This window comes from Rathayibacter sp. AY1H2, assembly GCF_002931985.1.
Lineage (GTDB): Bacteria > Actinomycetota > Actinomycetes > Actinomycetales > Microbacteriaceae > Rathayibacter.
On sequence record NZ_PSUV01000016.1, the window covers coordinates 1 to 43,415 of the forward strand.

Consider the following 43,415-nt stretch of genomic DNA (forward strand, 5'->3'; position numbering starts at 1 on the left):
CGCCCCCGCCGACGTCCTGATCCTCGGCGCCTCCTTCGCCGGCCTCGCCGCCGCCACCGCCCTCGGCCGCAGTCTCCGCGACGTCCTCGTCGTCGACGGCGGACCTCCGCGCAACGCACCCTCGCCCGGTGCCCACAACGTGCTGACCCGCGACGGCGTCCCGCCCACGGAGCTGGTGCGTCTGGCGCGCGCCGAGGCCGAGGGCTACGGAGCCCGGGTGGTCGAGGGCGAGGCGGTCCGCGCCTCCGCGGGTGCCGAGGGCGTGACCGCGACCCTCGCCGACGGCACGGTCCTCCGCGCGCGCCGCCTCCTGCTCGCGACCGGCGTCCGCGACCTGCTGCCGGAGATCCCCGGGCTCGGCGCCCGCTGGGGACGGGACGTCCTGCACTGCCCCTACTGCCACGGCTTCGAGGTGCGCGGCCGGCGGATCGGCGTGCTCGGCAGCTCGTTCGCCGGGCACCAGGCGCAGATGTTCCGACAGCTCAGCGACCGGACGTCGATCCTGCTCCACGGCGCACCCGCGCCCGTCGGCGACGAGGCGGCGGGGCTGGCCGCCCGCGGGATCGCTCTCGTGCCGGGTCGCGTCGAGAAGGTCCTCGTCGAGGACGACCGCCTGGTCGGCGTGGTGATCGACGGTCGGCGGCACGAGCTCGACGCGCTCGTCGTCGGCCCGCGGGTCGAGGGGCGGCTCCCCGAGGGGCTCGGCCTCGAGCTCGCCGACCATCCGTCGGGAGTCGCGCGGCACCTCGCCGTCGACCCGATGGGCCGGACCGGCGTCGCCGGGGTCTTCGCCGCGGGCTCGCTGGTCGAGCCGATGGCGCAGGTCGTCGCCTCGTCCGCCGACGGGCTGCGCGTGGGCGCGGCGATCAACCACGACCTGATCGAGGAGGAGATCGCCGCCGCGCTGCGGGCCGCCTGACGTGCGCTCAGCGGCGGCGGTACTCCAGCTCCGGGCGGCCGGGGGAGCCGTAGCGGGGCGCGCGGTCCGCGACTCCGGAGTCGGCGAGGTGCTCGAGGTAGCGGCGGGCCGTCACCCGCGAGATGTCGAGGCGGGTGGCGAGCTCGGCCGCCGAGAGGCCGACGGGACCCAGCAGCGCGGTGACGGCCTCGAGGGTCTGCGCTGAGAGCCCCTTGGCCAGACCCGGGGCGTTGGAGGTGCGGAGCGCCGCGAAGGCCCCGTCCACCTCGTGCTGGCTGGCGACGTCGGCGCCGTGCATCCGCTCGCGGTACGACCGGTAGCTGGCGAGCTTGGCGGCGAACGCGCTGAAGACGAACGGCTTGATCAGGTACTGCACGATGCCGGCGGCGACGGAGGCGCGCACGTTCGCGGCGTCGCGGACGGCGGTGATCGCGATGACGTCGACGTCCAGGCCCGCCGCCCGGACGGCCCGGCAGAGGTCGAGGCCGCCCATGTCCGGCAGGTTCATGTCGAGCAGGATCAGCGCGATGCCCGGGTCCGCGCGCAGGGCCCGGATCGCCTCCGCCCCGCTGCCGGCGACCGCGGCCACCTCGAAGCCGTCGACCCGCCGGACGTAGTCGGCGTGGGCGCTCGCGGTCAGCGGCTCGTCCTCGACGACGAGCACCCGGATCACGACGCCACCCGCGCGGGCAGCGGCAGCTGCACCGTGAACACCGCGCCGATGTGGCGCGAGACCTCGATCGAGCCGCCGAGCCGCTCCACCACCTGCTGCACCAGCGCCAGGCCGATGCCGCGGCCGAAGCCGTCCGACTCCTTCGTCGAGTAGCCGCGCGCGAAGACGTCGGCGGTGCCGGCGACTCCGGGGCCGCTGTCCGACACCTGCACCACCAGCTCGCCCTCGGCGAGGCCGAGGTAGACCTCCACCCACGGCTCGCGGTCCGGAGCGGAGGAGGCGGCCGCGTCGAGGGCGTTGTCGATCAGATTGCCCAGCACCGTCACGAGGTCCCCGGGCTCCAGCCCCTGCGTGCCGGGCTCGAGGTGCGTCTCGAAGTGCAGCTCGACGCCGCGCTCGCGGGCCTGCGCGGCCTTGCCCAGCAGCAGGGCGGCGATCACCGGCTCCTGCACGGAGCCGAGGACCCGGTCGGCCAGGCGCTGGCTGAGGTTCAGCTCGCCGGCGGCGAACGCGAGCGCCTCGTCGGGCCGGCCGAGCTCGATCAGCGACGCGATGGTGTGCAGGCGGTTCGAGAACTCGTGGGTCTGCGAGCGCAGCGCGTCCGAGAGGGTGCGCAGCGACTCCAGCTCGCCGCTCACCCGCTGCAGCTCGGTGCGGTCCCGGAGCGTGACGACCGTGCCCAGGGGGCGGGCGCCGGGGGAGGCGGCGGGCCGCTCGTTCACCACGAGGATCCGCTCGCGGGCCACGACCAGGCGGTCCGAGACGGGCTCGTCGTCCTGCAGCAGCTCGCGCAGGGCGACGGGGAGGTCGAGCTCGGCGACCGGCACCGGCGTCCGCACGCCCTCGAGCCCGAGCAGCTCCAGCGCGTGGTCGTTGGCGAGCACCAGTCGGCCGCGATCGTCGACCAGCAGTAACCCCTCCCGCACCGAGTGCAGGACGGACTCGTAGTAGGCGAAGACCTGGCTCATCTGCTCCGGGCCCCGCCCGCCCGTGACCCGCCGCAGGTAGCGGGCGAGGAGCCACGAGCCGAGCGCGCCGAGCGCGACCGCACCGAGCGCGCCCCACGCGACGACCTGCACGCGGGCGGCGAAGGAGGCGTCCACGGCCGAGAGCGTGACGCCCGCCGACACGAGCGCGACGACCGCGCCGTCGGCGTCCTCGATCGGCGCGACGGCGCGGACGGAGGGCCCGAGCGTGCCGGTGTACGTCTCGGTGAAGGTCCGCCCCTCCAGCGCGGGCTCGATCGTGCCCTGGAACGGCAGGCCGATCCGGTCGCGGCCGCGGTGGGTGTACCGGGTGCGGTCGGGGGCCATGATCGTGAGGAAGTCGACGCCGGTGTCCCGCATGACCTCCTCGGCGTACGGCTGCAGGCTCGCGGAGGGATCCGCGCCGGCCGTCGACTCGAGGACGAACGGATTGTCGGCCACCGTCCGCGCCACGACGAGGCTCCGCTGGGCGGCCTCGTCGCCGGCTCGGCTCCGCGCGTCGAGGGCCAGCACCGCGACGGCCGCCGCGGCGATCAGCAGGATGCTCAGCAGCTGCACGGCGAACAGGCGCGCGGCGATGCTGCCGCGCGGTCCGCGTGCGCTCGGCGTCCTGACCATGCCACTCCCTCGTGAGCGAGCGCTCGGGGCGCCCCGCCGTGAACAGTATGAACGCAACCGTGCCGGGCTCCGGAGGCGGGGCCACCATCGTCCTACCCCCTCACCTCGACGAAGAGAAGGACACCCCCATGGCGAAGACGCCTCAGACGCCGTCCGACCGGCTGATCCCCGCGGTCACCCCTCCGAAGACCCGGCGGCGCATCGACCGGAACCACTGGCTCTACATCGCCGTCATCATCGCCGTGGTCGCCGGCGTCGTGGTCGGACTCGTCGCTCCCGCCTTCGCGGCGACGCTCGAGCCCGTCGGCAAGGCCTTCGTCGGACTGATCAAGATGATGATCGCGCCGATCATCTTCTGCACCATCGTCATCGGCATCGGCTCCATCGCGAAGGCCGCCACGGTCGGCAAGGTCGGCGGACTCGCGCTGGGCTACTTCATCGTGATGTCGACCTTCGCCCTGGCGATCGGCCTCGTCGTCGGCAACATCCTGCACCCGGGCGAGGGCCTCGACATCTCGAGCGCCACCTACGACACCAGCGACCTCAAGGCCGAGAGCACCAGCGACTTCGTCCTCGGGATCATCCCCGTCTCGCTGTTCTCCTCGCTCGTGGACGGCAGCATCCTGCAGACCCTCTTCGTCGCGCTGCTCGTCGGCTTCGCGCTGCAGAAGATGGGCGCCAAGGGCCAGCCGATCCTCGGAGCGATCAAGCAGCTCCAGGTCCTGGTCTTCCGCATCCTCTCGATGGTGCTCTGGGTCGCCCCGATCGGCGCGTTCGGCGCCATCGCCGCGGTCGTCGGCAAGACCGGCTGGGGAGCGGTCGTCGCTCTCGCCACCCTGATGATCGGCTTCTACATCACCTGCGCGATCTTCGTGGTCGTCGTCCTCGGCCTGCTGCTGCGCCTGGTGACCGGCGTCAGCATCTTCTCGCTGATGAAGTACCTGGCCCGCGAGTACCTGCTGATCGTCGGCACCTCCTCCTCGGAGGCGGCGCTGCCCCGCCTGATCGCGAAGATGGAGCACCTCGGCGTCTCCAAGCCCGTCGTCGGCATCACCGTGCCCACCGGCTACTCCTTCAACCTCGACGGCACGGCGATCTACCTCACGATGGCGTCGCTGTTCATCGCCTCGGCCACCGGAGCGCCGATGTCGATCCCGGAGCAGATCGGCCTCCTCCTCTTCATGATGATCGCCTCGAAGGGCGCCGCGGGCGTCACCGGAGCGGGCCTGGCCACGCTGGCCGGCGGCCTCCAGTCCTTCCGTCCCGACCTGGTCAACGGCGTCGGTGTGATCGTCGGCATCGACCGCTTCATGTCCGAGGCCCGCGCGGTCACCAACTTCACCGGCAACGCGGTCGCCACCCTTCTCGTGGGCACCTGGACCAAGCAGATCGACATGGTGCAGGTCCGCGAGGTCCTCGGCGGGCGCTCGCCCTTCGACGAGACCACGCTCGGAGCGGACGAGCACGAGGCCCCCGCGTCGGGCACCTCGATCACCGAGGGGATCGCCTCGATCCAGGACTCCGACGAGGCGTCGCGGATGCGCGCGGAGATCGCGGCCAAGCGCTAGCCGATCCGATCGCGAAGGCCCCGCCTCCCGGAACCGGTCCGGGAGGCGGGGCGTCCGTCGTGCGCGGGTCCGTGCCTCCGCACCCCGAGCAGAGGCAGGGTCACCGAGCAGAGCGGCCCGATCAGCACCGCGAAGAGGAGGGTGCCGAGGCCGGCGTCGCCGCCGAGGGCCCAGCCGATGAGCAGCACCGTGAGCTCGACGCCCGAGCGCGCCCTCCAGATCGGCAGGCCCGTGCGGGTGTGCAGGCCCAGCATCAGTCCGTCGCGGGGCCCCGGACCGAGGTGGGCGCCGATGTAGATCCCGCTCGCGACCGCCAGAAGCACGAGGCCTCCGGCGAAGAGCAGGCCGCGGGCCCACCACTCGTCCGGCGTCGCCAGCACGCGCAGCCCGACATCGATCATCGTGCCGACCACGAGCACGTTCAGCACGGTGCCGAGACCGGGCCGCTGTCGGAGGGGGATCCACAGCAGCAGGACGAGCAGGCCGATCACGTTCGTGAGCAGTCCGATCCCGAGCCCGGTCTGGTGCGCGACGCCCTGGGCGAAGACGGTCCACGGGTCCACGCCGATCGCCGCGCGGATCATCATCGCGTCGGCGAATCCGTAGAGGATCAGGCCCACCAGCAGGCGCGGCACGGGTCGGAGGCGCCACTGGCCAGCCGGGGGAGCGGCGGCGGCGACGGGAGCGGTGAGCGTCATGGACTCATCACAGCGCGACATTGGCCTTCTTCGCGCGGTCCAATCCGGCTACCTTGGACGCATGGCTGATGTCCACTTCGGCGCGCGCGCCCTGCAGACCCTCCTCGGCGACTGGCGCGAGCAGCGCGGCACCCGGCCCGCCTACCTCGCGCTGGCCGATAGGATCCGCCTCCTCGGGATCGACGGCCGCATCCCCGCGGGCAGCCGCCTGCCCGCCGAGCGCGAGCTCTCGGCCCGCCTCGGCGTCAGCCGCACGACCGTGGCCGCCGCGTACCGCGAGCTGCGCGACAGCGGCTACCTCGTCAGCGTGCGCGGCTCCGGCAGCGTCACCCGCCTGCCGGGAGCGGCCGTGCACGCGGTGCCCTCGCTCGCGCCGGACTTCCTCGACTTCACGAAGGCGGCCCTGCCCGCCGTTCCCGAGCTGGCCGAGGCGTACACCCGCGCGGCGCAGGCGGCCCCCGAGCACTTCGACTCCGGCTCCTACGACACCGTCGGCCTGCCGGTGCTGCGCCGCGCGATCGCCGAGCGCTACACCGCGCGGGGTCTGCGCACCGAGCCCGGCCAGATCATGGTGACCATCGGCGCGCAGCACGCGATCGCGCTCGTCGCCCGCACCCTGCTCGCGCGGGGCGACCGGGCGCTGATCGAGGCCCCGACCTACCCGCACGCCTACGAGGCCCTCCGGCTGGCCGGCGCGCGGCTCGTGCCGGTGAACGTCGACGGGGCGGACGGCTGGGACGGAGAGGGCCTGATCGCCGCGCTGCGCGGCACGAGCCCGAGCCTGGCCTACCTGATGCCCGACTTCCACAACCCGACCGGCCGCTCCATGGCCCCCGAGCTGCGGGAGCGGGCGATCGCCGCCGCGGCCCGGCAGGGCACGCTGATCATCGCCGACGAGACGACGGCCGAGCTCGACATCGACCGGCGGATGACGCCGCTGCCGTTCGCCGCCTACGGGCCCGAGGGGACGGTGCTCTCGATCGGCTCCGTCGGCAAGACGCTGTGGGGCGGCATCCGGATCGGCTGGATCCGCGCCGAGCGGGCGGTGATCCGCAAGCTGGCGCTGGCGCGCTCGGCGAGCGACCTCGGCACGCCGATCCTGGAGCAGCTCCTGGTCGCGGACATGCTCGGCCGGATGGACGGCGTGCTGGAGCTGCGGCGCTCGCAGCTGCGCGCGGGCCGCGACCACCTCGAGGCGGCCCTGGCGCGCGCGATCCCGGAGTGGAGCGTGCCGCGGGTCTCGGGCGGCCTCTCCACCTGGGTGGGCCTGGGCCGGCCGGCGAGCTCGCAGCTGGCGCTCGCCGCTCGGACGGCGGGCCTGCTGATCACCGCGGGCCCGCGCTTCGGGATCGACGGCGCCTTCGAGCGGTTCCTCCGCATCCCGATCGGCTACTCGCCCGAGGCGACCGACCGGGCCGTGGAGGCGCTCGCGACGGCGTGGGCGCAGGTCGCGCGGCACCCGGCAGCCGACCCGGGGTACCTCGCCGACGTGGTCTGAGGTGGAGTGCCCGCCGGGCGTGTGAGATCGTTCTCTCATGAGCGACGGGTACGGCTACCTGCTGGTCCACTTCGTGGAGGACCGGACCGGCCACAGCGAGAAGATCTTCCTCTCGCTCAGCCGGGGCGACGATCCGCTGCGCTGGCGCGCGCTCGGGCCGGTGCTGGAGTGGACCGGCGGCACGGGCGGCGTCCGCGACCGCCACATCTTCCGCGGGCCGCGGGGCTTCCACCTCGTCGCCACCGACCTCCGCGTCTGGCGGCCCGAGGGCCCGGACTGGGACCTCTACCGGCACCGGGGGAGCCGCGACCTCGTGGTCTGGGACTCCACGGACCTCCTCGAGTGGTCCGAGCCGCGCGCGGTCGCCGTCGCTCCCGAGGGCGCGGGCATGGCCTGGGCGCCGGAGTCGGTCTACGACCCGGTCTCGGGCGACTTCCTCGTGCACTGGTCCTCCGGCCTGGCCGAGGACGGCGACCCCGCCACCGGCGAGACGGGCGACAGCCGCATCCTGATGTCCCGCACGCGCGACTTCCTCACGTTCACCGAGCCCGAGACCTACCTGCGGCTGCCCGGCGGAGTGATCGACATGACGCTGCTGATCGAGGGCACGGCCGTCCACCGCTTCGCCAAGCAGCACGACGAGGCCCCCGACACGATGCAGGTGTTCCAGCAGGTCGGCTCCTCCCTCTTCGCGGACGACTTCGCCACCGTCGCGCGGGGGATCGGGCAGGAGCTCGGCCCGAGCATCGAGGGGCCGCTGGTCTTCCGGCACCACCGCGAGGAGCGCTGGTCGCTCTGGGTCGACCAGTACGCCCTCCGCCCCTACGGCTACCGCGCCTACACGAGCACCGACCCGGCCTCGGGCCGCTGGGAGCTCGCGGAGGAGTTCGACCTGCCCGAGGACACCAAGCACGGAGCGGTCCTCCCGCTCACCCGATCCGAGTACACGGCGCTCGACGAGCGCCACCCCGCCTGAGAGGCCCCGCATGACCGACTTCAGCCCCCGTCTCGCCGACGCCCTCGTCACCGTCCTCGGTGCCGACGGCGCTCCGCTCGCCCACGCCGACGTGACGGTCGAGCAGCGCCGCCACGCCTTCGCCTTCGGCTGCACCCCTCCGAGCACCGACCCCGCGCGCGCCGAGGAGCGCCGGCTCTGGCTCGACCTGTTCGACACGGCGACGCTCCCCGTCTACTGGGGCCGCTTCGAGCCGGAGCGCGGCCGCACCGCGACGGAGGAGGTGCTCGCCGAGGCGCGCGCGCTCGCCGCGGACGGCGTCCGGCTGAAGGGGCACCCGCTGGTCTGGCACTACGTGAAGCCGGAGTGGCTCGACGCGCTGCCGCTGGACGAGGCCGAGCAGCTCCTCCGCGCGCGCATCCGCCGGGAGGTGGGCGCCTTCGCCGGGCTGATCGACACCTGGGACGCGATCAACGAGGTCGTCATCATGCCGCGCTTCGCGAACGAGCCGGACGGCGTGACGAACGCCGTCACCCGCCTCGCCCGCGAGAAGGGACGCGTCGGCATGGTCGAGCTGGCCTTCTCGGAGGCGCGCAGCCTCGGCACCGGACCGGTGCTCGTGCTGAACGACTTCGACCTCGGGCCCGAGTACGAGCGGCTGATCGAGGACGTGCTCGAGGCCGGGATCCGGCCCGATGCGATCGGCCTGCAGTCGCACATGCACCAGGGGTTCCGCGGGGAGGAGCAGATCGCGGCGATCTGCGACAGGTTCGCGCGCTTCGGTGTGCCGCTGCACTGGACCGAGACCACCCTCGTCTCGGGCGAGCTGATGCCCGCCGAGATCGAGGACCTCAACGACCACGTGGTCGAGGACTGGCCGACCACTCCGGAGGGGGAGGCGCGGCAGGCGGACGAGATGGTGCGGCACTACGAGACGCTGGTCGCGCATCCGGCGGTCGAGGCGATCACCTACTGGGGCTTCGACGACGCCGGAGCCTGGCTCGGAGCGCCGGGCGGGTTCCTCCGCCGCGACGGGAGCCCGAAGCCGGCCTTTGAGGCGCTGCGCTCGCGGATCCGCGGGGACTGGTGGCTCGAGCCGACGGTGCTCCGGACGGACGCCGAGGGGCGCGTCGGAGTCCGGGCCTTCGCCGGGGACTTCGCGCTCTCGAGCGCGGGGGCGGGCGCTGCAGTGAGCCTCACTGTCGGGTCGTCGACGGCGGAGGTCCGCCTGGGCTGAGGGCGTCCGGGCCGGCCGGTGGCGCGGGTCGCCCCGTCGCGCGCCCCGGAACGCCGCGTCCCTCCCAACACTCAGTCGGCTGATGGAAGACTCGGAGGGTGCATCTCCTCGCGGTCCTCAGCATGAAGAACCGGGCGCTCATCGCGCTCGTCACCGTCGTCATCGCCGTCTTCGGCGGAGTCGCCCTGACCGGGCTCAAGCAGGAGCTCGCGCCGTCGATCTCCTTCCCGCAGCTCGCCGTCGTCACGTCCTACCCGGGCGCCGCTCCGGAGGTGGTCAACGACGACGTCTCGACGCCGATCGAGACCGCCATCCAGGGGGTGCCGGGGCTCGAGACGACCAGCGCGACGTCCTCCACGGACTCCTCCCTCATCTCGGCGTCCTTCACCTACGGCACCGATCTCGCCACCGCTGAGCAGAAGATCCTGCAGGCGATCAACCGGATCAAGAGCACGCTCCCGGACGGCGTCGACCCGCAGGTGGTCACCGGCTCCCTCGACGACCTGCCGGTGCTGCAGCTCGCCGTGTCGAGCGACGGCGACGCGGACGCGCTGGCCGAGCGCCTGCGCACCACGGTCATCCCGGACCTGGAGAAGGTCGAGGGCGTGCGCGAGGCGGCGCTCGTCGGCGAGACCGCCCAGCGCGTCACGATCACCCCGGACGACGCGGCGCTCGCCGCGGCCGGCCTCTCGACCGGCGACATCCGCTCGGCCCTGCAGCAGAACGGCGTGCTCGTCGCGGGCGGACAGATCACCCAGGACGGGTCGACCTTCTCGGTGCAGTCGGGCGTCAAGCTCGACTCGACCGACGCGATCGCGGCGCTGCCGCTGCTGCCGTCCGCAGGTGCCTCCGCGGGTGCGGGCGGCGCCGGTGCGTCAGCGGGCGCGGGTGCCTCCGCGGGCTCCGGCGCTTCGGCGGGCGGCTCCGACGCCGGAGCGGCGGCGGGAGGCGCGGCCGTGACCGCAGAGCCGACCGTCACCACCCTCGGCTCCGTCGCGACGGTCGCCGTCACCGACGCCCCCGTCACCTCGATCTCGCGCGTCAACGGCCAGCCCGCCCTGACCCTCTCGATCACCAAGCTCCCGGCCGCGAACACCGTCGACGTGTCGACCGGCGTGGCCGCGCTGCTCCCGGACCTCGAGGAGTCGATCGGCGACAACGCAGCCTTCACCCCGGTCTTCGACCAGGCGCCCTACATCCAGGAGTCGATCGCGTCGCTCGCGCAGGAGGGGGCGCTCGGCCTCGTCTTCGCCGTGCTGGTGATCCTGCTGTTCCTGCTGTCGGTGCGCTCGACCCTGGTCACGGCCATCTCGATCCCGACCTCGGTGCTGATCACCTTCATCGGCCTGCAGACGGCCGGCTACACCCTCAACATCCTGACCCTCGGCGCGCTCACCATCGCGATCGGCCGTGTGGTCGACGACTCCATCGTCGTGATCGAGAACATCAAGCGGCACCTCGACGCGGGTGAGGACCGGGCCCGGACCATCGCGGTCGCCGTCCGCGAGGTCGCCGGCGCGATCACCGCCTCCACGATCACCACGGTCGCGGTGTTCCTGCCGATCTCGTTCGTCGGCGGCACCACGGGCGAGCTGTTCCGGCCCTTCGCGCTGACCGTGTCGATCGCCCTGCTCGCCTCCCTCGTGGTGGCGCTGACGATCGTGCCGGTGCTCGCCTACTGGTTCCTCCGCCCCTCGAAGCGGCCGGCGGTGCGCCAGGCCGCGCAGGCGGCGCTCGCGGAGGAGCGCGCGGCGGCCGGAGGGGCACCCGCCTCGGGGGTCCCGGCCGACACCGCCGCGCCGGTCGAGGAGGCCCCGCACCACGGCGCCCACGCCGCTCCCCGGCGGGCGCGCGGGCTGCAGTCGGTGTACGGCCCGATCATCCACTGGACGCTGAAGCACTCGGTCGTCACCGTCCTCCTCGCGCTGCTCGTGCTCGTCGGGACCGGTGCGCTGTACCCGCTGATGAAGACGAACTTCCTCGGCTCCAGCGGGCAGGACACCTTCACCGTCACACAGACGGTCCCCGTCGGCCAGAGCCTCGACGCGCAGGACGCGACGGCGCAGCAGGCGAGCACGGCGATCCTCGGCGTCGACGGCGTCGAGACCGTCCAGCTCACCGTCGGCTCCTCCGGCGGTCTGCAGAGCGCGTTCGGCGGGGGAGGAGGCGGCGGCACCTCGATCCGCTACTCCGTCACCACCGATGAGTCGGCCGACCAGGAGGCCGTGCAGGCGGACGTCCGCGACGCGCTGTCGGGCGTCGCCTCGGCCGAGGACATCAGCGTCGCCGCCTCCTCCGGCTTCGGCGCCTCCTCGGACATCGAGGTCGACCTCTCGACCGCCTCGCAGAGCGACCTCCAGAGCGCGAGCGACCAGCTCCTCGAGGCCCTGCGCGGGACCGACGGGATCAGCCAGGCCGAGAGCAACCTCTCCTCCTCGCTGCCCTACATCGCGGTGCGGGTCGACCGCGACGCCGCGGCCCGGGCGGGTCTCAGCGAGGTCGCCGTGGGCACGATCGTCAGCCAGGCGCTCCAGCCCAGCCAGGTCGGCAGCGTCGTGATCGACGACCGCACCCTCTCGATCTACCTGGCCGACGGGCAGCCGCCGGCCACCGTGGACGAGCTGCGGAACCTCGAGGTGCCGACCCTCACCGGCACCGTCGCGCTCTCCACCCTCGCGGCGGTCGAGCAGACGGACGGTCCGGCGAGCATCACCACCGAGCGCGGGCAGCGCACCGCGACCATCACCGTCACCCCGGAGGGCGACGACCTCGCCTCGGCCAACGTCGCCGTGCAGAACGCGATCGACGCGACGGCGCTTCCGGTCGGTGTCGACGCCTCCCTCGGCGGAGTGACCGCCGACCAGGCCGACGCGTTCTCGCAGCTGGGCATCGCGCTGCTGGTCGCGATCCTGATCGTCTACGTCGTGATGGTGGCGACGTTCCGCTCGCTCCTGCAGCCGCTGCTCCTGCTCGTGTCGGTGCCGTTCGCGGCGACCGGCGCGATCCTCCTGCAGGTGATCACCGGCGTGCCGCTGGGCGTGCCGTCCCTGATCGGCGTGCTGATGCTGATCGGCATCGTCGTCACGAACGCGATCGTGCTCGTGGACCTGGTGAACCAGTACCGCGACCGCGGGATGCCGGTGCGGGAGGCGCTGCTGCACGGCACCGAGCGGCGGCTCCGGCCCATCCTGATGACCGCCCTCGCGACGATCTTCGCGCTGCTGCCGATGGCGCTGGGGATCACGGGCCACGGCGGCTTCATCTCGCAGCCGCTGGCGATCGTCGTGATCGGCGGCCTGGTGTCCTCGACGGTGCTGACCCTCGTGGTCCTGCCCGTCGTCTACAACCTGGTCGAGGGGTATCGTGAGCGGCGGCGTGCCGCCCGCGCCGGGAAGGCGTCGGCATGACGGACATCAGGGATGCGGCCGAGACGGTCGGCTCGCGCTGGCGCAGCGGCCCGGAGCGCGCCACCGCGGTCCTCGACGAGATCGGTCCGGAGCGCTTCGTCGCCCGCGACTTCCGCCCGGGCACGATCCGGCACCTCGTCCTGATCCGCTTCCGCCCGACGGCGCTGGTCGCCGAGGCGGACGAGGTCACCCGCCGCTTCCTCGCCCTCGCCGACGAGTGCGTCCGCGACGGACGGCCCTACATCGAGTCGATCGAGACCGGGCCGCAGCTGAGCATCGAGGGCGCGGGCGAGGGCTTCGACCGCGCGTTCCTGCTGACCTTCTCCTCCGAGGGCGACCTGCACTACTACCTGGGCCGGCCGGCCGTCGAGGACCCCGCGCACTGGGATCCGGCGCACGACGCGTTCAAGGAGTTCGTCGGGCCGTTCGTCGACACGGCCGGCATCGTCGCGTTCGACTTCCGACCCGAAGAGCACTGATGGCGACTCCCGACTTCGTGCTGCGACTGCGCGAGCGGATCGGGACCGAGCTGCTCTGGCTCACCGGCGTGACCGCGGTGATCCTCCGCGAGGAGCCGGCGCTCGAGGTCCTGCTCGTCCGGCGCGCCGACACCGGAGCCTGGACGGCCGTCACCGGGATCATCGACCCGGGCGAGACCGTCGCCGGGACCGCCCGCCGCGAGGCGCAGGAGGAGGCGGGTGTCGAGATCGAGGTCGAGCGCCTCGTGCAGGTGCACACCCTCCCGCCGATGCAGTACCCCAACGGGGACCGCTCGCAGTACCTCGACCACGTGGTGCGCTGCCGCTGGATCTCGGGGGAGGCCCACGTCGCGGACGACGAGTCGACCGAGGTCGGCTGGTTCGCGCCCGACGCGCTGCCGCCGATGTCGGACGAGCACCGCGCGCGGATCGAGCGTGCGCTGTCGGACGAGCCGGGCTGCTCGATCGACTGACGGCGGGGGTGCGCGCCGGACGAGGCGGGGCCGCCTCTCGGGAGCGGCACAGGGATGGCGCCGGGCGTCCTGCCGTGTCGGCCTCCGACCGGGCGGGCCCTCGGGCCGGGCTCCTCGGACCCGGTTCGCCTCGGATCGGGCGCTGCTCAGACCGGACGCGCGAAGCAGAGCACCGCGTCGTCGCCGACGTGGGCTCCGAAGCCGTCGATCGCCGTGAAGCCGAGCGCCCCGGCCGCTGGGGCGAGCTCCGGAGCGGCGGCCAGGCGCAGCGTGCGGATCCGCTGCACCCGCGCCCACGACTCCGCCGCCGCGACGAGCCGTCGGGCGACTCCCGTGCGCCGGTGGACAGAGTCGACCACGAGCTCCAGCACCTCGGCGAAGTCGTCCGGGCCGGGAGCGAGCACCAGCACGCCGGCCGCCGCCCCGTCGATCCGGGCGATCAGGACGCGGGCGTGCGGGGGTGGGACCGCGGCGAGGAGGCCCTCCGCTGCGGCTGCGTCCTCGAGGCGGACGACGACTCCGCTCACGAGCCCAGGTGGGCGCGGAGGAACTCGACGACCCGAGCACGCAGAGCGTCGTCGAGGAGCGCGATCGAGTGCAGCGAGCCGGGGAGGACGAGGAGGTCGACGCTCGAGCCCGCTCCGCGCAGCGCCTCCGCGAAGCGGGTCGACTGGCTGAGCGCGACCCGCTCGTGCGCCGCGTGCGCGATGAGGAACGGCGGCTCGGAGCCGTCCACCTGCGCGAGGGGCGAGGCGGCGGTCGCAGCGGGGCAGGAGGCGAGGTCCGCGCAGTCGAGGTAGCTGCGCACGGCGGCCGCGACTCCGACAACCGGGTCGTCGTCGGCGAGGCCGGCGGCGCTGAGATCGGAGGGACCGCTCAGCTCGACCACGGCGGCCAGGCGCGACGAGGTCGACGGCAGCGTGCCGAGCAGAGAGACGAGGTTGCCGCCGGCCGAGCCGCCGAAGGCCGCCACCCGCTCCGGATCGATGCCGAAGCGCGCGGTCTGCTCCGGCTCGAGCAGCCAGTCGAGGGCGGCCGTCACATCGTCGAGCTGCGCGGGGAACACGGCGGCGGGCGCGAGGCGGTAGTCGACCGAGACGGCGACGAACCCCTCCGATCCGAGCCACTGGCAGATCGGGCGCCAGTTCGCGTCGGCCTTGCCTCCACGGGCCCAGCTGCCGCCGTGCACGACGAGGACGGCGGGCCGCGGCTCCGCCGACGGGGCAGGGGAGGAGCAGACGTCGACGCTCTGCCCGGTGCTCGCGTCGTAGACGACGTCGGCCGTCACGCTCACGCCGGACCAGTCGGGTGCGGGTGCCGCTCCGAGCGCCTGCGCCACCGGCTCCGAGACGGGAGTGGTGCTCGCGCAGCCCGAGAGGAGGAGTGCGAGGGCGGCCAGGACCGCGGCGACGCGTCGAGGGGATCGGGTGGGCTCGCGCATGAGTGCGATCAGCGTACGGGGTGCCCGGCGCCCCGGATGCGGCACCCCCGCGATCAGGGGGTGCCGGGCTCGCGCTGCAGCCGGACCAGGACGACCCCCGCGAGGATCAGCGCGCCGCCGACGAACTGGATCGGCGCGGGCAGCTCGCCGAGGATCAGCCACGCGGCCGCGATCGAGAACAGCACCTCCGTCAGCCCGACGAAGGAGGCGATCCGCGTGCCGAGACGGCGTCCGCCCTCGATCCCGAGCAGATACGCCAGCACCGTCGACATGCCGAGGATCACGCCCGCGGGGAGGAGCCAGCTGACCTCCGCTCCGACGAACACCACCTCTCCGAAGGTCGCGTGCAGCGGTGTGACGCCGAGCGCCCCGAGTGCCAGCAGGATCGCGGCGCCGACCGTCATCGCCCCCGCCGTGAGCGCGATCGGCGGCAGCTCCGGATCCACCCGACCGGCGATGACGTAGTAGACGCACAGGCCGAGCGAGGCGGTCAGCGCCCAGGCGATGCCGACCAGCTCGGGGGTCGACTCGCCGGACAGGTCGAGCACGAGCACCAGGCCGCCGAGCGCGAGCGCGGAGCCGGCGAGGGTGAAGCGGCCGGGGTGCCGGCGCGTGCGCGCCCAGGCGAAGAGGACGAGGAACACCGGCGCGAGGTACTCGATCAGCAGGGCGACGCCGACCGACATGTGCTCGATCGCGCTGTAGAAGCAGAGCTGCGCGGCGATCACGGCGAAGACTCCGTAGAGGGCGATCGTGCCGAGGTTGCGGCGGAGCACGGGCCAGCGGCCGCGGAGGGACAGGATCGCCGGGATCGCGAGGATCAGGGCCGCGCCGCCCGCCCGCCAGAGGACCGCGGACGCCGGCGTCCAGCCCGCCTCGAGGAGCGGCTTCACGAACGGCCCGCCCAGACCGAACGCCGCCGACGCGGCCAGCGCCGCGGCGAGGCCGGAGCCGAGGCGCCGTGCAGGCGCGGGCGCGCTCGCGGCGGGGAGGGTGACGGCGGCGGTGCTCTCGGCGGTCATGGCCGGCTCCTTCAGGAGTCAAAAGGATTACACTCGTGACAGCGAGCTGATCGCACACTACTGAGCCGCACTGTCAGGAGTCAACATGGTGTTCGCCTATGACGTCGAGGCGTCGCTGACCTCCACCGCCACCCTCGTCAACACGCTCCCCGAGCTGTCGCCGTCCGGCGAGGACGAGATGGCGACGATCGAGCAGCTGGACGACTTCCTCCTCGAGAACCGGTACACGGGCAGCCGCGACGGATCGGCCGAGGAGCTGGAGGCCGTGCGGGCGATTCGCTCCTCCCTCCGCACACTCTGGCTCACGCGGGCCGAGGAGGACCTCGTCCCCGTCGTCAACGGAATGCTCGACTCCGGCCGCGCGCTCCCGCAGCTGGTCCGGCACGGACCCTACGGCTGGCACCTCCACGCGACGCGCGACGAGAGCCCGCTCGCCACCCGCATCCTGGTCGAGGCCGCCATGGCGTTCGTCGACGTGATCCGCGGCGACGAGCGCGAGCGGATCCGCGTCTGCGCGGCGGAGGACTGCGAGGCGGTGCTCGTGGACTTCTCCCGCAACCGCTCGAAGCGCTACTGCGACACGGGCAACTGCGGTAATCGCGCGAACGTGGCCGCGTACCGGGCCCGGCGGGCGTCGCAGTAGCGGACGGGCGGTCGTTGCGCGCGGGCGCGCGTCGATCGTGCTGCGGCTCGGGGCCGGGGGGCTGTATGCGGGGCGACTCCGCGGGGGACCGGTTGCGGAGGTGCACGACTCCCGGGCTTCGCGGCTCCCGACCTGAGCGGCTCCTGGCCGCACGTCTCCCCGCCCTAGCCAGGCTCCGGGGCCGCGTGTAGACTCGTTCGGTCGGCTCTTGACACCGTGCGTTCTCGTGCGGATGGGTTTGTTAGTCAAGTGGGCCGAGTCTCCGACAGTCGTCGTGAGACGAATCACATGTGTGAATCGGCCCCGGTCAATGACTCGCCCGGGTTCTCCCCCTGCTGCCCCGCAGCAGTCCAGCGCACGGACGCCCCTCACGACGGGGCTCCTCCGGCGTCGCCTCCTCGCGCACGACCTGAACCCAGGAAGAACTGCCATGCCCAAGAACAAGAAGCCCGCCGGCGGACGTCCGGCCAAGAACTTCGAGCCCAACCGCTTCGGCGCCTCGAGCGGCAAGTCCCAACTCGGCGGCCGCTCGCGCTTCCCCGGCGCCAAGCCGGGCTCGCGCAGCGAGGGCCACCGCGGATTCCGCGCCGTCGACGAGAACGCCCCCAAGAAGGCGCGCTGGAACGCCGACGAGCGCGCCGAGCGGGCCACCGAGCGCGCCGATCGGCCCGCCCGCGGGAACGACCGCGACGAGCGGCCCTCGCGCGGCTACGACCGCGACGCACGCCCGGCCCGCTCGAACGACCGTGACGAGCGTCCGGCCCGCGGGTACGACCGCGATGCACGCCCGGCCCGCTCGAACGATCGCGATGAGCGTCCTGCGCGTTCCTTCGATCGCAGTGACCGTCCGGCCCGTTCCTTCGACCGCGATGCGCGTCCGGCGCGCTCGAACGATCGCGACGAGCGTCCGGCGCGTTCCTACGGGCGCGATGAGCGTCCGGCGCGTTCCTTCGACCGGAGCGACCGCCCGGCCCGTTCCTTCGACCGCGATGCGCGTCCGGCCCGCTCGAACGACCGCGACGAGCGTCCGGCCCGTTCCTACGGGCGCGATGACCGTCCGGCCCGCACCGGCGACCGCGACGAGCGCCCCTCGCGCGGCTACGACCGCACCGAGCGTCCCGCCCGCTCGTTCGACCGCAGCGACCGCCCGGCCCGCTCCTTCGACCGGGACGCGCGTCCCTCGCGCGGCCACGACCGCGGCGACCGCCCGACCCGCTCGTTCGACCGCGACTCCCGGCCCTCGCGCCGCGACTCCGGCTCGGACTTCTACCCCAGCCGCGACGCCCGTGCGCCGCACCAGGCCGACGACGTCGTGCTCGAGCGCCTCGAGGCGACGGCCACGCTCGCCGTCGACGTCGAGGGCGTCACCTTCGGCGACCTCGGCCTGGGAGGGAACATCGTCCGGATGCTGACCGAGCTCGGAGCGGCCGCGCCGTTCCCGATCCAGGCCGCGACCATCCCCGAGGTGCTCGCCGGCAAGGACGTCCTCGGACGCGGCAAGACCGGCTCCGGCAAGACCATCGCCTTCGGCGCCCCCGTCGTCGAGCGCCTGATGGAGAACAACGGAGCGAAGGGCCGCAAGCCGGGCCGGGCTCCGCGCGCGCTCATCCTCGCGCCGACCCGCGAGCTCGCCATGCAGATCGACCGGACCATCCAGCCGATCGCCCGCTCCGTCGGCCTGTTCACGACGACCATCTACGGCGGCGTCCCCCAGTACAAGCAGGTCGGAGCCCTCCAGCGCGGAGTCGACATCGTCATCGCGACGCCGGGCCGCCTCGAGGACCTCGTCGAGCAGGGGCGCCTCGACCTCTCGAACATCACCATCACGGTGCTCGACGAGGCCGACCACATGTGCGACCTCGGCTTCCTCGAGCCGGTGCAGCGCATCCTCCGCCAGACCGCCGACGGCGGCCAGCGGCTGCTGTTCTCGGCCACGCTCGACAAGGGCGTCGCGACGCTCGTCGACGAGTTCCTGGTCGAGCCGAGCGTCCACGAGGTCGCCGGCGAGGACCAGGCGTCCTCGACCATCGACCACCGCGTGCTCCTGATCGAGCACCGCGACAAGGCCGAGATCATCGAGCAGCTCGCCGCCCGCCAGGGCAAGACGCTGATCTTCGCCCGGACCCGCGCGTTCGCGGAGCAGCTCGCGGAGCAGCTCGACCACGCGGACATCCCCGCGACGAGCCTCCACGGCGACCTCAACCAGTCGCGCCGCACCCGCAACCTCGCACTGCTCACCAGCGGACGCGTGGACGTGCTGGTCGCGACGGACGTGGCCGCGCGCGGCATCCACGTCGACGACATCGACCTGGTGATTCAGGCCGACGCTCCCGACGAGTACAAGACGTACCTCCACCGCTCCGGCCGCACCGGCCGCGCGGGCAAGACGGGCACGGTCGTGACGCTCATCACGCGCAACCGTCGCCGCCGCATGGAGGAGCTGCTCGACCGGGCCGAGATCGAGGCCGAGATGATCGAGGCCCGCCCCGGCGACCGCGTCCTGCGCGAGATCAGCGCCCCGGCCGAGTAGCCGCCGACCGCACGACGACGAGGCGCGGACCCCCTGCATCGGGGTCCGCGCCTCGTCGTCTTTCGTGGTAGGTGCTGTGTGGTGCGGCGTGACGGCGAGTGCCGGGTCGTGGTGACCCTCCGACTCCGCACTGCGCAGGGCTCCGCGCTGTGCGGCTTCCCGTGGGGCGGCGCTGCGTTGCGCGACTCTGTGCTGGACGACTCTGTGCTTGACGACTCTGCAGTGCCCGGCTTCGCGGAGGGCTTCTGCACGCACGAACGCCGAAGGGCGGACACCGCGAGGTGCCCGCCCTTCGGCGTGTTCACCGGCCGGAGCCGGTGAGGGGAATCAGCTGGCCGGGGGGGTCAGCACGGTGTCGATGAGGTAGACGGTCGCGTTGGCGGTCTGGACGCCACCGCAGATGACGGACGCGTCGTTGACCTTCAGGTCGTCGCCGGAACCGGTGACGGTGAGGTTGCCACCCTGGACGGTTGCGTGGTCGCCGGCGATCGCGTCAGGGGCGATCTGGCCGGGGACGACGTGGTAGGTCAGGATCGAGGACAGCGTGGCGGCGCCCTCGGGGGTCTTGAGGGAGTCGACGGTCGCGGCGTCGAGCTTGGCGAACGCGTCGTCGACGGGGGCGAAGACGGTGAACTCGCCGCTGTTCAGCGTGTCGACGAGGTTGACGTCGGGGTTGAGGCCACCGGAGACCGCAGCGGTCAGGGTGGTGAGCAGCGGGTTGTTCGACGCGGCGGTCGCAACGGGGTCGAGCGACATGCCCTCGACCGAGCCGGCGCCGTCCGGGACCTGCTCGGCGTAGGCGGCACAGCCGGGGCCGACGAGGTTCGCGGCCGGGTCCATGGTCGCCATGGGGGTCGAGGAGGCGGAGGCCGACGAGGTGGCCATCGGGGTCGACATCTCGGTCGCCGCGTCGCTGGCGGCGGTGGTCGAGCCGCTTCCGCTCGAGCAGGCGGTGAGGCCGAGGGCGGCGGTGCCCAGCAGGGCGAATGCGGCGAGGGCGGAACGCTTGGTGGATCGCATGGGATTACTCCTTCGTGAGACGGCCCCCACGTGATGCGGAGGACCTGTTCTGTGTGGACCGTGTCGCGGCCGTTGACATGTGTTCGGAGCCCTCCCTGCGGGGGTTTGGATTTCTTTCGGTGATCTAGGTAACGGCTTCGTAACGGCAGGGAACCGGGACGGCGGGGAGCTGCTCCGCCGCGTCGATTACCCTGGAGACGTCGCGCGCACGCGTCGACGCGACGAGAGGACGGGCGAGTGCAGACCCGAGGTGCACGAGTGGCTCGCGGCGTCGCCGCCGCTCTCGCCGCGACCGCCACGGCCGCCGCCTCCCACACGGTCGCGGGCGCCGAGACCCCCGCTCCTGCCGTGCTCGCCCTCGCCGCGGCGTTCGCCGTCGTCGTCTGCGTCCTCCTCTCGGGGCGCCGTCCGTCCCTTCCCCGGCTGACGCTCTCCGTGCTCCTCAGCCAGATCGCGTACCACGGCCTCTTCCTCATCACGGGCAGCGGTGGGGAGGTGAGCGTGGTCGGGACGACGGGCACCGGCGCGCACTTCCACGACGGGTCGACCATCGAGCTGATCGCCGGCGGAGGCGGACACGCGACTCACGCTCCGCTGATGCTCGTCGCCCACCTCGCTGCGGCTGCCTTCACGATCGCGGCGTTCCGGTACGGCGAGCGCCTCTTCTGGACGCTGGGAGCAGGCCTCCAGCGCGTCGTCGTTCGGATCGTCGCCCGCGCGTCCGCGGTCGCGCTCCCGTCGGTCCCCGGCGTCTCGATGACGGGTACCCCCGAGCCGCGGGCGCCCCGATCCCTCGACGCGGTCCTCTCGATCCTCCGGCACCGCGGGCCGCCGCTGCGGGTCCTCCGCGCCGCCTGACGCCCCTCCCGTGCGGGAGCGGCTCCGGTCGGCGCCCCGCACGCACCGCGGACCCGCGCTGCGTCCAGAACTCCCGGCCCCGCGCCGGATCTCCCCCGAGGACACGACCGTCATGACCCGTTCTTCTTCTTCTTCTTCTTCCTTCTCGCGGCTCCGCCTCGTCGGCAGCGGCGCACTCGTCGCCGCCGGATCGATCGCGCTCGCTATCGCCGCGCCCACGGCGGCCAGTGCCCACGTGACCGCGGCGGCGAGCAGCACCGCCGCCGGCTCGTACACGGTGGTGACGTTCTCGCTGGCCCACGGCTGCGAGGGCTCGCCGACGACGGGACTCACGATCACGATGCCCGACGGCATCAACTCGGTCAGCCCGACGATCAACCCGAACTGGGACGTCGTGAAGAACGAGGTCGCGATCGCCGACCCGGTCACCGACTCCCACGGGAACACCGCGACCAAGCGGGTCTCGGACGTGGTCTACACGGCGAAGACGCCCCTCGCCGACGGCTACCGCGACACCGTCGCCCTCCAGCTTCAGCTCCCCGAGGACGCGGCGGGCTCCACGCTGGAGTTCCCCGTGCTGCAGACGTGCGAGACCGGCAGCACCGCCTGGGACCAGCCGACCGTCGATGGCCAGGACGAGCCCGAGCTGCCCGCTCCCACCGTCGCGGTGACCGCGGCGGAAGCGGGGTCCGGCCACGGGGGCGGACACGACGACGACGGCGACGGTGACGACGCGGTCGCGACCACCGCCTTGGCGACGACGGCCACGAGCGGCGACGACGTGCTCGCCCGCATCCTCGGAGTCGGCGGGCTCGTCGTCGGCGCGGTCGGCGTGGCCGTCGGGCTCGCCTCCCGCCGCCGCGGACCCCGGGCGTCGGCGTGACCCGTCGGAAGGCCCTCGTCGCCGTTACCGCGATCGGGCTGCTCGGCTCGATCGCGGTGGCGGCGCCCGCCAGCGCGCACAACTACCTCGTCTCGACGACTCCCGCTGCGGACTCGACCGTGACGGAGCAGCCGGGAACGCTGGTGCTGACGACGAACGACGACCTGCTCGTCCTCGGGACGGACGGAACGGCGGCGGCTCTGCGCGTCGTCGGGCCGGACGGGCTCTACTACGGCGACGGCTGCGTCAGCGTCGTCGGGCCGGAAGCGTCGATGCCGCTCGAGCTCGGCGCGGCGGGGGAGTACGAGGTGACCTGGCAGGTCGTGTCGACCGACGGGCACCCCGTGTCGGGCCAATACGCGTTCGACTGGGCGCCGGCCGACGGGACCGCGCTCGCCGACGGGTCGGACTCGGTCCCGGACTGCAACGGCACCGTCGCGGTCTCAGGAGGACAGGCCGAGTCCGCCGACGAAGCGCAGGCGACGTCCGGATCGGACCCGGCACTCCTCGGGGACGTCCTGTGGATCGGCGGCGCTCTCGCCGCGGTCGCCGCCGCCATCGGAGTGACGCTCCTCGTGCTGCGACGGCGACCCCGCGACTGAGGCTCGTGAGCCTCCTGGGGTGGCGGTCGGTCAGTTCAGGAGGCTCGCGAGGGGCCCTTCACCGAGACCGGTGAGGACGGCCGCCGCGTCCTCGTAGACGGCGACGGCTCCGGCCTCGCGGAGTTCGTGCTCCGAGGTTCCGCCGGAGAGGACTCCGACCGTTGCCAGGCCCGCGCGCTCGGCGGCCAGGACGTCCCAGGTCGCGTCGCCGACCATGACGGCGCGGTCGACGGAGACACCCGCGCGGTCGAGCGCGATAGAGATCAGGTCGGGTGCTGGCTTGGCGGTGGAGACGTCGGCGCCGCTGGTGACAGCGTGGACGGACCCGCCGAAGTCGAGGACGTCGAGAAGCACGTCCAGCTCGTTCTGCGGTGCCGAGGTGGCGAGGACGACGTGGACGCCTCGACCTACGAGCGTCGCGACGAGCTCGCGAGCTCCCGGAAGTGGAACGATGCGTGCTGTCGTCTCGGCGTAGTTCTTGGTGTGCAGCGACTTCACCAGTGCGCGCTGCTCCTCCTTCACTTCGTCCTCGAGGAGCATGTCGAGCAGCTCCGACGAGTCTGCGCCGATCGCTCGTTGGATGCGCCAGGCGGGCACGACGAGGTCGGCCTGCCAGAAGGCGCGCGACCACGCCTCGACGTGGAGGAAGTTCGTGTCGGCGAGGGTCCCGTCGATGTCGAAGAGCACCGCGGAGGTCCCCGTCGTCGCGTCTTTCCTGTCCTTCGTTCCTGCCATGTCGCTGCCCCTCTTGTCGCTTCCGCGCCTATCGGCCCGTGCCGTCCACGCTACGCGGGCGCGCCGAAGCGGGCCCGCCCCTTGACCTGCCCGTCCACGCCACCCGACCTGCCCCTTGTCACGGCCCGCCGGTCCCGGTCGGATCGTGTCCGCCCTCCGTCCCGTTCCCCGGCTCCCCGGGCCGGGTGACATGCTGCCGTCCCGTCGGGCTCGTCCAGTGCAGCGTGCCGTCCGGCTCCTGCCGGTGGGTCCACCCCGTGGTGTGGCGGAGCCGGTGGTGGTGTCGGCAGAGGTGCGCGAGGTTGTCGGCCGACGTGGTGCCTCCGTGGTGCCAGTCGTTCGTGTGGTCGACGTCCGCGTGGCGGGTGCTGCGGGTGCATCCCGGGAACCGGCAGGTCCCGTCGCGGTGCTGGAGGTGGCGACGCAGGTCCGCCGGCACTCGGTAGGAGTCGCGTCCGACGGAGAGGACCGCTCCGCTCTCCGGATGGGTGAGCAGCCGCGTGAACGAGGGAGCACCTGCTGTGAGACGCCGCGCGGTCTCCGGATCGACGGGTCCGTATCCGTCGAGGACGGCGGGCTGGTCGGACCGCCCGAGGAGGGTCAGCGCCGGCACGGTCACCGCGACTTCGGCGCGCACTCCCGCCGGCATCGACGTGCCGTCTCCGTCGGCCGATGTCTCCCCGTCGACCAGCAGCGCAGCGGCGATGTCCGCGCGGAGCTGGCCCAGCGTCCGCTCCTCGTCCGGCAGATCCGCGAGGGAGCGGGCGGCCCGGTCGATCCTGTCCATCGCGCCGAGCACATCGGGAGCTGCGGTGTAGAGGTGCAGGATCGCCATCCCGTCGTCGAGGCCCTCCACCCAGAGCGCGCGACGACGGGCGCAGTCCCTATGACGTTCGCTGAGCGTCTGCGGGTGCAGCCGTTCCCGGAGCGACCGGAGGGCGCGTCGCAGCTGGGGCGGCGTGCAGGCGACCGCGATCGTCGCGGCCTCCTCGTCGAAGCGCCCACGGACCTCGGCGGGGACGTCGAGCGCTCCTCGCACCACGAGTCGCGCGTGCTCGGGGGAGAGGGTTCCGTCCGCGAGTGCGCGCAACGTCGCCGGGAGGTCGTTCACCAGCAGGCGTGCCTCGTCGACCAGTGCAGAGGCGTGTGCCTCCGAGACCCGGAGTCCCGTCGCGAGCTCCGCGATCAGCGCCCGGTGCGCCGCCTCCGCCCGATCCACCTGCACCTGGACGTGCTCGCCGACGAGCGCCGCGGGTGCCGCCATCGCGAGGCGGCGTGCCTCCTCGACTGCCCGGTACCGGGATGCCTCGACGGCGGACCGCTCAGCGTGCCGTGAGCCGGCGAGCGCGAGCGCCTCCGTGAGCGCGTCGTCTACTGTCGCCGATTCCTTCATGCCCTGATCTCACCGGACGAAGTCTCGCCGTGGGCCTCGGGAGCGCCGTTTCATCGGACAGCATCGCGAAGAACCGTCTGTGGAGGAGCGTCGCCCCCCTCACACCTTCCGCGGCACCGTGAACACGGTCTCCACTCCCGCCGAGTACAGCACCGAGTCCGGCGCGCGCGTCGCCAGCCCGGGGAAGCCCGCGGCGTCGAGCAGCCCGTCGTCGAGCGCCAGCAGCTCCGCGCGGCGCAGCGGCCACGGTCGGTGCAGGTTGCGGCCGTACCAGGTGGAGCCCAGGTGGCGCTCGTGGTAGGCCCAGCGTGCGGTAAGGAACGAGCCGAGCGGGTCCTCGCCGACCGGGTCGCCCGGGCGGACGACGATCCGGGAGCGGGCGGCCGAGTCCGAGTGCCGGATCGTGTCGTAGATCACCGCGCCGTGGCGGTGCTCGATGCTCATCCGGGCCCAGCGGTAGGGGAGCCCGAACACCGCCTGCGCGGTGAGCACGGGAAGGAGGTGGGAGGCGTCGAGCGAGACGAACACGACTCCGCGTCGTCCCTGCTCGTCGACGGAGTAGAGCCGGACGTTCACCTCGGGGAAGGTGCCGAGCCAGGGCACCCGCGGGCCGCCGAGGAAGGCCGTCCGCGAGAGCCGGAACGGGATCAGGCCCACCCAGGAGGAGCCGTCGTGTTCGTCGGGCCTCGTCCCGGCCGGGAGGTGGGGCGCCACCAGGGCGGGGTCGACCCGCCAGTGCAGGAACGTCGCCTCTGTCCAGCGCTGCTTCAGGATGCGCGGTCCGCCGAGCGCGGGCGCGGAACGGGTGACGGGTTCGACGGATCTCACGCGCCCATCGTGCTCCGATGTGCTGCGAGCTCGCCCGTGCAGGCGCGCTCAACGGCGTGCGACGAGTGCCTTCAGTGTCTCCAGCACCAGGGCCACCGGTGCGGAGGAGGCGGCGGAGTTGCGCACGACGGCCTCGAGGGAGCGGACGGGCCGGGGACGGACGACGGGCACGGCGCGGACGCCGTCCGGCAGGCGGTGGGCCGCGAGCTCCGGCAGGACCGTCACTCCCATGCCCGCGGCGACGAACGCGGCGGCGGTGATGTGGTCGTTCGCCTGGACGTGGAAGGGCGGCGCGAACCCGGCGGCGGCGCAGGCCTCCACGACGTTCCGGCGGCACCAGCCGGTGGGCAGGTCGTTGTCGACCCAGCGCTCGTTCGCGAGCTCGGCGAGGTCGATCTCGCTCCGGGAGGCGAGCGGATGACCGTCGGGCAGGACGACGAGGTAGGGGTCGTCGAGGAGGTGGTGCGCCGTGAATCCGGGGGCGGTCGGCTCGGAGGAGGCGACGAGGAGCTGCACGTCGGGGCGCGCTCCGAGGTCGTCGTCGAGCTCCTCTCCCAGGCGCAGATCGAGGGCGAGGCCGGGGAACGCGGCGGTCAGCCGGCGGGCGACCTCCGGCATCCAGGCGCTGCCGACGGAGGCGAAGTACGTCACCGAGAGGCGGCCGGAGCGGCCCTCGCGCAGCTCCTCCACCACGGCCTCCGCTTCGGCGAGGCGCTCGAGGACGCGGTCCGCCTGGGCGGCGAGGGCGCGTCCGGCGGGGGTCGGGCGGACGCCGCGGCCCACCCGCTCCAGCAGGGTCAGTCCGGTGTCGCGCTGCAGAGCGGAGAGGTGCTGGCTGACGGCGGAGGACGTGTAGCCGAGGCCGGAGGCGGCTCCCGCGATCGAGCCGGAGGCGACGACGGAGCGGAGGATGCGGAGCCGGTGCACGTCGAGCATGAGACGACCGTACAGTCCGGCTGAACGATCCGACAGTGAACGGAACTGGTGCTGAATCCCCGGCAGCGCCACGATGGCCTCATGACCGACGTCTCCTCCTCCGCCCCGCCCTCCACGAGGGACGCCCTCCTGCTGTGGGGCGCGATCGCGGTCACCGTCCTGCTCTGGGCGTCGGCCTTCGTCGGCATCCGCGCCACGACGGAGGACTTCGGCCCGGGCACGCTGACCCTCGGCCGCATCGTGGTGGGGTCGCTCGCGCTCACGGTGGTGCGCGTCGTCCTCACCGCCCGGAGGCGCCGCTCGGAGGCGGCTCCGGATCCGCGCACGGCGGTCCCGCGCGGGCGCCTCCTCCTGCTCGTGCTGGGCTGGGGGGTCGCCTGGTTCGGGGTCTACAACCTGGCGTTGAACGCTGCGGAGCGGCACGTCGACGCGGGGACGGCGGCGCTGCTGGTGAACATCGCGCCGATGATCACCGCCGTGCTCGCCGGGCTGCTGCTGGGGGAGGGGTTCCCCCGCCGTCTCCTCGCCGGGATGCTCGTGGCGCTGACCGGCGTCGCGGTAATCGCGTTCTCCACCTCCACCGGGCAGTTCGACGTGATCGGCGTCGCCCTCGGCCTGGTGGCCGCCGTCGTCTACGGCAGCGCGGCGACCCTGCAGAAGCGCCTGCTGGGCCGGATCGACGCGCCGACGATGACCTGGCTCGGCTGCCTCGCCGGCACGGTCGCGTGTCTGCCCTTCGCACCGGAGCTCGTCGAGGCGCTCGCCGCCGCTCCGCTCTCCTCGATCCTGGCTGTGGTCTACCTCGGGATCTTCCCGACGGCCGTCGCCTTCACGACGTGGGGGTACGTCCTCGCGCGCTCCAGCGCGGGTCGCACCGCGGCGTCCACCTACGCGGTGCCCGCGGTGGTCGTGCTGCTGTCCTGGCTCGTCCTGGGCGAGACCCCGCCGCTCGCCGCGCTGCTCGGAGGCGCGCTCGCCCTGGCCGGAGTCGCGGTGGCGACGCTGCGGAGGCGCCCGAAGGCGGTCTGACCGGCGGCGGATGCTCCTCCACAGCCGCCCGATCGCGTCGAGTCCTCGGACGAGGCGGCTCGCGGGGATCCCGCGGGAGGGCCCGGGATATGCTGGGCGGACGTTCATCCCAGTCGGCGCCGAGCGCCAGGAACGGTGAGGATCCCGATGACCGAGGCCCTGCAGCCGCCCGTCCAGAACGCCCTCTCGCTCACGCCTCCGGAGCCGGTGGCAGCGGTGCCGACCACCTCGGCGCCGTCGATCGCGCCGAAGGTGCCCGAAGCCGCCCTGCCCGGCCTCGAGGCGAAGGTCGACGGCTACCTCGACACGCTCCTGGCGACGGAGTCCCGCAGCCCCGAGTTCGCGACGCGGGCCAACGACATCCGCACGATGGGCGACGCCGACATCCGCTCGGCCGCCGACTCGTCGAACCGGCTGCTGAGCACGCCGGTGCGCGCCCTCCAGGAGGGCGGGCTCTCCGAGGGGTCGACCATCGGCAAGACGCTGCTCGAGCTGCGCCGCACGGTGGAGGATCTGGACCCGTCCGAGGACAACCTGCAGAAGAAGATCCTGGGCTTCATCCCGTTCGGCAACAAGATCACCGACTACTTCCGCCGCTACGAGAGCGCCCAGTCGCACCTGAACGCGATCATCCAGGCCCTGTACGACGGGCAGGACGAGCTGCGGAAGGACAACGCGGCCCTGAATCTCGAGAAGCAGAACCTCTGGGAGACGATGACCCGTCTCAACGAGTACATCTACGTCGCCGAGCGGCTCGACGTGAAGCTCTCGGCGAAGATCGCCGAGCTCGACGCCACCGACCCGGAGCGGGCGAAGGCGCTGCGCGAGGACGTCCTCTTCTACGCGCGCCAGAAGCACCAGGACCTGCTGACCCAGCTGGCCGTGTCGATCCAGGGCTACCTCGCGATCGACGTCGTCATCAAGAACAACGTCGAGCTGATCAAGGGCGTCGACCGCGCGACGACCACGACCGTCTCGGCGCTGCGCACGGCGGTCATCGTGGCGCAGGCGCTCGCCAACCAGCGCCTCGTGCTCGATCAGATCACGGCGCTGAACACCACGACGTCCAACATGATCGAGGCCACCTCGCGCATGCTCGCCGACCAGTCGGCCTCGATCCAGTCGCAGGCCGCCTCGGCCACGGTCGGGCTGCCGCAGCTGCAGGCCGCGTTCGCGAACATCTACCAGACGATGGACTCGATCTCGGACTTCAAGATCAAGGCGCTCGACAGCATGGCCCAGACCGTCGGAGTCCTGCAGACCGAGACGGCGAAGGCCGGCGAGTACGTCGAGCGGGCCCGCCGCAGCAACTCGGACATCGACGCGACGTCCTCGCTCGATCTCGGCCGCTAGCCGATGGGCTGGTTCTCCCGACTGTTCACGGGTGCCCCCGCGGCGCCGGAGGAGACCGCGCCCGCTCTGCCGAGCGTCCCGACGAGCGAGGACATCCTCGCGGCGCTCGACCGGGTCGGCACGCGGACGGAGGGCCGGGTGCCTGGCATCGTCGCGGCGCGCATCCAGCGGATCGACGAGACGGTCCGCGAGATGGTGCCCCGTCTCGACCGCCTCGGCGGGATGAGCCGTCAGGGCCACACCGTCGTCGCGACCGCGACCAGCTACCTCCCCGAGGCGGTGGAGGGCTACCTCCGCCTGCCGAGGGACTTCGCCGACCGCCGCGCCGTGCACAGGGGGAAGACCTCGCTGATGATCCTCTGCGACCAGCTCGACCTCCTCGGAGGCACGCTCGACCGCATCTCGGACGCCGTCTCGCGGCAGGACGCCTCGGCGCTGATCGCGCACGGGCAGTTCCTGGCCGAGAAGTTCACGGAGTCCTCGCTCTCCCCGAGCGGTCTCGACGCGCCTCCGCAGCCGGGAGCGCCGTCCGGATCCGGCTCGCTGACCCCGCCGAGCGCCTCGTGACCGCGCTCGCCCCGGCGCTGGACGCCCTCGTGCTCGCGGGGACGGCCGCCGGCCTCGACGCCGCGGCCGTCCGCGACGAGGGTGCGCGGCTGGCCGCCGCCGTCGCCGAGTCGATCCGCGGCGCCGGGCAGGACTGGCTCGCCGCGACCGGCGCGACCGGCGGTCTGGAGGCGTTCTTCACCGCCGCCTCGAGCGGTCGGCGCTGGCGGTCGGGGCCGACCGTTCAGCTGGCCGCCCTGGTCGGCGCGGGCTCGCACCACGCCTCCGCCTACGCCCGCGCCCTGACCGAGGTCGTCTCGGCGGCCAGCGCTCTCGGCGACCCGGGCATCGGCGGCATCGCCTCCGCCTCCGCGACCGCCGCGGCCCAGCTCTCCGCCGTCCCGGGTGCTCGGGGCGCCGCTCCGACGACGAGCGGGGGAGCGCCGCACACGACCGGCCGGTCGCCGGACGGTGACGCGGGCGCCGACCTGCCGACCGGTCTGCCCGCCGGCGTGCCCGGGGTCGACGAGATCCTCGAGCGCCTCCGCCGGACCGAGCACGACGGTCCGCAGGACGAGCCGGCGCCCGCCGCCGCTCCCGCCGCGGAGCCCGCCTCCGAGCCGGAGCCGCTCGACCCGCCGGAGTCCATCGACGACCTGCTCGCCGAGCTCGACGCGCTGATCGGCCTCGACCGGGTGAAGAGCGAGATCAAGCGGCAGACGCAGCTGCTCCGGATCGACACCCTGCGCCAGGCCGCCGGTCTCAGCACGCCCACGCTCACCCGCCACCTCGTCTTCACGGGGAACCCCGGCACGGGCAAGACGACGGTGGCGCGCCTGGTCTCGCGGATCTACCGCTCGCTCGGCATCCTCTCGAAGGGCGTGCTCGTCGAGGTCGACCGATCGGAGCTGGTGGCCGGCTACCTCGGGCAGACCGCGACGAAGACCGCGGAGGTGATCGCCTCCGCGCGCGGCGGCGTCCTCTTCATCGACGAGGCCTACGCGCTCGCGCTCGACCAGTACGGCGCGGAGGCAGTCACCACCCTCGTGAAGGACATGGAGGACCACCGCGGCGACCTCGTCGTGATCGTCGCCGGCTACTCCGGGCCGATGCAGGGCTTCCTCGACACGAACCCGGGACTCGCCAGCCGCTTCTCGACCACGATCGACTTCGCCGACTACTCCGACGACGAGCTCTCGGCGATCTTCGGCCGCCTCGCCGCCTCCGCGGACTTCGAGCCGACGGAGGAGGCGCTCGCCGCGTTCGCGGGCCTCGCCTCGGCGCAGCAGCGCACGGAGGCGTTCGGCAACGGGCGCTGGGTCCGCAACGTCCTCGACGCGGCGATCGCCCGGCACGCCTGGCGCCTCCGCGACGTGGAGGAGCCGACGCTCGACGAGCTGCGCATCCTGCTCCCCGAGGACGTGGTGGAGAGCCCCGAAGCCTCGAGCAGCCCGGACGGAGCCGGCGACGACGACGAGGGCGCGGTCGACGGCTCTGAGGAGGCCTTCGGGCAGGCGGACGCCGCCCCGAGCGGCACGGCCGTCCCCGTCACCGACGACCCCGAGGAGGAGAGCCGTTGAGCACCGCACCCGCCGCGCCGCCCGCGCAGAGGATCCCCGAGCCGCCCCTCGTCCAGGTCGCCAACCGGCCGGCGCAGCGGAAGCCGTCGCTGCTGGCCCGCGCGACCGCGACCACTCCGGCCACCCTGCGCCTCCTGCTCGCCCTGACGGCGCTGGCGGCCGTGCTGTTCGGCGTGTTCGCGCAGCAGGCAGGAGCGATGCAGGCGCGCGCCGCGACGACGGCCCGGGAGCAGTCGGCGCAGCTGCTCGGCGTGCAGAACGTCCGCACGCTGCTGGTGGACGCCAACGCGATCGCGGCCAACACCTTCCTCGTCGGCGGACTGGAGCCGACCGAGCTGCGGGCGTCGTACGTCTCGAGCCTCACCGGCGCCGCCTCCGCGATCGCCGGGCTCTCGGCAGCCGACTCGGCGGACACCCGGGCCCTCGCCCGGGTCGCCAGCAGCATCACGACCTACAGCGGGCTGATCGAGCAGGCGCGGGCCAACAACCGGCAGGGCTTCCCCGTCGCCTCGGCGTATCTCGACCAGGCGTCGACGGCCCTCTCGGGAGACGGCGGCATCCTCGAGGACCTCGACGGACTCGTCGACTCCGGTGCCGACCGGGTCGCGGCCGCCTACGACGCCGTCCGCTGGAGCGTCCTGCTCATGATCGGCTCGCTCGTGATGCTGGTCCTTCTCCTGGCGGCGCAGCTCTGGCTCGCCCGCCGTACGCACCGCTACCTCAACCGCCCGCTCGCCACGGGGACCGCCCTCCTGCTGGTCGTCGGCGTCGGCGGGGCGCTCGCCTACGGATCGGTCGCGGCGGACGCGGGGACGGCGCGGGTCGAGTCCTACCGCGAGGCGCTCACCGTGTCGAACGCGCTCATCGCCGCGAGCGACGCCAAGTCGCTCGAGAGCTTCACGCTGATCAAGCGCGGCTCCGGCGCCGCCCTCGAGGAGCGCTACACCCAGGCCGTCGACTCCGCCCGGGAGAAGCTCTCGGGCGACCTGCAGGACGAGCTGGCGAGGACGCGGCTCGTCGACGAGTTCGGGCAGTGGCAGTCGTTCCACGAGGAGATCCGCGCCGCGGACGACGCCGGGAACTGGGACCAGGCCGTCCGCGTCGCCACGATCACCGGGAACGGCACGCCGAACGACCTCTTCACCACCTTCTCCGACGACGCCCGCGACGTGGTGCAGGAGAAGGCCCTGGCCGCCGCCACCACGCTCGACAGAGGTGCGGAGTTCGCGACCCTCGTCTCGTGGATCCTGCTGGCGGCGGGTCTCGCCGGAGCCGTGTTCGCCTGGCGCGGCATAGCCCAGCGACTGGAGGAGTACCGATGAACCGCCTGCGCGCCGCCGCCCTCGCCCTGGCCACCGCCGCGGCACTCGCCCTCACCGGCTGCACGACGGGGGCGGACGACCTCGGCACGCCCCTCGCCGCGGCGACCCCGACTCCGACGGCGAGCGCGTCCGCTCCCGCCGCTCCTGCCGCGGCGGGCTGCTCGCCCTCGGCGGTCACCTCCTACGCGCCGACCGGCGTGACCGACAGCACCAGGCTCGCGGAGATCCGCGGGCGCGGGACCCTGCGCGTCGGCGTCTCGGCCGACACCCTCCTGATGAGCGCCCGCAACCCGATCACGGGGGCGATCGAGGGCTTCGACGTCGACATCGCCCGCGAGGTCGCCCGGGCGATCCTCGGCAGCGACTCCATCGACTACGTCGTGATCACCTCCGCTCAGCGCCTCCCCGCGCTCACCGGCGGCGACGGCGCCCCGCAGGTCGACATGGTCGCCCGCACCCTCACGATGACCTGCGACCGCTGGAGCTCGATCGCCTTCTCGTCCGAGTACTACGACGCCGGCCTCAAGGTGCTCGTCTCCGACGACCCCGACGGCGTCCCGATCACGGGCATCGGCGACCTCGACGGCGAGAGGGTCTGCGCGCCCAGCGGCACCACGACGCTCAGCCGCCTGCAGAACGACTACCCGGAGGTCGAGGCCGTCGAGGCCGCCACGCACTCGCAGTGCCTCGCCCTCTTCCAGGCCGGCGAGGTCGACGCCATCGCGGGCGACGACACGATCCTCGCGGGCTTCGTGGCGCAGGATCCGTACGCGAAGGTCGTCGGCGACGCCCTGAGCTCGGAGCCCTACGGCCTCGGCCTGCCCGCCGACGACCCCGACTTCGTGCGCTTCGTCAACGCCTCGCTCGAGAGCATCCGCAGCGACGGCCGCTGGCAGAGCATCTACGAGCGCTGGCTCGGGGTCCTCGGCGAGGCCTCGCCGCCGGCCCCGGTGTACGGCCGATGAGCACCGGTCTCGCGGAGGGGACCCCCGTCGCTCCGGGCCGGCTGGGAGAGGCCGCGCCGCAGCGCGAGCTCTTCGAGTACCTCGCCGCTCTCGCCCGCTGGCTCCAGCGGACCACGCGCGAGCTCTCGCGGCTGGACGCCGCCGCGCTGGCGTCGCCGCAGGCCGAGAACTACACGGCCGACGTGGTGCTCGCCCAGTCGCTCCGCGAGTCCGTCACCCGGCGCCTCGCCGAGCTCGAGGCGGTCTGGGACTCCGGCCGCGTCGACGTCGTGGCGCGCGAGCGGATGTCGCAGCTGATCTGGGGCCGTCTCGACGCCTCCGGGAGCGGCGCGGTCTCGCTGGTGGAGGCGGTGCGCCTCTGCGACGCGGTCGTCGGCCAGCTGCGCTCCCGGCTCGAGCTCGACCCCAGCGGCACCGACGTCGCCGGACGGATCGTGGGGGTGCGCGCCGAGATCGAGCGCTGCCGCGACCTCACCCGCGACGGGAGCGGCACGGTCGACCGCGAGCGGGCGGAGCGGGTCGCCGTGCTGCGGTCCCGCCTCGACGCGCTCGCCGAGCGGGCGGGCCGGGGAGCCGACGTGTCGGGGCCGCTCGGCCAGCTCGAGAGCGACTCCGCCCGGCTCGAGCGCGACCTGATCATCGCCGCGTCCGAGCGGCGCGGACTCGAGCGCGACCGCCGTCGGGCGCGCGAGCTGGCGGAGGCGGCCGAGCACCGCGAGGCGCCGCTGCGCGAGCTCGTGGCCCGCTGCCGCCGCGAGATCGCCGACCCGCCGCGGCTGGCCGTGCCCGACGTCTCCCGGCTGGGCGATCCTCCGTCCGACCGCGAGGCGCTCGACGCGCACCTCGCCCGCCTGACCGCCGTCGGCCGCGCGTTCGACGCGGTCGAGGCCGCCTACACCTCGCCGCTGCGCGAACGGGCCGCCCTGGGCTTCCGCCTCCGGGCGCTGCGGGAGCGGGCCGAGGGCAACGGCCGCGCTGCCACCGCCGTCGGCGTCGCGGCCGAGGAGGAGGTGCGCGCCGCCCTCGACGCGGTGCCCTGCTCCGTCCCGCTCGCCCGTCACCTGGTCGAGCAGTACGACGTCGTCACCCGCGACCTCCCGCACCCCGCCCCCGCGCACCACCGGAAGGCCACCCCATGAACGGCGCCCCCTGCACCGCGACTCCCGGCTGCACCGGGACGATCGAGGACGGCTACTGCAACGTCTGCGGCCTCCCGCCCGAGGAGGGCGCCGCCGCCTCCACGCCGACCGCGCGCCGCGCCGCTCCGGCCTCCCCGCCCGCCACCGCCTCCGCCGCCTTCGGCACCGGCTTCGTCGAGGGCACCCCCGGCGCCACGGCACCCGGCCCCGCGGAGGAGTCGGCCACCGCGCGCAGCACGCGCACCTCCTCCGCCCGCCTCGCCACCGCCGCCCTCGGCTCCGCCCGCACGGCGCAGACCGGCTCGAAGGTCACCCGCCGCGTCGGCACCACCTCGACCCGACTGCGCGGCCCGAGGCTCGGCGCCGGGCTCACCACCGTCCCGTCCCGCCCGGCCGCCGACCCGATGGCCGCTCTGATGACCGAGGCGGTCCTCCCCGAGCGCAAGCGCTTCTGCTCGCACTGCGGCACCGCCGTCGGCCGCGGGCGCGACGGTCGGCCCGGCCGCACCGAGGGGTTCTGCCCCAACTGCCGCACGCCGTTCTCGTTCACACCGCAGCTGGTGAAGGGCGACGTGGTCGGCGGCCAGTACGAGGTCGTCGGCTGCCTGGCCTACGGCGGCCTCGGCTGGATCTACCTCGCGCGCGACCGGAACGTCTCGGGGCGCTGGGTGGTGCTCAAGGGCCTGCTCAACTCCGGCGACCCCGACGCGTACGCGGCGGCCGTCACCGAGCGCCGGTTCCTGGCCGAGGTCGAGCACCCGCTGATCGTCGAGATCTACAACTTCGTCCTGCACGACGGCGCCGGCTACATCGTGATGGAGTACGTCGGCGGGCCGAGCCTCAAGCAGATCCTGAAGGAGCGGCTGGACGCCAACGGCGGCGCCGCGGATCCGCTGCCGGTGGACCAGGCGCTCGCCTTCGTGCTCGAGGTCATGCCCGCCTTCGCCTACCTGCACGACCACGGCCTGCTCTACTGCGACTTCAAGCCGGACAACATGATCCAGGTGGGCGACCAGGTCAAGCTGATCGACCTCGGCGGAGTGCGCCGGATCGACGACGAGGACTCCGCCATCTACGGCACCGTCGGCTACCAGGCTCCGGAGGTCGCCGACCTCGGTCCCTCGGTCGCCTCCGACGTCTACACGATCGGCCGCACGCTGGCCTCGCTGGTGCTCGACTTCCGCGGCAACCAGACGACCTTCGTCGCCTCGCTGCCGCCGGTGTCGGAGACGCCGCTGTTCCAGCGCTACGACTCCTTCTACCGCCTGATCGCGAAGGCATGCGCTCCCGACCCGCAGGACCGCTTCGCCACGGTGGACGAGATGCGCGGCCAGCTGCTCGGAGTGCTGCGCGAGGTCGTCGCGACCGACCGCGGTCCCGGACACCCCGCGCTGCACTCGACGGAGTCGGCCCTGTTCGAGGCGCCCGTGGCCGACGTGGTCGACCGCGTCCCGCCGTGGGACGCGCTGCCGGCGCTCCGCCGCGACGAGTCCGATCCCGCCCGGTCGTGGCTCGCGGGCGTGAACGTCGCCGACCCGATCGTGCGCCTGCGCGCTCTCGCGCTCGCGCCCACCGTGACGGTCGAGGTGCGGCTCGCCCGCGCCCGGGCGGCGATCGAGGCGCAGCGCTGGGAGGAGGCGGCCCGCGCGACGGGCGAGATACTCACGGAGGACCCGTGGGAGTGGCGGGCGGTCTGGATGAGCGGCCTCGCCCAGCTCGCGCGCGGCGACGACATCGGGGCCCGCGCCTCCTTCAACACCGTCTACGGGCAGGTCCCCGGCGAGCTCGCCCCGAAGCTCGCGCTCGCCGCGGCGTGCGAGGCGAGCGGTGAGCCCGAGGTCGCCGAGTCCCTCTACGTGATCTGCGCCCGCGCCGACGCGAACTACACGGCACCCGCCGCCTTCGGTCTCGCGCGGGTGCGGCAGCTGCGCTCCGACCTCGACGGGGCGCTCGACGCGCTCGACATCGTCGCGCCCACGCGCTCCTCCTACTCCGACGCGCGCCGCCGCCGGGCGGAGCTGCTGGCGGAGTCGGGCCGCGGGCTGCCCGCGCTCTCGGCCGCCCTCGCGAGCGTCGACTCCGTGTCGATCGACCAGCGGACCCGCCTCGAGCTCACGACCCAGGTCCTCGCCTCCGCCCTCGAGCTGGTGCGGCGCGACGGCCCGGCCGAGGGAGCGACCCTCGGCGGAGTCGAGGCGAACGAGGCCGCCATCCGCGACGGCCTCGAGGCCTCCTACCGCGCGCTCGCCGCCTCCACTCGCGAGCGCGACGAGCGCCTGCGCCTCGTCGACCGGGCCAACGAGGTCCGACGCTGGACGCTGACATGAGCGGCGCGCTGTCGACTCCCTGCCCGAACTGCGGCGAGCCGGTCACGACGGGCGACGCGTTCTGCGAGGCCTGCGGGACGCCGCTGATCGTCGCGGCCACCCCCTCCGCTCCGCCCGTCGCCGTCGGAGGATCCGCCGCCTGCGTCTACTGCGGGGGAGCGGTCGCCGAGGACGGCTACTGCGAGCAGTGCGGACGCCCCGCTCCGACCGAGCGCGAGCACTGGGCCGAAGCGCCGCACCCGCTGGTCGGCGGCGTCTGCGACCGCGGGCTCCGGCACCCGGCCAACGAGGACGCGATGGCGCTCGGGGCGACCACCGGCGCCGACGGCTCTCTGAGGACGGCGCTGCTCGTGGTCTGCGACGGGGTCTCCTCGACGCCCGACTCCGACAAGGCGTCGCTCGCCGCGGCCCGCGCGGCACTCAGCGCGCTGCAGGCCGAGGTCGGCGGCGAGAGCGCGGGAGCGGACCGCTGGCGCGCTCTGCTGCAGATGGCCACCGCGCGCGCCTCCGGAGCGATCGACGCGGCCGTTCCCGAGAAGCGGTCGAATCCGCCCTCGTGCACCTTCACCGCGGCGGTGCTGGACGGCGCGCTGCTCGTCACGGGCAACGTGGGCGACAGCCGCAGCTACTGGATGCCGGACGCGGGCGAGCCGCGGCAGCTCACGGTCGACGATTCGTGGGCGCAGGAGCAGATCGCCTCGGGAGTGCCGCGGGAGCAGGCCGAGACGGCGCCCGACGCTCACGCCATCACCCGCTGGCTCGGCGCCGACGCGCACGACGAGGAGCCGCGGGTCGCCTCCGAGGAGCTGACCGAGCCGGGCTGGGTGCTGGTCTGCTCCGACGGGCTCTGGAACTACGCGTCCGCCGCCGAGGACCTCGCGCGCGTGCTGCGCGAGGCGCAGGAGAGGGTGGGCGCGGATCCGGTCACGCTCGCGGAGGCGCTGGTCGCCTGGGCGAACGAGCGCGGCGGGCACGACAACATCACGGCCGCGCTGGCGCGGTTCGACCCGGCGGGTGCGGCGGAGACTGCGGCTGAAGCGTCCGCTGCCGAGGTGAACGGTGAGGAGACCGGTACAGCCGAGCAGGGTGCCGCCGACGCCGGCGCGGCCGACCTCGGCGCTGCGGATCCCGGTGCTGCGGACCCGAGCGCGGCCGACCCCGCCGCCTCGAGCCCCGACGCGGCCACCCCTTCGCCCGACGCCGACGCCACCCGTCCCGCCGACTGAGCACGCCGATCCGTCCAGATCACCCCTCCACTGCTGGACGGATCGGCACCCCCGCGGCCGTGGTCACGCCCCTACAGTCGTCGCCATGAGCATCGCCGAGCCCGCCACCGCCCTGTCCGTCGTCGGCCACTGGATCGACGGGGCTCCCTCGGCCTCCTCGTCCGGCCGCACCGCTCCCGTCTACGACCCGGCGCTGGGAGTCGCGACCAAGGAGGTCGCGCTCGCCGACTCCGCCGAGGTGGACGCCGCCGTCGCCTCCGCGAAGGCCGCCTTCCCCGCCTGGCGCGACACGTCGCTCGCGAAGCGGCAGCAGATCGTCTTCCGCTTCCGCGAGCTCCTCGAGGCGAAAAAGCAGGAGCTCGCCGAGCTGATCACGTCGGAGCACGGCAAGGTCGTCTCGGACGCGCTCGGCGAGATCACCCGAGGCCAGGAGGTCGTGGAGTTCGCGACCGGTCTCGCGCACCACCTCAAGGGCGAGTACTCGGAGCAGGTCTCCACCGGCGTCGACGTCTACTCGACCAAGCAGCCGCTGGGCGTTGTCGGGATCATCTCCCCCTTCAACTTCCCTGCGATGGTGCCGATGTGGTTCTTCCCCATCGCCATCGCCGCCGGCAACACCGTCGTGGTGAAGCCCTCCGAGAAGGACCCGTCCCCGGCGATCTGGCTCGGCGCCCTCTGGAAGGAGGCCGGCCTCCCCGACGGCGTCTACACGGTGCTCAACGGCGACAAGCAGGCCGTCGACGGGCTGCTCGAGCATCCCGACGTCCGCTCGATCTCGTTCGTCGGGTCGACCCCGATCGCGCAGTACGTTTACGAGACGGGCACGAAGCACGGCAAGCGCGTCCAGGCCCTCGGTGGGGCGAAGAACCACATGCTGGTGCTCCCCGACGCGGACCTCGACCTCGTCGCCGATTCCGCCATCAACGCCGGCTTCGGCTCGGCGGGGGAGCGGTGCATGGCGATCTCGGTCGTCGTCGCGGTCGAGCCCGTCGCCGACGAGCTGATCGCGAAGATCCAGGAGCGGGCCGCGACCCTGCGCACCGGCGACGGACGCCGCGGCTGCGACATGGGTCCGCTGATCACCGAGGCGCACCGCGACAAGGTCGCCTCCTACATCGCGATCGCGGAGGAGGACGGCGCCGAGGTCGTGATCGACGGGCGCGGGATCGAGGTGGACGGCGACGCGAACGGCTTCTGGCTCGGCCCGACCCTGATCGACAAGGTCCCCACCACCTCCCGCGCCTACACGGAGGAGATCTTCGGACCGGTGCTCTCCATCGTCCGCGTCGCCTCCTACGAGGAGGGCGTCGCCCTGATCAACAACGGCGCGTTCGGCAACGGCACGGCCATCTTCACCAACGACGGAGGAGCGGCCCGCCGCTTCCAGAACGAGGTCGAGGTCGGCATGATCGGCATCAACGTCCCCATCCCCGTCCCCGTCGCCACGTTCTCCTTCGGCGGCTGGAAGGCGTCCCTCTTCGGCGACACCAAGGCCCACGGAGCAGAAGGCGTCCGCTTCTTCACCCAGCAGAAGGCCATCACCAGCCGCTGGCTCGACCCCTCCCACGGCGGCATCAACCTCGGGTTCCCGCAGCATTCCTAGGCTCTCTCCTCCTTCGTCGTCGATCGCCCGCAGTCGGCCTGGGAGGGTGGTCGCGTCTCGCAGAGCGTCCTGCGTTCCGCGCACGTCGATCCGCTGAGACGCGGATCACCGGTTGCGCTCCGCGGCGCTTGTGAGGCTCTCTCCTCCTGGCGTCGTCGATCGCCCGCAGTCGCGGCGCTGGTGAGCCTCTCTCCTCCTTCGTCGTCGATCGCCCGCAGTCGGCGTGGGAGGGTGGTTCCGTTCTCGAGGGCGTCGAACGTTCCGCGCACGTCGATCCGCTGGAACACGGATCGCCGGTTGCGCTCCGCGCCGGCGGGAAGTGCTCGGTCGACCGGAGAGGCTCCTGAGCACCGCCGAGCGCAACCGGCGATCCGCGTGTGAGCGGATCGACGTGCGCGGTACGCAACCCGCTCTGCGGAACGCGACCACCCTCCCCGGCCGACCGCGGCCGATCGACGACGCAGGAGGAGAGAGGCTCTTGAGCACCGCGCAACCGGCGATCCGCGTGTGAGCGGATCGTCGTGCGCGGTACGCGACCCGCTCTGCGGAACGCGACCACCCTCCTCGGCCGACCGCGGCCGATCGACGACGCAGGAGGAGAGTTGCTCTTGAGCACCGCGCAACCGGCGATCCGCGTGGGAGCGGATCGTCGTGCGCGGTACGCGACCCGCTCTTCCCATCGCGACCACCCTCCCCGGCCGACCGCGGCCGATCGACGACGCAGGAGGAGATCGGCTATGAGTGCAGCCGCAGCGCCGTCCAGAGCTCGGTGCGGGCGGAGACGTCGTCGAGGTCGAGGCCGAGGGCGCGCTCGACGGCGGTGATGCGGTTGCGGAGGGTGTGACGGTGCACGCCGAGGTCGCGGGCGGCGGGCTCCCAGGCGCCGTTGCGGCGGAGCCAGACGCGGGCGCTCTCGAGCAGCACGGCTCCCTCCGGGGTCAGCAGCGGTGCGAGCATCCGGCGGGCGAGCGGTGCGGCTCCGGCGGCGGCGAGGAGCCCGATCATCCCCTCGGCGGCGACGTCCTCGAAGCGGACCACCGTCCCGTCTCCCGTCCGCTCGGCGGCGCGCCGCGCCTCCTCGAGGCCCCGGTCCAGGTCCGACCAGCCGATCGGGGCGGAGGCGCCGGCGCTCGCGCCGTGCCGCTCCAGCACGGCGGTCAGCGGCTCGAGTCCGTCGGCGGCGGCCACGGCGACGAGCGAGCCGTCCCTCTCGGCGAAGAACAGGCGCGCGCCGTCCTCCTCCGCCACGACCTCCAGCTCGTCGAGGAGCGAGTCGCCGTGCACGGGCGCGCTCAGCACGACCACCCGCACGGGCTCGGCGGGCAGCGGGCTCCCCAGGCGCCGTGCGGTGCTCTCGGCGACGTCGAAGGCTCCCGCGGCCAGCAGCTCGAGCAGTCCGGAGCGCAGCTGCCGGCGGGAGGAGTCCAGCGCGCGCCGCTGCTCCAGCGCGATGCTCGCCAGGGCTATGACGCTCGCGACGAGGTCGCTGCCCGCCGGGTCCAGGGGCGTGCCGGTGCCCACGGCGAGCACCCCGCGCAGGTGGTCGCGGCGCCCGATCGTCTGCAGCGTCACTCCGCCGCCGTCGTCGAGTCGGAGTCCCGCTCGGCTGCCGCGGGTCAGGGCGTGCCTCGCGGCCGCGGCGACCGCCTCCTCCGCCGGCACGTCGAGCCGGGTGGGCAGGTGCACCCTCTGCCCGGCCGCGTCGTAGAGGGCGACCCAGCAGTCCAGCTGCCGCTCCAGCTCGGTGAGGATCGCCGCGAGCCCGTCCGGCCGCAGCGCCGCGCGGGCGACCCGCCGCTGCGCCTCGAGCGACCACTCCAGCCGCTCGCGCTGCTCCCGCGAGATCACGTCGGCGACGAACCGGATGATCCCCATGAACGGAGTCAGGTCCGCCACCTCCAGCAGCGGCAGGCCCTGGCGGTCGCACGCCGTGACGAGAGCGGCGGGCACCTCGTCGTGCACGATGCGGGTGGCGAAGCCGAGCGCGCGGATGCCGCGTCCGCGCAGCCGGGCGACGTACTCCTCCGAGAACTCGGCGCTGTCGTGCCCGGTGAAGTGGACGCCGTCGGTCAGCAGCAGCTGGCCCGACTCGAGCCAGGGCGTCGGATCGACGAGGTCCGAGGAGTGCGCCCACACCAGAGGGGCGTCGAGGTCGGCCTCGTCGTGGACGCCGGCGAGCACGCGGAGGCGGAAGGCCGGTTCGGCCAGCAGATCGCGGACGGTCGCGGGCATGCGCGGCTCCCTTCGACGTTCCGTCCATCGTAGGGTCCGCGGATCGACGGATCCGCACGCCCGCTTCCGAGGCGCGCGCGGCACGATGGGAGCATGACGTCCTCGACCGCCCCCACCGTCCGCGACAACGCCTCGGTCACCGCCGCCGACCGGTCCCGCGTGTTCCACTCCTGGTCGGCGCAGGGCGCGCTGAACCCGCTGCCGATCGCGGGCGGTCTCGGCGCCGAGGTCTGGGACGTCGACGGCACCCGCTACCTCGACTTCTCGAGCCAGCTCGTGAACGTCACCATCGGCTACCAGCACCCGAAGGTCGTCGCCGCCATCCAGGAGCAGGCGGGCGTCCTCACCACCGTCGGCCCCGCCTACGCGAACGAGACCCGCGCCGAGGCGGCCCGCCTGATCACCGAGCGGGCGCCGGAGGGCATGGAGAAGGTCTTCTTCACCAACGGCGGCGCGGACGCGAACGAGAACGCGATCCGCATGGCGCGGCTGTTCACCGGCCGCGACAAGGTCGTCTCGCTGTACCGCTCGTACCACGGCAACACGGGAGCGGCGATCGTCTCGACCGGCGACTGGCGCCGCATCCCGAACGAGTACTCCCGCGGGCACGTGCACGCCTTCGGGCCCTACCTGTACCGCAGCGAGTTCTGGGCCGAGACCCTCGAGCAGGAGTGCGAGCGCGCCCTCCACCACCTCGAGCGCGTCGTGCAGGCGGAGGGGCCGGAGTCGATCGCCGCGTTCCTCCTCGAGACCATCCCCGGCACCGCCGGCGTGCTCACCCCGCCGCCCGGCTACCTCGCGGGTGTCCGCGAGATCGCCGACCGGTACGGCATCCAGCTGATCCTCGACGAGGTCATGGCGGGCTTCGGCCGCACGGGGGAGTGGTTCGCCTTCGACGCCTTCGACGTGCGCCCCGATCTGATCACCTTCGCGAAGGGCGTCAACTCGGGCTACGTCCCGATCGGCGGCGTCGTCATCTCGGATCCGATCGCCCACCACTTCGACGAGCGCGTCTTCCCCGGCGGTCTCACCTACTCGGGCCACCCGCTCGCCGCGGCCAGCGTCGTCGCGACGCTCGAGGCGATGGAGGAGGAGGGGATCGTCGACAACGCGCGCACCATCGGCTCGGAGCACCTGGCCCCCGGCCTGGCGGCGCTCGAGGCGAAGCACGACCTGATCGGCGAGGTCCGGGGCTCCGGAGTGTTCTGGGCCCTGGAGCTGGTCACTGACCGGGCCGCGCGCACCCCGCTGCCGGCGGCCTCCGTCGCCCGCCTCAAGGCCGACCTGCTGTCCCGCGGCCTTCTCCCCTTCACCGCCGACAACCGGATCCACGTGGTCCCGCCGGCCGTCATCACTTCCGCCGAGGTCGCCCGCGGCCTCGGCATCCTCGACGACGCCCTCACCGCCTTCAGCGGCTGACCGCACTCCGTTCCGCGGGCGGCGGCGTTCTCGCGAGGCGTATCCGGGGATCCGCGTTCCAGCGGATCCGTGTCGCCGTGCGCATCCCGCTCCTCGGGACCCGGCCACGCGCTCGAGCCGACTGCGGGACGCCGCGCGGGGAGCGGCGTCCTCGCGAGGCGTATCCGGGGATCCGCGTTCCAGCGGATCCGCGTCGTCGTGCGCGTCCCGCTCCTCGGGACCCGGCCCCGCGCTGGAGCCGACTGCGGGACGCCGCGCGGGGAGCGGCGTCC

Annotated in this window: 36 protein-coding genes; 24 read left to right on the top strand and 12 right to left on the bottom strand. The window is 73.5% G+C overall.

All coding sequences use genetic code 11. The features are described from left to right. Positions 1 to 919, top strand: a 919-nt coding sequence (locus C5C29_RS12035; RefSeq protein ID WP_104308409.1) for an NAD(P)/FAD-dependent oxidoreductase, incomplete at its 5' end; no start/stop codon positions are given. Positions 920 to 926: 7 nt separating this feature from the next. On the opposite strand, the gene C5C29_RS12040 is transcribed toward C5C29_RS12035, so the two are convergent. Then, the gene (locus C5C29_RS12040; RefSeq protein WP_104223809.1) at positions 927 to 1,592 is read right to left on the bottom strand and encodes a response regulator; all 666 of its coding nucleotides are present in this window, start codon (positions 1,590 to 1,592) and stop codon (positions 927 to 929) included. Continuing rightward, positions 1,589 to 3,196, bottom strand: coding sequence for a sensor histidine kinase (locus C5C29_RS12045; protein ID WP_104308410.1), 1,608 nt, complete (start codon positions 3,194 to 3,196; stop codon positions 1,589 to 1,591). Before C5C29_RS12045 ends, C5C29_RS12040 begins: the two co-directional genes overlap by 4 nt. 128 nt (positions 3,197 to 3,324) lie before the next feature. On the opposite strand from C5C29_RS12045, the gene C5C29_RS12050 reads away from it, so the two are divergent. Continuing rightward, positions 3,325 to 4,764 carry a cation:dicarboxylate symporter family transporter gene (locus C5C29_RS12050; RefSeq protein ID WP_104223811.1) on the top strand — a complete coding sequence of 480 codons (1,440 nt, stop codon included), beginning with the start codon at positions 3,325 to 3,327 and terminating at the stop codon, positions 4,762 to 4,764. On the opposite strand, the gene C5C29_RS12055 is transcribed toward C5C29_RS12050, so the two are convergent. Continuing rightward, a complete protein-coding gene (locus C5C29_RS12055; RefSeq protein ID WP_308470868.1) occupies positions 4,761 to 5,462 on the bottom strand; it encodes a hypothetical protein in 702 nt (233 codons plus the stop codon). The genes C5C29_RS12050 and C5C29_RS12055 overlap by 4 nt on opposite strands. Before the next feature lie 61 nt (positions 5,463 to 5,523). On the opposite strand from C5C29_RS12055, the gene C5C29_RS12060 reads away from it, so the two are divergent. The 6 genes from C5C29_RS12060 to C5C29_RS12085 all read left to right on the top strand — a co-directional run bounded on the left by C5C29_RS12060 (position 5,524) and on the right by C5C29_RS12085 (position 13,511). Beyond that, positions 5,524 to 6,960 (top strand): PLP-dependent aminotransferase family protein, encoded by a 1,437-nt coding sequence (locus C5C29_RS12060; protein ID WP_104257666.1) that lies wholly within the window; start codon positions 5,524 to 5,526, stop codon positions 6,958 to 6,960. A 37-nt stretch (positions 6,961 to 6,997) separates the two neighbouring features. Next, the gene (locus tag C5C29_RS12065) at positions 6,998 to 7,936 is read left to right on the top strand and encodes a glycoside hydrolase family 43 protein (protein WP_104308411.1); all 939 of its coding nucleotides are present in this window, start codon (positions 6,998 to 7,000) and stop codon (positions 7,934 to 7,936) included. A gap of 10 nt (positions 7,937 to 7,946) precedes the next feature. Then, positions 7,947 to 9,152, top strand: a complete 1,206-nt coding sequence (locus C5C29_RS12070) for an endo-1,4-beta-xylanase (RefSeq protein ID WP_104308412.1) — start codon at positions 7,947 to 7,949, stop codon at positions 9,150 to 9,152. Between the two features lie 98 nt (positions 9,153 to 9,250). Then, entirely contained in the window at positions 9,251 to 12,559 is a 3,309-nt protein-coding gene (locus C5C29_RS12075) for an efflux RND transporter permease subunit (protein WP_104308413.1), read from the top strand. Further along, complete coding sequence (locus C5C29_RS12080) at positions 12,556 to 13,038, top strand: Dabb family protein (RefSeq protein WP_104267150.1); 483 nt, start codon at positions 12,556 to 12,558, stop codon at positions 13,036 to 13,038. The genes C5C29_RS12075 and C5C29_RS12080 overlap by 4 nt, the downstream gene beginning before the upstream one ends. Beyond that, positions 13,038 to 13,511 (top strand): NUDIX domain-containing protein, encoded by a 474-nt coding sequence (locus tag C5C29_RS12085; RefSeq protein WP_104226172.1) that lies wholly within the window; start codon positions 13,038 to 13,040, stop codon positions 13,509 to 13,511. The genes C5C29_RS12080 and C5C29_RS12085 overlap by 1 nt, the downstream gene beginning before the upstream one ends. A 146-nt stretch (positions 13,512 to 13,657) precedes the next feature. On the opposite strand, the gene C5C29_RS12090 is transcribed toward C5C29_RS12085, so the two are convergent. The 3 genes from C5C29_RS12090 to C5C29_RS12100 are packed head-to-tail and all read right to left on the bottom strand — an operon-like array spanning position 13,658 to position 15,974. Beyond that, on the bottom strand, positions 13,658 to 14,038 hold the full coding sequence (locus C5C29_RS12090; RefSeq protein WP_104308414.1) for a GNAT family N-acetyltransferase: 381 nt from the start codon (positions 14,036 to 14,038) through the stop codon (positions 13,658 to 13,660). After that, positions 14,035 to 14,952 (bottom strand): alpha/beta hydrolase, encoded by a 918-nt coding sequence (locus C5C29_RS12095; RefSeq protein WP_104308415.1) that lies wholly within the window; start codon positions 14,950 to 14,952, stop codon positions 14,035 to 14,037. Before C5C29_RS12095 ends, C5C29_RS12090 begins: the two co-directional genes overlap by 4 nt. A gap of 53 nt (positions 14,953 to 15,005) precedes the next feature. Further along, positions 15,006 to 15,974, bottom strand: a complete 969-nt coding sequence (locus tag C5C29_RS12100; RefSeq protein ID WP_104308416.1) for a DMT family transporter — start codon at positions 15,972 to 15,974, stop codon at positions 15,006 to 15,008. Between the two features lie 85 nt (positions 15,975 to 16,059). Here C5C29_RS12100 and C5C29_RS12105 point away from each other — a divergent pair, with 85 nt between their 5' ends. Beyond that, positions 16,060 to 16,617, top strand: coding sequence for a CGNR zinc finger domain-containing protein (locus C5C29_RS12105; protein WP_104226176.1), 558 nt, complete (start codon positions 16,060 to 16,062; stop codon positions 16,615 to 16,617). Positions 16,618 to 17,047: 430 nt separating this feature from the next. Beyond that, on the top strand, positions 17,048 to 19,147 hold the full coding sequence (locus tag C5C29_RS12110) for a DEAD/DEAH box helicase (RefSeq protein WP_104308417.1): 2,100 nt from the start codon (positions 17,048 to 17,050) through the stop codon (positions 19,145 to 19,147). Positions 19,148 to 19,474: 327 nt separating this feature from the next. Here the strand turns inward: C5C29_RS12110 and C5C29_RS12120 are convergent, their stop codons facing one another. Beyond that, entirely contained in the window at positions 19,475 to 20,167 is a 693-nt protein-coding gene (locus C5C29_RS12120) for a fasciclin domain-containing protein (protein WP_104223824.1), read from the bottom strand. Positions 20,168 to 20,425: 258 nt separating this feature from the next. On the opposite strand from C5C29_RS12120, the gene C5C29_RS12125 reads away from it, so the two are divergent. From C5C29_RS12125 to C5C29_RS12135, 3 genes are all read left to right on the top strand, one after another. Further along, entirely contained in the window at positions 20,426 to 21,025 is a 600-nt protein-coding gene (locus tag C5C29_RS12125) for a hypothetical protein (protein WP_104223825.1), read from the top strand. A 112-nt stretch (positions 21,026 to 21,137) separates the two neighbouring features. Then, the gene (locus C5C29_RS12130) at positions 21,138 to 21,908 is read left to right on the top strand and encodes a YcnI family protein (RefSeq protein WP_104223826.1); all 771 of its coding nucleotides are present in this window, start codon (positions 21,138 to 21,140) and stop codon (positions 21,906 to 21,908) included. Beyond that, the gene (locus C5C29_RS12135) at positions 21,905 to 22,510 is read left to right on the top strand and encodes a copper resistance CopC family protein (RefSeq protein ID WP_104223827.1); all 606 of its coding nucleotides are present in this window, start codon (positions 21,905 to 21,907) and stop codon (positions 22,508 to 22,510) included. Before C5C29_RS12130 ends, C5C29_RS12135 begins: the two co-directional genes overlap by 4 nt. A gap of 30 nt (positions 22,511 to 22,540) precedes the next feature. Here C5C29_RS12135 and C5C29_RS12140 read toward each other — a convergent pair whose 3' ends face one another. The 4 genes from C5C29_RS12140 to C5C29_RS12155 all read right to left on the bottom strand — a co-directional run bounded on the left by C5C29_RS12140 (position 22,541) and on the right by C5C29_RS12155 (position 26,402). After that, a complete protein-coding gene (locus C5C29_RS12140; RefSeq protein WP_104223828.1) occupies positions 22,541 to 23,245 on the bottom strand; it encodes an HAD family hydrolase in 705 nt (234 codons plus the stop codon). A 118-nt stretch (positions 23,246 to 23,363) separates the two neighbouring features. Continuing rightward, positions 23,364 to 24,638 carry an HNH endonuclease signature motif containing protein gene (locus C5C29_RS12145; RefSeq protein ID WP_104308419.1) on the bottom strand — a complete coding sequence of 425 codons (1,275 nt, stop codon included), beginning with the start codon at positions 24,636 to 24,638 and terminating at the stop codon, positions 23,364 to 23,366. Between the two features lie 99 nt (positions 24,639 to 24,737). Next, positions 24,738 to 25,466: a YqjF family protein gene (locus tag C5C29_RS12150; RefSeq protein ID WP_104223830.1), complete on the bottom strand. Its 729-nt coding sequence runs from the start codon at positions 25,464 to 25,466 to the stop codon at positions 24,738 to 24,740. Between the two features lie 48 nt (positions 25,467 to 25,514). Further along, entirely contained in the window at positions 25,515 to 26,402 is an 888-nt protein-coding gene (locus C5C29_RS12155) for a LysR family transcriptional regulator (RefSeq protein ID WP_104223831.1), read from the bottom strand. An 81-nt stretch (positions 26,403 to 26,483) separates the two neighbouring features. Here C5C29_RS12155 and C5C29_RS12160 point away from each other — a divergent pair, with 81 nt between their 5' ends. The 10 genes from C5C29_RS12160 (at position 26,484) to C5C29_RS12205 (ending at position 39,492) form a co-directional block, all read left to right on the top strand. Next, positions 26,484 to 27,431 carry a DMT family transporter gene (locus C5C29_RS12160; RefSeq protein ID WP_104223832.1) on the top strand — a complete coding sequence of 316 codons (948 nt, stop codon included), beginning with the start codon at positions 26,484 to 26,486 and terminating at the stop codon, positions 27,429 to 27,431. A 147-nt stretch (positions 27,432 to 27,578) separates the two neighbouring features. Beyond that, a complete protein-coding gene (locus tag C5C29_RS12165) occupies positions 27,579 to 28,784 on the top strand; it encodes a toxic anion resistance protein (RefSeq protein ID WP_104223833.1) in 1,206 nt (401 codons plus the stop codon). Between the two features lie 3 nt (positions 28,785 to 28,787). Beyond that, the gene (locus C5C29_RS12170; RefSeq protein WP_104223834.1) at positions 28,788 to 29,351 is read left to right on the top strand and encodes a hypothetical protein; all 564 of its coding nucleotides are present in this window, start codon (positions 28,788 to 28,790) and stop codon (positions 29,349 to 29,351) included. After that, complete coding sequence (locus C5C29_RS12175; protein WP_219813783.1) at positions 29,348 to 30,910, top strand: AAA family ATPase; 1,563 nt, start codon at positions 29,348 to 29,350, stop codon at positions 30,908 to 30,910. Before C5C29_RS12170 ends, C5C29_RS12175 begins: the two co-directional genes overlap by 4 nt. Beyond that, positions 30,907 to 32,232: a hypothetical protein gene (locus tag C5C29_RS12180; RefSeq protein ID WP_104223835.1), complete on the top strand. Its 1,326-nt coding sequence runs from the start codon at positions 30,907 to 30,909 to the stop codon at positions 32,230 to 32,232. The genes C5C29_RS12175 and C5C29_RS12180 overlap by 4 nt, the downstream gene beginning before the upstream one ends. Continuing rightward, complete coding sequence (locus C5C29_RS12185) at positions 32,229 to 33,197, top strand: glutamate ABC transporter substrate-binding protein (RefSeq protein ID WP_104223836.1); 969 nt, start codon at positions 32,229 to 32,231, stop codon at positions 33,195 to 33,197. The genes C5C29_RS12180 and C5C29_RS12185 overlap by 4 nt, the downstream gene beginning before the upstream one ends. Next, positions 33,194 to 34,336 carry a hypothetical protein gene (locus C5C29_RS12190; protein WP_104223837.1) on the top strand — a complete coding sequence of 381 codons (1,143 nt, stop codon included), beginning with the start codon at positions 33,194 to 33,196 and terminating at the stop codon, positions 34,334 to 34,336. Before C5C29_RS12185 ends, C5C29_RS12190 begins: the two co-directional genes overlap by 4 nt. After that, positions 34,333 to 36,663: a serine/threonine-protein kinase gene (locus C5C29_RS12195; protein WP_104223838.1), complete on the top strand. Its 2,331-nt coding sequence runs from the start codon at positions 34,333 to 34,335 to the stop codon at positions 36,661 to 36,663. The genes C5C29_RS12190 and C5C29_RS12195 overlap by 4 nt, the downstream gene beginning before the upstream one ends. Next, a complete protein-coding gene (locus C5C29_RS12200; RefSeq protein WP_181074948.1) occupies positions 36,660 to 37,889 on the top strand; it encodes a PP2C family serine/threonine-protein phosphatase in 1,230 nt (409 codons plus the stop codon). Before C5C29_RS12195 ends, C5C29_RS12200 begins: the two co-directional genes overlap by 4 nt. Positions 37,890 to 37,974: 85 nt before the next feature. Next, complete coding sequence (locus C5C29_RS12205; RefSeq protein ID WP_104223839.1) at positions 37,975 to 39,492, top strand: CoA-acylating methylmalonate-semialdehyde dehydrogenase; 1,518 nt, start codon at positions 37,975 to 37,977, stop codon at positions 39,490 to 39,492. A gap of 735 nt (positions 39,493 to 40,227) precedes the next feature. Here C5C29_RS12205 and C5C29_RS12210 read toward each other — a convergent pair. Next, positions 40,228 to 41,724: a PucR family transcriptional regulator gene (locus C5C29_RS12210; RefSeq protein WP_104223840.1), complete on the bottom strand. Its 1,497-nt coding sequence runs from the start codon at positions 41,722 to 41,724 to the stop codon at positions 40,228 to 40,230. 93 nt (positions 41,725 to 41,817) lie between these two features. On the opposite strand from C5C29_RS12210, the gene C5C29_RS12215 reads away from it, so the two are divergent. Then, positions 41,818 to 43,143 carry an aspartate aminotransferase family protein gene (locus C5C29_RS12215; protein ID WP_104223841.1) on the top strand — a complete coding sequence of 442 codons (1,326 nt, stop codon included), beginning with the start codon at positions 41,818 to 41,820 and terminating at the stop codon, positions 43,141 to 43,143. The last annotated feature ends 272 nt before the right edge of the window (positions 43,144 to 43,415 follow it).

Coding starts and splice junctions, on each gene's coding strand:
- C5C29_RS12070 (WP_104308412.1), top strand. CDS start 7,947: ATGACCGACTTCAGCCCCCGTCTCGCCGACGCCCTCGTCACCGTCCTC.
- C5C29_RS12100 (WP_104308416.1), bottom strand. CDS start 15,974: ATGACCGCCGAGAGCACCGCCGCCGTCACCCTCCCCGCCGCGAGCGCG.
- C5C29_RS12195 (WP_104223838.1), top strand. CDS start 34,333: ATGAACGGCGCCCCCTGCACCGCGACTCCCGGCTGCACCGGGACGATC.
- C5C29_RS12065 (WP_104308411.1), top strand. CDS start 6,998: ATGAGCGACGGGTACGGCTACCTGCTGGTCCACTTCGTGGAGGACCGG.
- C5C29_RS12185 (WP_104223836.1), top strand. CDS start 32,229: ATGAACCGCCTGCGCGCCGCCGCCCTCGCCCTGGCCACCGCCGCGGCA.
- C5C29_RS12050 (WP_104223811.1), top strand. CDS start 3,325: ATGGCGAAGACGCCTCAGACGCCGTCCGACCGGCTGATCCCCGCGGTC.
- C5C29_RS12105 (WP_104226176.1), top strand. CDS start 16,060: ATGGTGTTCGCCTATGACGTCGAGGCGTCGCTGACCTCCACCGCCACC.
- C5C29_RS12200 (WP_181074948.1), top strand. CDS start 36,660: ATGAGCGGCGCGCTGTCGACTCCCTGCCCGAACTGCGGCGAGCCGGTC.
- C5C29_RS12170 (WP_104223834.1), top strand. CDS start 28,788: ATGGGCTGGTTCTCCCGACTGTTCACGGGTGCCCCCGCGGCGCCGGAG.
- C5C29_RS12190 (WP_104223837.1), top strand. CDS start 33,194: ATGAGCACCGGTCTCGCGGAGGGGACCCCCGTCGCTCCGGGCCGGCTG.
- C5C29_RS12080 (WP_104267150.1), top strand. CDS start 12,556: ATGACGGACATCAGGGATGCGGCCGAGACGGTCGGCTCGCGCTGGCGC.
- C5C29_RS12155 (WP_104223831.1), bottom strand. CDS start 26,402: ATGCTCGACGTGCACCGGCTCCGCATCCTCCGCTCCGTCGTCGCCTCC.
- C5C29_RS12055 (WP_308470868.1), bottom strand. CDS start 5,462: ATGACGCTCACCGCTCCCGTCGCCGCCGCCGCTCCCCCGGCTGGCCAG.
- C5C29_RS12110 (WP_104308417.1), top strand. CDS start 17,048: ATGCCCAAGAACAAGAAGCCCGCCGGCGGACGTCCGGCCAAGAACTTC.
- C5C29_RS12145 (WP_104308419.1), bottom strand. CDS start 24,638: ATGAAGGAATCGGCGACAGTAGACGACGCGCTCACGGAGGCGCTCGCG.
- C5C29_RS12165 (WP_104223833.1), top strand. CDS start 27,579: ATGACCGAGGCCCTGCAGCCGCCCGTCCAGAACGCCCTCTCGCTCACG.
- C5C29_RS12130 (WP_104223826.1), top strand. CDS start 21,138: ATGACCCGTTCTTCTTCTTCTTCTTCTTCCTTCTCGCGGCTCCGCCTC.
- C5C29_RS12215 (WP_104223841.1), top strand. CDS start 41,818: ATGACGTCCTCGACCGCCCCCACCGTCCGCGACAACGCCTCGGTCACC.
- C5C29_RS12140 (WP_104223828.1), bottom strand. CDS start 23,245: ATGGCAGGAACGAAGGACAGGAAAGACGCGACGACGGGGACCTCCGCG.
- C5C29_RS12160 (WP_104223832.1), top strand. CDS start 26,484: ATGACCGACGTCTCCTCCTCCGCCCCGCCCTCCACGAGGGACGCCCTC.
- C5C29_RS12085 (WP_104226172.1), top strand. CDS start 13,038: ATGGCGACTCCCGACTTCGTGCTGCGACTGCGCGAGCGGATCGGGACC.
- C5C29_RS12205 (WP_104223839.1), top strand. CDS start 37,975: ATGAGCATCGCCGAGCCCGCCACCGCCCTGTCCGTCGTCGGCCACTGG.
- C5C29_RS12045 (WP_104308410.1), bottom strand. CDS start 3,196: ATGGTCAGGACGCCGAGCGCACGCGGACCGCGCGGCAGCATCGCCGCG.
- C5C29_RS12210 (WP_104223840.1), bottom strand. CDS start 41,724: ATGCCCGCGACCGTCCGCGATCTGCTGGCCGAACCGGCCTTCCGCCTC.
- C5C29_RS12060 (WP_104257666.1), top strand. CDS start 5,524: ATGGCTGATGTCCACTTCGGCGCGCGCGCCCTGCAGACCCTCCTCGGC.
- C5C29_RS12095 (WP_104308415.1), bottom strand. CDS start 14,952: ATGCGCGAGCCCACCCGATCCCCTCGACGCGTCGCCGCGGTCCTGGCC.
- C5C29_RS12120 (WP_104223824.1), bottom strand. CDS start 20,167: ATGCGATCCACCAAGCGTTCCGCCCTCGCCGCATTCGCCCTGCTGGGC.